Raw genomic sequence first — 57,165 nt, 5'->3', positions numbered from 1 at the left:
TGGCCATGGCGGACGAAAGAGCCCTGCGGCCTTCTTCCGTGGAGGAAAGTTCCTCGCGGTACTGGTTCACGCTGTTGACGAGTTCCATGATGGCGGCGATGGCGGTGTTGAACTGATTGCGTTCCGCGATGTCCTCGCCCACCTTCTTCACGGTGGCGTGTTCGCTCAGGCGCAGCGCGCGGATGGCGTCGCTCGCGGCGGGCGAAAGGTCGGAGCAGGCGGACACGGGCTTCAGAATGGACTGCATGTCGGAGAACATGCGCCACACGCGGCTCACGAAGCGGTAGGAACCTTCAATGCCGCTGTCGCTCCAGTCGAAGTCGCGTTCCGGCGGCGCGGCGAACAGGCAGAACAGACGCACCGTGTCGGCGCCGTACTTCTTCACCATGGCGTCGGGATCCACGATGTTGCCCTTGGACTTGGACATCTTGCTGCCGCCGAGCAGCACCATGCCCTGCGTGAGCAGATTCTTGAAGGGTTCGTCCATGTCGGCGGGCAGATAGCCGAAGTCGCGCAGCATCTTGGTGAAGAAGCGGGAGTACAGCAGGTGCAGAATGGCGTGTTCCACGCCGCCGATGTACTGATCCACGGGCATCCAGTACTTGAGCGCCTCCATGTCGAAGGGCGCATCTTCCTTGCGGGCGGACGTGTAGCGCGCAAAGTACCAGGAGGATTCCACGAAGGTGTCCATGGTGTCGGTTTCGCGGCGGGCGGGGCCTCCGCAGCAGGGGCACACGGTGTCCACGAAGGAAGGCGTGTGCGGCAGCGGCGAACGGCCGTCGTCGCAGGTCTTCACGTCGAGCGGCAGACGCACGGGCAGATCTTCAATCTTCACCGGCTGCACGCCGCACTTTTCGCAGTACACCACGGGAATGGGCGCGCCCCAGTAGCGCTGACGGGAAATGTTCCAGTCGCGCAGGCGATAGTTGACCGTGGCGCGGCCCTTGCCGGTTTCCTCCAGCTTCTTGATGATGGCCGCCTTGCCTTCGGTGCTGGGCATGCCGGAAAACTCGCCGGAATTCACCAGAACGCCGGGTTCGGTGTAGGCTTCCGTCATGGAGGCGGGATCCATTTCCTTGCCGTCGGGGCTCACCACCACCTTGATGCCGATGCCGAACTTGCGGGCGAAGTCGAAGTCGCGCTGATCGTGCGCAGGCACGGCCATGACCGCACCGGTGCCGTAGTCGGCGAGCACGAAGTTGCCGAGCCAGATCGGGATGCGGTCGCCGGTAAAGGGATTCAGGCAGTAGGCGCCGGTGAACACGCCGTCCTTTTCCAGGGTTTCGGACTGGCGGTCCAGGCGGTCCATGTTGCGGGTGCGCTCGATGAAGGCGCGGATTTCAGCCTCGTTCTCGCGACCGGCAATGAGGGATTCCACCAGCGGATGCTCGGGAGCAAGCGTCATGAAGGTCACGCCGAACACCGTGTCGGCGCGGGTGGAGAACACCTTGATCTCGCCTTCGCGGCCTTCCAGCTTGAACACGATTTCCGCGCCGGTGGAACGGCCTATCCAGTTGTGCTGCATGGTGAGCACGCGGGCGGGCCAGCCATTTTCCAGCTTTTTCAGATCGGCGAGCAGCTCGTCGGCGTAGGCGGTGATGCGGAAGAACCACTGCGTGAGATCCTTCTGCTCCACCTCGGAATCGCAGCGCCAGCACTTGCCGTCGATGACCTGTTCATTGGCGAGCACGGTATGGCAGCTCGGGCACCAGTTCTGCGGAGCCTTCTTGCGGTACACGAGGCCCTTTTCCAGACACTTGAGGAAGAATTCCTGCTCCCAGCGGTAGTATTCGGGGCGGCAGGTGGCTATTTCTCTGCGCCAGTCGTAGGAGTAGCCCATGCGCTTGAGCTGGGAACGCATGTTGTCGATATTGGCATACGTCCACTTGGCGGGATGCGTTCCATGCTTGATGGCGGCGTTTTCCGCAGGCAGACCGAAGGCGTCCCAGCCGATAGGATGCAGAACGTTGTAGCCCTGCAGACGGCGGAAACGCGCCATGACGTCGCCGATGGAATAGTTGCGGACATGGCCCATGTGAATGTTGCCCGAAGGATAGGGAAACATTTCCATGAGAAAATACTTGGGTTTGGAAGGATCAACATCGCAGTTGAAGGAGCCCTTTTCAGCCCATATCTTCTGCCATTTTTCTTCCAGCGCATGAGGATCGTAACGAGACGAGAGTGCCATTTTTGTTCCTTGAAGCTTCGGGCGTGCGCCCGCGATAACAGATCGAGAGATATTTCCGATGCGGCATCAGCCGCGGCTGCGCAGTTCTCCCTTGTCCACGGCCTTGCTCACCGCGTCGAGAATGCCGTTGACAAAGGTGTGGGAACGCGAATCGCCGTACTGCTTGTCGAGTTCGAGGGCCTCGTTCATGGAGACCTTGGGCGGAACGTCGGCGCGGTACAGCATTTCATACACGCCGAGGCGCAGCAGATTCAGTTCCACGCGCCCCACGCGATCCAGACGCCAGTTGCGGGCGAAGCGCTCGATGACGGCGTCAAGCTCGTCGCGATGCTGCCACACGCCGTACACCAGCTCCCAGGCGAAGCCGGAAGGTTCGCCGTTCTGTTCCAGGGCCTCGTCCTGACGGGGCACGGCAAGGAAGGCGGCCTTGAGCTGTTCCACGGAAGCGCATTCCAGAAATTCCTGACCATACAGGGCCTGAAAGGCCAGCAGACGCTGTGCGCGACGGGAGGGTTCTTTTGCACCCATTACAGCTGCTCCATGACGCGGATGGTTTCCACAACGGCGGCGGCGGTTTCCGCACCCTTGTTGCCCACATGGGCGCCGGCGCGCTCAATGGCCTGTTCAAGCGTGTCGCAGGTCAGCAGACCGAAGCCCACGGGCAGACCGGACTGCAGAGACACCTGCGCAATGCCCTTGGCGGCTTCGGAGCAGACGTAGTCGAAATGGGGAGTGCTGCCGCGGATGACCGCGCCGAGAGCGATGATGCCGTTGTACTGCGAGAACGCGGCCATCTTCTTGCACACGATGGGCAGCTCGTACGCGCCGGGAACGCGCACCACGGTGATGTCTTCCTGGGCCGCGCCGTGACGGGTCAGGTAGTCGATGGCGCCTTCCACGAGATGCTGAACGATGAAGTCGTTGAAACGCGACGCCACAATGGCGATCTTCAGCCCCTGGGCATTGAGCTGTCCTTCTATGGTCTTGACGGAATACATGATGTCCTCACTCTGTCTTGGGGCATACCCGCCTGAGCAGGTGGCCCATTTTTTCTTTCTTCGTCAGCAGGTAGTCTTCATTGTAGCGGCCGGGCTCCTGCTCGATGGGCACCCGCTCCACGATGTCGAGTCCGTAGCCTTCCAGTCCCACGATCTTGGTGGGATTGTTGGTCAGCAGACGGAGCTTGCGAATGCCCAGATCCACCAGGATCTGAGCGCCGACGCCATAATCGCGCAAATCGGGCCGGAAGCCAAGACGAATGTTCGCTTCCACGGTGTCCAGGCCCTGCTCCTGAAGCGCGTAGGCCTTGATCTTGTTGGCCAGACCTATGCCGCGGCCTTCCTGCCGCATGTAGAGCAGCACGCCGCGGCCTTCTCTTTCTATCTGACGCAGCGCCGCGGCCAGCTGACCGCCGCAGTCGCAGCGCATGGAGCCGAACACGTCGCCGGTCAGGCATTCGCTGTGAACGCGGGCGAGCACGGGTTCGTCGGTGGTCACGTCGCCCTTCACGAGGGCCACGTGGGTGCGGCCGTCCACGGAGTTTTCATAGGCGATGATGCGGAACGTGCCGTACTTCGTGGGCATGGAAGCCTCGGCCGCGCGCTTCACGGCCACTTCGCCGTGCTCCAGACGCCAGCGGATGATGTCCTTGTTGGCGGCGATGTGCAGATCATGCTCGGCGGCGAACTTTTCAAGATCGGCCATGCGGGCCATGGTGCCGTCGTCCTTCATGATTTCGCAGATGACGGCCGCTTCCTTGAGGCCGGCCATGCGGCACAGATCCACGCTGCCTTCCGTCTGTCCCGCGCGGGTGAGCACGCCGCCCTTCTTCGCGCGCAGAGGAAACACGCAGCCGGGAGAAACCAAATCCGAGGGCCTGGCGCCGTCGGCCACGGCCACGCGCACGGTATGGGCGCGTCCTGCGGCGGAAATGGCCGGAAATTCACTCTTTGCGGCGTCGATGGACACCGTGAAGTTCGTGCCGAACTTCGAGCCGTTTCGCCGCGTCATGAGCGGCAGATTCAACGCGTCGGCGCGCTCGGCGGAAAGGGAAAGGCAGATGAGTCCCCTGCCCTCCCGGGACATGAAATTGATGATTTCGGGGGTAACGAACTCGGCGGCCGCCACAAGGTCGCCTTCGTTCTCTCGGTCTTCGTCATCCACAAGGATGATCATTCTGCCCTTTTTAAGATCGTCAAGGGCGGTCTCCACACTGCAAAGGGGCATACGCTGTCCTCAAAGGCCGAAGCCGTTACGACGCAGAAAGTCCATGGTCACGCGCTCCTCGGGAGCCTTGCCGCCGGGGGCGTAGGGCTGCATGAGGTGCTTCACATACTTGCCGATGACGTCCGTTTCGAGATTCACCGCCGAGCCCGGACGCCAGAAGGCCACGGTGGTCACGCGCCAGGTTTCGGGAATGATGTTCACTTCCAGAAAACCGGGCCCGCAGTCGTTCACGGTAAGACTGATGCCGTCCAGCGTCACCGAGCCCTTGGGCACGATCTGCGAACTCCACTCCGGCGCGAACACGAGGCGGACGCAGCGCGACTGCCCCACGGGGCGCACGCTCTCCACTCTCGCCACGGCGTCCACATGCCCGCTCACGATGTGACCGCCGAAACGCTCTCCCATGGCCATGGCGCGCTCCATGTTCACAAGGCCGCCCACGGTCAGGCCGCCGAGATTGGAGCACGACAGCGTTTCCGCCGAAGCAAACGCCGTGAACGACGGTCCGGCGGGAATCCACGTTTCCATGGTGAGGCACACGCCGTTGCAGGCCACGGATTCGCCGATTTCGGGCCTGTCCCACGCAAACAGCGGATGAAACCGGAACAGGATGTCTCCGCCGCGCTTGTCCACGGCCTCGATGCGGCCCTGCCCTTCCACAAGTCCCGTAAACATGACTATCCTCTGTCTGCGCGGAAATAAAGATGAATGTCGCCGTCCACCACGGAAGTTTTCACCACGCGCATGCGCAGCGCGTCGTCCATGCTGTCCACGGTGCGGCCGGAGAACACGGGCGTGGCGTCGGCGTCGCCGAGAATGGCGGGAGAAAGATGCAGATGAAATTCATCCACAAGACCGCGTTCCAGAAGCGAAAGCGCGAGCTTGCCGCCGCCCTCGCAAAGCACGTACAGGCAGTGCTCGTTTTCCCGCAGGCCCACAAGCGCCTCTTCCACGTCGAGGGCGTGCTTGCCCGCCGGGCAGTCCACGCCGTACACCCGCGCGCCGCGATTGCGCAGCGCCGCCGCGGAAGGCGACGCCGCCTGCGCGGCCGTGCTGAAGAACACACAGTCCTGCGGCCTGTCGTCGAGCAGATGGCAGCTCGTGTCCCCTGCGGGCAGACGGGAGGTCATCACCGCGGCCAGAGGCTGACGACGGGCGCTCGCCGTGCGCGCGGTAAGACGGGGATTGTCCAGAAGAAACGTGTTGCCGCCCACGAGCACCGCGCCGCCCGCGCGGCCGATGTTCTCGCGCAGGCGCATGACCTCTTCGTGCGAGGCCCGGTTGGAAATGAGCTGGGAGCGGCCCGCCCGCGTGGCGATGCGTCCGTCGAGCGTGGAGGCCATCTTGAGAATGACGTACGGACGGCGCGTGGTCTGCCACACGATGAAGTCGGCCACAAGATCGCGGCACTCCTTCTCAAGCACGCCCGTCTCCACCTCTACGCCCATGGAGCGCAGATATTCCGCGCCGCCCGCGGCCTGCGCGTTCACGTCGGGCATGCCGACCACCACATGGGGAATGCCCGCTTCCAGAATGGCCTTCGTGCAGGGAGGCGTCTTGCCCTGATGATTGCAGGGCTCCAGCGTGACGTACAGCGTGCAGCGCGAGGGATCCACGCCCTTTTCGCGGGCGTCGCGCAGACAGTTCACTTCCGCGTGCCCCTGTCCGCACACCTGATGCCAGCCCTCGGCGACGATCTTGTCGTCCTGCACGAGCACCGCGCCCACCGTAGGATTGGGAGCCGTGCTCCAGCGCCCTCTTTCGGCCAGTTCCAGGGCCGTGCGCATGAAATTTTCGTGACGATTCACGCCTTGCCTCCTTCCTTGTCTTCTCCCGTCGCGGCGCTCTTTTCGCAGAGATCTTCCCCGCTCACGGGGCACGCCTCATCCGCGCCGTGCGGCAGATGGATGACCTCGACGCCGGCTTCCGCCAGCATGTTCTTCGAGAACTCATCCGGATAATTTTCTGAAACCCATATTTTTTTAATGCCGCAATTAATAAGCATTTTCGCACAGATAAAACACGGATACGTGGTGCAGAAAAGCTCTGCCCCGCGCAGGGAGATGCCGTGAACCGCCGCCTGAATGATGACGTTCTGTTCGGCGTGAATGCCGCGGCAGATCTCATGCCTCTGCCCGGAAGGAATGCCGAGCTGCGCGCGCAGACAGCCGGCCTCAAGGCAGTGAGGCACGCCGGAGGGCGCGCCGTTGTAGCCCGTTGCCAGAATGCGCCGATCGAGCACGGCAACAGCCCCCACCTTTCTTCTCAGACAGGTGGAGCGTTCCGCCACAAGGTAGGCGATGTCCATGAAATACCGTGGCCAGCTGGCTCTGCCGCCCTGCGCCATAGCGCCTCCTGTTCCATCAACGGAAACTATCATGTGCAAGCCCGTTTGAAAACGGGAAAAAAAGACGGCCCCGCGCACGAAAAAGCGCAGGGCCGTCCCCTGTATTTACCAGGCAAACAGCGGGAACTGGCAGGCAAAGGCTTCCACTTCGGCACGAATCTCGCCGAGGCGGGTTTCGTTGGTCGTGTTGGCCAGTACGTCCACAATCCAGCCGCCCACCTTTTCCATGTCCTTTTCCTTCATGCCGCGCGTGGTGAGCGCGGCCGTGCCGATGCGCACGCCGGACGTGACAAAGGGAGAACGGGTCTCGAACGGAACCGTGTTCTTGTTCACCGTGATGCCGGCAAGATCAAGAGCGTGTTCGGCGTCCTTGCCGGTGATGTCCTTTCTGGTGAGATCAACCAGCATGAGGTGGTTGTCCGTGCCGCCGGACACGAGATCGTAACCCGCGTCGGTGAGGCAGGAGGCCAGCACCTTGGCGTTGCGGAGAATCTGGGCCTGATATTCCTTGAATTCAGGACGCAGCGCTTCGCCGAGGGCCACGGCCTTGGCCGCGATGACGTGCATGAGCGGGCCGCCCTGAATGCCGGGGAACACCTTGCTGTTGATGTTCTTGCCGTACTCTTCGCCGCGGCTCGTGAGGATCATGCCGCCGCGGGGGCCGCGCAGGGTCTTGTGCGTCGTGGTGGTGGTGATGTCCGCAAAGGGCAGGGGCGAAGGATGCAGGCCCGCCGCCACAAGACCGGCGATGTGCGCCATGTCCACCATGAGCTTCGCGCCGACCTTGTCGGCAATCTTGCGGAAGCGCTCGAAGTCGATGATGCGCGAATAGGCGCTGGCGCCGGCCACAATGAGCGCCGGATGGCATTCCTCTGCCTTCTTTTCCAGCTCGTCGTAGTCGATGCGGCCCGTTTCGCGGTTCACGCCGTAGGGAACGAAATGATAGGTGCGGCCCGAGAAGTTCACGGGGCTGCCGTGGGTCAGATGACCGCCGTGGGACAGATCCATGCCCATCACGGTGTCGCCGTCCTTGATGAGGGCAAGGTAGGCGGCCATGTTGGCCTGGCTGCCCGCATGAGGCTGCACGTTGGCATAGTCGCAGTGGAACAGCGTCATGGCGCGATCGCGGGCGAGGTTTTCCACCACGTCCACGAACTCGCAGCCGCCGTAATACCGCTTGCCCGGATAGCCTTCGGCATACTTGTGCGTCATGATGGAGCCCTGCGCTTCGCGCACGGCGGTAGATACAAAGTTTTCCGAAGCGATGAGTTCAAGCTTGCTCACCTGGCGACGGGATTCCTTCCAGATGGCGGCCGCGACTTCGGGGTCGCGCAAAATCAGTTCGTCCATGGTTCTCCGTTCCTGAAAATTGAGGGCCGGTCCCCCGGCCCTGCAGATTAATCGAACTTCTTCAGCACAAGGCTGGCGTTGGTGCCGCCAAAGCCGAAGGAATTTATCATGGCATAGCGGGGATCGAGCTTTTTCGAGCCGCCGCCCATGTAATTGAGATCGCACTCGGGGTCAGGCGTTTCCTGATTGATGGTGCCGGGCACCATGCCGGTGGAAAGCGACAGCGACGCAAACACGCTGGCCACGCCGCCGGAAGCGCCGAGCAGATGGCCTATCTGCGACTTCACGCCCGTGATGGCGAGATCCTTCGCATGATCGCCGAACACTTCGTGCATCGCCTTGGTTTCAGCGGCGTCGTTGGCGTGCGTGGAGGTGCCGTGGGCGCTCACATGGTCGATGGCGTCGGGAGAAAGTCCGGCGTCGGCCAGAGCGTTGCGCATGCTCGCGGCCATGCCCTCGCCGGTTTCCAGGGGAGCCACCATGTGATGGGCGTCGTCGGAAGCGCCGAAGCCCACGACTTCCGCGTAGATCTTCGCGCCGCGGGCGAGAGCGTGCTCCAGCGTTTCCAGCATGAGCATGCCGGCGCCTTCGCCCATGATGAAGCCGCTGCGGCCGGCGTCGAAGGGACGGGAAGCCTTTTCGGGCTCGTCCTGATGGGCCGTGCACAGCGCCTTCATGGCCGTGAACCCGGAAATGCCCATTTCCGTGATGGTGGATTCCGCGCCGCCCGTGAGGATGGCGTCGGCGCGGCCGAGCACGAGCTGATCATAGGCGCTGCCTATGGCGTGCAGGGCCGAGGCGCAGGCGCTGGTGGACACCACGTTGATGCCTTTGGCGCCGGTGAATATGGCCACCTGACCGGGAGCCATATTGGAAATGAGCATGGGAATATAGAAGGGAGATACGCGGTTGGGGCCGGACGTGCGCAGCTTTTCGTGGAAGTCTTCAATGGTCTTGAGGCCGCCGAGACCGACGCCGAGCACCACGCCCACGCGCTGAGCGTTGCTCTCGTCGATTTTGAGACCGGAATCGGCCACGAGCTGCATGCCCGCGCAGACGGCGAGCTGACAGAAACGGTCCATCTTGCGGCACTGCTTGGCCGGAATGAACTCTTCAGGCTTGAAATCCTTTACTTCGCCCGCAATGTGCGTAGGAAATTCGGTGGAATCAAAATGGGTGATGCGACCGATGCCGGACTTGCCGGCAAGCAGGGCCTCCCAGCTGCTCTCAAGGTCGGTGCCCAGAGGAGTGATGGCGGAAAGGCCGGTAATGACTATGCGCTTACGATCCACGCGGAACAACTCCAGATAAAGGTGACGGGAAAATGTTCCCAACATGGCGGAACGCTTCTGAAAACAGAACTTCGGAACTATCTTCCGAAATTTTGTTTTCGCGCGGACCTCTCCTTCCGCGAAGCGCCCGTCCCAAAACAGCTCTCGGCCCGGAACGTTCACGAGCCGTCAGAGCGGATGCCCTGTCGAGGGCCGCGCTCCCCTGCCGGACAACTGTCTTGCCGGACAGGACGCGGGCGTCCGCTCCCGCGGACGCCGTGCGGCTCGCCAACGGCGAAGCCGCCGAAACTCGAATACGCCGGGGAACGCGAAGCTCCCCGGCATCTTCATGAAAACAAGATGAAAGGAAGTAATAACTTACTTCTGCTTGCTTTCAATATAGTTGATGGCGTCCTTGACCTTCAGGATCTTCTGAGCGTCTTCGTCGGCGATTTCCACGCCGAAGGCTTCTTCAAAGGCCATGATGAGCTCGGTCAGGTCGAGAGAGTCAGCACCCAGATCTTCGATGAAGGAAGCTTCGGGAGTCACTTCTTCTTCAGAAAGCTGAAGCTGTTCGACGATGATCTGCTTAACTTTATCTTCAACGGCGGCCATGGTTCCCTCCAGGGGGTGTTTCAGGTTTCTACTTGTGCCGGAAGCTCTGCTCCGGCTTTGCCAGATGACTAGGAAAATCCCGCGCCCCGGACCGACAGCGGAAAGGACGCCGGGCTTTTCCGGAAATATCCTCAGCAGTACAGTCCGCCGTTGACGGCGATCACCTGTCCGGTGATGTACGACGCCTTGTCCGAAGCGAGGAAGGCCACGGCGTCGGCCACATCCTGGGCGGAGCCGAGACGGCCCAGCGGGATGGCGGAAACATAGGCTTTTCTTACGTCTTCGGCAAGGGCTGCCGTCATGTCGGTTTCGATGAAACCGGGAGCCACGGCGTTCACGGTCACGGAGCGGCTGCCGAGTTCCTTGGCGGCGGACTTGGTCATGCCGATGAGTCCGGCCTTGGCGGCGGCGTAGTTGATCTGACCGGCGTTGCCCATCTGACCGACGACGGAAGAAATATTGATGATGCGGCCGCAGCGCTGGCGGGTCATGATCTTGGCGGCCTCGCGCAGGAACAGGAAGGCTCCGCGCAGATTGGTGTTGACCACGGCGTCGAAGTCTTCGTCCTTCATGCGCAGCACGAGAGTGTCGCGGGTGATGCCGGCGTTGTTCACCAGCACGGAAAGCTGCACCTTGCCCTTGATTTCCTCGGCAAAGAAGCGGGCCACCGCCTCGGAGTCGCCGGAATCGAGACGAAAGGCGCGGGCGCGACCGCCCTGGGCCTCAATGTCGGCCACGGTCTGCTCGGCCGCCTCGGGACGGCTCACGTAGGTGAAATATATCTGATATCCGGCGGCGGCGAGGGTGAGGGCCACGGTGCGGCCTATGCCGCGGGAACCACCGGTAACAATCGCGGTAGGGGTGAGTTCGCTCATGCTCATGCTCCTGATGGGGGGAATACTAAGCGTTTTCCGGGGAAATGACAACGGAGAAACTAGGCCAGCAGCGCGGATCCCCAGGTCATGCCGCCGCCGAAGCTGGTCAGCAGAACCTTCATGCCCGGTCTGAGCGCGCCGGAGCGGCGGGCGTCCTCCATGGCCACGGGAAGCGTGGCCGCGGAGGTGTTGCCGTAGTGCTGCACGTTGGCGAACACCTTGTTTTCGTCGATGCCGAGCCGTTCGCCCACGGCCTTGATGATTCTGAGATTGGCCTGATGAGGAATGAAGAGATCGAGCTCGTCCAGGGAAATGCCGTTGCGGGCAAGAATGGTCTGACTCTCTTCGGTCATGCTGCGCACGGCGTGCTTGAACACGGCCATGCCCTGCATGGAAATGAACCAGTCCGCGCCCACGGCGTCCCCTTCCTTGATGCGGCAGGCGGAGCCGCCGCCGATCTTGATGAGATCGTGGAGGGAACCGTCGGAAGAGCACACGACGTCACGAAGCTGCCAGAGCGCGCCCTTCTCTTCGGAGCGGATGACCACCGCGCCGGCGGCGTCGCCGAAGAGCACGCAGGTGGTGCGGTCGGTAAAGTTGGTGCGGCGGGAAAGAGCCTCGGTCGCCACGAGGAGAACGACGGCGTCGGGATGGCTCTGCACGGTGTTGCGCGCAAGCTCCAGGCCGTACACGAAACCGGTGCATGCGGCGTTGAAGTCGAGGCACATGACGTTGCCCTTGCGGCCGTCGGCGGCGGAAATGCCGAGCTTGGAAGCAATCACGCAGGCCGTGCTGGGGCAGAGATAATCGGGGGTGCAGGTGGCCACGAAAACATGAGTGACCTCTTCCGGAAGCACTCCGGCCTCTTCAAGGGCCGCGCGGGCGGCTTCTGCGCCGCAGTCGGAAGCGTTGACGCCATCTTCGAGAACGTGTCGTTCCTTGATGCCCGTTCTGGTGGTGATCCATTCGTCGGAAGTTTCCACCAGCTTTTCCAGATCATGATTGGTCATGACGCGGGGAGGAATGCAGGAGCCGAGTCCACAAATATAGCAGGGATGATTCATGAGATGTCCGAACACAGCCGCACGCGTGGCGGCGGTCGTTCCTTTTAAGACGGAGAGAAAAGGCGCGCACGGCCTCCCTCCGAAAGAAGCCGCACATTTTCCGCAAAGGGACGAAGCGGCCGGCAGGACGCATGAAGAAACGCCCTGTTCCGTCAGGCGGCGCAGACGCGCCGGCTTTCACGGCACGTCGTGCGGAAAGCCCTCTCGGAAGGGAGAACTTTCCGCACGACGAAAAACATGATGAGCAGCTAGACGCTGCGGCCGTAACTCGTCAGCTCCTCGTTGGCGCTGATGGTTTCCACCAGACGCTGCTGCGTGCCCTTGACCACATAGGTGTTGGCCATGGTGACGGCGCTGGTGATGGCCTTGGGATTGGACTTTCCGTGACACACGATGGCGATGCCCTTCAGACCGAGCAGGGGCGCGCCGCCGTATTCCGCATAGTCCACCATCTTTTTGAAGTTCTGGAACGCCTTCAGGGAAAGGAACGCGCCCACGCGGGGCAGAAGCCCGTTGTTGAGCAGTTCCCTTTTCAGAAGATGCGTCAGGGAAGTGGCCAGGCCCTCGCTCAGCTTGAGGGCGATGTTGCCCACAAAGCCGTCGCACACCGCCACGTCGATGTTGCCGGTGAAGAGATCCCGGCCCTCGGCGTTGCCGATGAAGTTGAGGTTGGAAGCCTGCTTGAGCAGTTCATAGCTGCTCTTCACCAGGGAATTTCCCTTGCCTTCCTCTTCGCCGATGCTCAGGATGCCCACCCGCGGATCCTCGTAGCCGAGGATGTCCTTGACGAAGGTGGCGCCCATGAGTCCGAACTGAAAAAGATGATGCGGACGGCACTCCACGTTGGCGCCCACGTCGAGCAGGAGCATGGGCGACTTTTCCGTGGGAATCACGGAAGCCAGAGCAGGCCGTTCCACCCCGGGAATACGCCCGAGAATGAACATGCCGCAGGCATAGGCCGCACCGGAGTGACCGGCGCTGATGAAGGCGTCGGCCTTGCCCTGGCGGACCAGCCTGCATGCCACCTGCATGGAGGAATCCTTCTTGGTGCGCAGAACTTCGGAAGGCTTGTCGGTCATCTCCACCAGCTGCGTGGCGTTGACGATTTCGTACAGTTCGCCTTCTCCGTCCTGCTCGGAAAGATCGGCAAGCGTCTTGCGGATCGCTTCCTCAATACCGACAAGGATTACTTTGGCGCCCGTGTTTCGAGCGGCCTGAAGCGCGCCGGGAACGACCACGGAAGGGCCGAAATCCCCTCCCATGGCGTCCACGGCCAATCTTGCGCGATTACTGCTCATTGCTGGCTACAGGTTCGACCTGACGGCCATCGTACTTGCCGCAGGAAGGGCAGACGCTGTGAGGCTTGGTGGGAGCGCCGCAGGAGCAGTAGATGACCGTGGGCTTGGCCACACGATCGTGAGAACGACGCATGCACTTTCTGGAGTGGGACTTTTTGTTCTGCTGAACGGCCATGTTGTTTCTCCTTATCGCGGAAACGGGGATGTCATCCCTGATGTTTCACTTTCAGTTGACGCAGAGCAGCCAGCCGCGGATCACCGCTGTCGCGGGAACAGCTGCAGGCACCTTCATTAAGATTCTTGCCGCACACGGGGCACAATCCCCGACAGTCCGGCCTGCAGAGAGGCTTCACCGGCAAAGCCAGCGAAAATTCCTCCCACAAAAGCGACGCCAGATCAAGAAAAGGCGCTCCGCCTTCCATGGTCACGGCGCATTCGTCCAGAAGTTCGGCAGGACCTTCCTCTTCCGGTTCGGTTTCGCCCAGTCCGGGGTATTCCTCGAACTCGTCGAAGCTCTGGTTCAGCACCACAAGAGTCTCTTCCATGCAACGGTTGCACGGCATGGCCACCACGCCCCGAATCGTGCCGCGAAGCAGGCAGCCGTCCGCCTGCGAAAGCAGAAACACTTCGGCGACAACTGGCTCAACTATGCGGCATGACAGATGATATTCCTCAATGGGCCCCTTCCAGACTTCCTCGTCGGAAACCGTGAGGCTGAGCCCCTGAGGTTCAATCTCATTCAGTGCGATGTGTCTAAGATCCATGCTTTACCTCTGGAAACATGACAAAATACCCACAGGGCCCGTCTTTGTCAAGTGTGCAGACGGCGCTTCGCGCATGCGCTCCGCGTCTTTTTTCTCCCGGGGAGAAAACGTTTCTCGCTCTGCGGACGGGTCCGGCAACGCCTCCTATTTTCCCTTGACGGCCTTTTCGCTGATGAGCATGGCGTCGTGCAGACCGTAGCCGTCGAGCTTGCGCCTGAGTACCTGAAGATCGGCCTTGCTGCCGCGCATGAGCACCTGCACGTAGTACCAGGTGGTGCGGCGGGTCTTGGCCTGCGTGCGGCGGGCCCGCATGCCGTCCTTGGAAAGCCGGTTGAGCAGCGCCTGCGCCTGCTCCGGCTCCTTGAAGGCGGCCACCCGCAGCACGTAGTCGAACTGCGGCTCCCTGGGCTTCTGCACTTCCGGCTTCGGCTTCTCCTGCGCCGCCTTTTCCTGCGTCACGGCCGGAGCCGCGTCCGACGCCTTGTCCGCATCGGCCAGAACGCCGCCCGCGGCGTCGCTCTTCAGGCTGGTCATGAAGCGCAGCTCTTCCTTGGGAAGAATCTTTTCCGGCTCTTCGCTCTCCCCTTCTTCGGCCTTGGGACTCTCCGAAAGCAGCGTGTCGAGCTCCAGTGCCTGCGGCAGAGGCATGCTGCTGCGCCCGACAATCACGCCGGAGAGAAAACTGAATCCCAGCATGACGAGCGCAAGCACGCTCATGGTCACCAGCGCGGAAGGCGTAATGTTCGCCCGCCAGGCAAACACGCTCCGGCCTTCGGAACGCGTTTCGCTGCGCGAAGGCGCGGCCCGGCGCGAAGACGCCTCATCGGCCGCGGCCGATGAAGCCGCGGCGTCCGAGCTTTCCTCCGCAGCGAAGAACGCCGTCTGCCGACGTTCGCGCTCGCTGTTCTTCTTCGCGCTGGAGGAGGAATTGCGATAAAAGGCGTTGGCCATGACTACATGGATTCCGGAGCGCTGACGCCGAGCAGATCAAGGCCGTTGGCAATGACCACGCTCACGGCGCGCAGCAGCGCAAGGCGCGCCTTCATGACGGCCTCGTCGTCGCCGCTCAGCACGGGGTTGTTGGCGTAGTAGCTGTGCAGCTTGCCCGCAAGTTCCATGAGGTAGAAGCTTACGGGATGCGCCGCGCGGGAACGGGCCGCGTCTTCCACCACGTTGCGGAAACGTTCCGCTTCGCGCAGAAGGGCCAGGTCGTCGGCCGAGGTGAGGGGCGCGAGCATGTCCGCCGTGCAGCGTTCGGGAAGAACCACGCCGCGATCGGCGGCGCGGCGCAGCAGCGCGGCCACGCGGGCGTAGGCGTACTGCACGTAGTACACGGGGTTTTCCATGTTCCGCTGCTTCACGAGATCGAGATCGAAGTCGAGCGGACTATCGCTCTTGCGGGACAGGAACATGAACCGGGCGGCGTCCGTGCCCACGTCGTCGAGCACTTCGCGCAGGGTGACGAATTCGCCCGAGCGGGTGGACATGGCCACAGGCTCGCCGCCGCGCATGAGGTTCACCATCTGAATGAGCACCACGTGGAAATCCTTTTCCGGATCGTGCTTCATGCAGGTGATGGCCGCCTTCATGCGGGGAACGTAACCGTGATGATCCGCGCCCCACACGTCAATGCATTCATCGAAGCCGCGTTCAAACTTGTTGGCGTGATAGGCGATGTCGGAAGCAAAATAGGTCAGATAGCCGTCGCTCTTGCGGAGCACGCGGTCCTTGTCGTCGCCGAACTGCTGCGTGGCGAGCCACACGGCGTTGTCCTTGTCGTAAACGAGGCCCATGGCGCGCAGCTTGTCGAAGGCTTCCTCCACCTTGCCGGCGTCAACGAGGCTCTTTTCCGAGAACCAGACCTGATGTTCCACGCGGAATTCCCTGAGGTCTTCCTTGATGCCCGCCAGAATGGTGGCGCAGGCGTACTCGTAGCACAGATCCTTGGCCTCGGCCTCGGGACGCTCGATCAGGGAAGGATCCTTGTCCAGCATTTCGCGGGCGATGTCGCGGATGTAGTCGCCGTGATACCAGCCCTTGGGATCTTCGGGATACACCACGGGCAGATTGCAGATTTCGCGCATGCGCAGATACACGGAATCGCCCAGCAGACGCATCTGACGACCGGCGTCGTTGATGTAGTACTCGGTGGACACGTCGTATCCGGCGAAGCGCAGCAGACGGGTGAGCGAATCGCCCACGGCGGCGCCACGGCCGTGTCCGATGTGCAGGGGGCCGGTGGGGTTGGCGGACACGTATTCCACCACGATGCGGCGGCCGCTGCCGTTCCTGGAGGAGCCGAAGGCCTTGCCCTGCTCTTCCACGTCGGAGACCACGCCCTGCCAGAACGACGGAGCGAACGTGACGTTGATGAATCCGGGGCCGGCGATTTCGGCCGTGACAAGTCCGGGGAACCTGTCGCACAGTTCAGCCTTGATCTCTTCCGCCACGGCGCGGGGCGCGGCCTTGGCCTGCTTGGAGAGCACCATGGCGAGGTTGGTGGCGAGATCGCCGTGGCTGGCGTCTCTGGGCGTTTCCAGAACGGCCTTTTCCGGCCATTCCCAGCCGTGTCCGGCCACGATGTCCCGGAGGGCCTTTTCAATGAGAAGTATGTCGCGCATCGTTATCCTTCAAATGCATCAACGGCGTCTTTATTGGGAATATGAACGGTGGTGTAGCTGCCGTCGGCCACGTCTGCGGCCACGAGAATGGGACGCACCATGCGGGTGAGCACGCCCTGCGGACCAAACTCCACCCAGCGGCGCACGCCGTCTCTCCACTGATTGGAAATGGTGTCCACCCAGCACACGGACGAGGTCATCTGACGGCGCATGGCGCTGTGCAGCGCTTCCGCGTCGCTCAAAGGCTCGCCGTTGATGTTGGAATAAATGGGGAACCTGGCGTCGTGCCAGTCCTGCTTGTCGAGCAGCTTGGAAAATTCCGCCGAAGCTTCGGCCATCATGGGCGTGTGGAACGCGCCGCTCACGGCCAGCGGGAAGCCCTTGGCGCGCGGATTTTCAGCCTTCAGCTTTTCCGCCGCGGCCTCCACGGCCTCGCGATGACCGCTCAGCACGAACTGCAGGGGCGTGTTCTTGTTGGCCACGCGCACGAGCTTGCCGGTGGCTTCGGACACTTCCTTGGCCGCGGCTTCCACCTGTTCCTGAGAGAGGCGGATCATGGCGCACATGGTGCCGATGTGTTCCGGATCCACGTCGGCCATGAGGCGGCCGCGCAGGGACACAAGTTCGAGCACCTTGTCTATGGGGAGCACGCCTGCCGCGGCCAGCGCGCTGAATTCGCCCAGGCTGTGACCGGCCGCGCAGACCGGAGAAAGACGATCGGCCACGCTCAGCCACAGCGCGAGGTTCACCACGGTGATGGCGGGCTGAAGATTGCGGGTTTCCGCCATGAGGGTGGCGTCGTCGCTGTCCCAGTATATCTCGCGCAGAGGCAGACCGCTGATGCTTTCCGCCTTCTTCCAGAGATCCATGATATCGGAAGACGCCTCGGCAAGACGCCTTCCCATGCCAGATGCCTGCGACCCCTGACCGGGAAACAGGATGGCGGTCTTAACACTGTTCATTCCATACTCCTTGGATGGGATTATGGGTCACATACTCACACGAAGTCCCCGCAGTGCGCGGGGACGCCGTCTTCTAGTCGTAGCGGACGGAGCTGAACTTCATCAGACGATCCCAGTTGTGATGGGATTCGATGTAGCGGAACGTGCCGGTCTTGGCGCGGATGACCAGAGAATGGGTGACCGCTCCGCGGCCGGAATAGCTCACGCCGCCGAGGAAGGTGCCGCCGGAAATGCCGGTGGCGGCAAAAAAGGCGTCGTCGGCGCGGATGATGGAATCCACGGTGAGGATTTCGTCAAGTTTGGTGCCTTCGGCGATCATGGCCTGCCTTTCGGCGTCGGACTGCGGATCGAAGCGACCGAACATCTGTCCGCCCACGCCCTTGATGGCGCAGGCCGAAATGACGCCTTCCGGCGTGCCGCCGGTGCCCATCATGACATCGACGTCCACGCTGGGATCGGCCACCATGAGGGAGCCGGCCACGTCGCCGTCGGTGTGAAGGGTGATGCGGGCGCCGGTCTTGCGGATTTCTTCAATGAGGCCCTTGTGACGGGGCTTGTCGAGCACGAACACCACGAGGTCGTTGATGTCCTTGCCCACGGCGCGGGCCACGGCCTGAAGGTTGTCGGCCACGGGAGCGTCGATGTCCACCACGTCGCGGGCTTCGCGGCCCACCACGAGCTTCTTCATGTAATAACTGGAGCCGGGATTGTACATGTAGCCGGACTTGCACGCGCCGATGACGGCGATGGCGTTGGGGCGTCCGAGGGCCAGCAGATTGGTGCCCTCCACGGGATCCACGGCGATGTCGACGGCAGGCCCCGTTCCGTCTCCCACTTCCTCTCCGTTGTACAGCATGGGAGCCTTGTCCTTGGCGCCTTCGCCGATGATGACGCGGCCCTTGATGGAGAGAGAGTCAAAAGAAAGGCGCATGGCGTCCACCGCCGCGCCGTCGCCGTCTTCCTTGGCGCCCTTTCCCAGCCAGCGGGCCGCGGAAAGAGCTGCGGATTCCGTTACGCGGAGCAGTTCGAACGCCAGATTTTTTTCAGGAGCTTGCATATGATCCTCCCTCGGAAAGGAGCTTTTACATAAAGAACGGCCCAAAAGCAGGCCGCAACGCCATAACTATAGCCGAGCCTGCGTATTTCATCAAGAGTAAAGGCACGCCGACGGGACAGGCGAAACGTACGGCGGCGGCAACGATCCCCGGCGCGGCGGCAAAGGCCGTCCTTCGCCCGGAAGATGCGGGGCAGACAACGCCCATGCGGACGCCCCGGGAACCCCCTCTCCCCGTTTCCGGGGCGCAGGGGTTCCCGCGTCTTAGCAAAACAAACGCCCCATGATCACGCGGCGAAAAAAACTCCGCGCTCCGAACGTGCCGGGGAAGCCGCGGGAATTTCGCCGCGTCCTTTTCGGCAGCGGCCGCAGAAAAACGCCCCGGCGCGAACGCCGGATACACGTTTTCACCGGCAGGCGGACGCAGCCGTGCGCCGCGAACCGGAGCAGTCGTATTCGTTACTCGTAAAGATCGGGATCGGAAGGCATGACGTCCCAGCGAATCTTTCCGTAGCTCTTCTTGCGCCTGCGGATGAGCACATAGAAGGCGCCCGCGCCGCCGTCCTCCTGTTTGGCCGTGCAGAAGGCCAGCACCACGCGCTTGAACGGATCCTGCGTGAGCCACTGCTGCACGCGGAAGCGGAGCACCGGCACCCCGTTCAGGGAATTGAGTCCGCGGCCGGTGACGATGAGCACCGTTCTCACGCCCTTGTAGTAGGCGTTGCGGAAAAATCCCACCAGGTTCTGAAACGCCTGCTCGCAGTTCAGACCGTGCAGGTCGATGTGCGCCTCGGGGCTGAACTGGCGTGCCTGAAGCTGCGAAACGATCATGAGATCGAGCCCCACCACGTGGCCTTCCGCGTATTCGGCGGTGCTGGCCACGGAAAATTCCACCTTGCCTTCCATGAAGTCCTGCAGCGGATGCCTGGGATCCGTCACGGGAATCACCGGAGGCTCCGGTTCCACGGGCACGTCGCGGCCCTTGCCGTTGAGCGGCACCGTGCCCTTGATGGCGCTGAAAAAGTCTCGGCTGTCGTCGGCTTCGGCGGGCTTTCCGGCGGCCTCGTTCAGCATGGCCGCGTCGTCGCGGCGGGCTATGCGGGCTCCGGCCAGCGCCATGGCCGTCAGCGTGGCGGGCGTTTCCTCTTCCTCAGGCTCGGCCTTCGGCGCTTCAGGCGCGCTCTTTTCCTTCTTTTTCCGCAGCAGCTTCTTCACGCCCTGCTGTTCCAGCGCCCGGGCAAAGCTGTCGTTGTCGCTTCCGCCGGAAGCTTTTTCCGAAGCGGCGGCCCTGCCCGCGCCCGACCTGCCGGACGAAGCCTTGTCCGAAGAAAGCGCGCGCACGTTTCCTCCCATGGCCTGCATGAACAGTTCGACGTCGGCATCCTGCGCGGCGGCCTCGGCGTCCCTGTTCTTCACCACCGTCTTGGCGCGATGCTGTTTTTTCAAATTCTCCCGTTCGCTGCGGGAAGGAAAATCCTTGGCGTTCAGTCTGGAAAAGGGATTGGAAGCATCTTTGCTCATGGAAACCGCCTTGAAAGTAAGAATTCATGCCGCTCGGGCAGACATGTTCTAAATCCTCCGCAGGGAAAAGCAAGAGGATGAGCAGAGGCGGCCCGCGCCTGCCGCCCATGCGGCGCGCCCTCCGCTCTTTTGCCGGCGCATCAAAAAGACGCGGCGCATTATCACAGGCTCCGGGGAGTCCGTCGCCGAAACGCCATTTAAAAACTTGGCAAACGCCCCGGAAGCGACTATTAATACGGGGCACCTGCCTACGCGATTTCCATGGGAAATGCCGCTCCCGACCCCGCCCCTCCGGCCCGGTCCCGGCGCGGATCGCAGGCGCTTGAACGCAGACGGCTCGACCGCCTCCCAGGGCGGACGCCTTCAACCAGGAGATGAAACCATGAGCTTTTCCCGTTCCGACGCATACACCTCTGCCGGCGTCGACATTTCTGCCGGCAACGAGCTGGTTTCCCGCATCAAGACCATGGTGGCCAGCACGCAGACCCACGGCGTCCTTTCGGACATCGGCGGCTTCGGCGGCCTGTTCCGACCCGACATCACGGGCATGCAGGCTCCGGTTCTTGTGGCGGGCACCGACGGCGTGGGCACCAAGCTCAAGATGGCCTCCATGTTCGGCAGGCACGACACCGTGGGCATCGATCTCGTGGCCATGAGCGTGAACGACTGCCTTGTGCTCGGCGCAAAGCCCCTGTTCTTTCTCGACTATTTTTCCTGCGGCGAACTGAACGTGGATCAGGCCGCCACCGTGGTCGGCGGCATCGTTGAAGGCTGCAAGATGAGCGGCTGCACCCTGCTCGGCGGCGAGACCGCGGAAATGCCCGGCATGTACGCCAGCGGCGACTACGATCTTGCGGGCTTCTGTGTGGGCATCGTGGACGGGCCGAAAATCGTGGACGGCTCCACCATCAGCGTGGGCGACGTCATCATCGGCCTGGCCTCTTCGGGGCTGCATTCCAACGGCTACTCGCTGGTGCGCAAAATCTACGAGCAGAGCGGCGTCAAGGCCGACGACATCGTGCCCGGCACCGACCGCACCTTTGCCGACGTGCTGCTCACGCCCACGGTCATCTACTCCGAACAGGTCAAGTCCATCATGCGCGATCTGCCCATCAAGGGCATGGTTCACATCACCGGCGGCGGCTTCTACGACAACATTCCCCGCGTGCTTTCTCCCTCGGTCTGCGCGAACATCCGGTTCTCCAGCTGGGAGCGTCCCGCCATCTTCGACTGGCTGAAGGAACAGGGAAATCTTTCCTGGCCGGAAATGCTCCAGATCTTCAACTGCGGCATCGGCTACATCATGATCACCGACCGCGAGACCGCCGACGACATGCTTCCCCGCTTCCGTTCCATGAACACCGGCGCGTGGGAAATAGGCACCATCGTCCGCCGCAAGGACAATCAGGAACAGGTGGAGATTTCCTTTGACTGAGATTCCCAAGCCCTGCCGATACGTGGTGAGCGCCTGCCTTGCCGGCATTCCCTGCCGGTACGACGGACGCTCCAACCTGCGCCCGGAAATCGCCGCTCTCGTGAACGCGGGCGAAGCCGTGCCCGTCTGCCCCGAAGTGCTCGGCGGCCTGCCCACGCCCCGCACCCCCAGCGAACAGAAAGACGGACGCGTCGTTTCCGCCAAGGGGGAAGACGTGACGCAGGCCTTCGCCTCCGGCGCGGAATCGGCGCTGTACATCGCCGAAGAATACGGCTGTTCGGCCGCCGTGCTCAAGGCGCGCTCCCCGTCCTGCGGCTGCGGACGCATCTACGACGGCACCTTCACCCACACCCTTGTCGACGGCGACGGGCTCTTTGCCGCGCTGCTGCGCAAAAAGGGCTTCCAGCTTTTCACCGAAGAAACGTTTTCCCCGGACAAGGCATGAAACGAGGCGTTCTTCTGGTTGCCTACGGATGCGGCAACATCCGCGGGGCGGCGGCGCTGCGCGCCGTGCAGGCCGCCACGGAGGCCCGTTTCCGCCTGCCCGTGCGCTGGGCCTTCACCTCCGAAACCATGCGCATGCGCCTTGCCAGCTCCCGCACGAAGTCCGACTCCGTGCTCAAGGCCCTGAAACGCATGCGCTACGAGCGCTACACCCATGTGGCGGTGCAGCCCCTGCACCTCATTCCCGGCATGGAATACGACGGCGTGGCCGCAGACTGCCGCGTCATCGCCGATGAAGGCAAACTCGCCGTCAGTCTCGGCCGCCCCCTGCTCTCCAGTCTCGACCCCGAAGACGCGTCCGTGGCGCAGGCTTCCGCCACGCTTCTCAGTCACATTTCCCCTCTGCGCTCCCCCGGCGAACCCGTGGTCTGCATGGCGCACGGCAGCCGCCATGAATGCGACATTCTCTACCGACGCTGGGGCGAAGCCGTGCGCGCGCAGGATCCGCACATTCATGTGGCGTGCATGGTCGGCGCCGGCATGGTGCGTCCCGACGAGGCCACCGCGGACTCTCCCGCCTCCGACGGGCTCGATCTGCTGCTGCCGGAACTTTCCGCCGAAGCCGCCCCCAGCGGACGCGTCTGGCTGCTGCCGCTGCTCTCCGTCGTAGGCCGCCACACGCTCGAAGACATGGCGGGCAGCTCGCCTTCCTCCTGGAAAAGCCGTCTTGAAGCGGCCGGATTCCGCTGTCAGGCCGAACTGCGGGGACTCGCCGACGATCCCGCCTTCGTCGAGCTCTGGCTCGACAGGCTCGAAGCCGCGCTCGCCGAACTGGACCGCCCCGTGCTTCGCCAGGTGCGCCGCAGAAATTTCCGCCTTCCCGCCGACGCCGCGCATGCGCGCTCAAAGCAGAGCAACACGTTTCCCGATTTCCTTCCATCATTCAAGGAGTGTGCCATGTCCGCTTCCGTCATCAGCTCCGCCATGGAGCAGAACCTCTCTCAGGGATCCTTGATCCGCCGCATGTTCGAGGCCGGCATCGAACTGCGCAAGAAATACGGCGACGACGCCGTGTGCGACTTCAGCCTCGGCAATCCCGATCTCGCCCCGCCCGCCGAAGCCGCCCGCGCCATGACCGCCCTGGCCGCGCGCATGTCCGAACCGGGTATTCTGGGCTACATGCCCAACGCCGGCTTCTCCTGGGCCCGCGAAAAACTGGCCGCCTGGCTGAGCAGCCAGCAGAAAACCGCCCTTGAAGCCAAGCACGTCATGCTCGGCTGCGGCGCGGCCGGCGTGATGAACGCCTTCTTCCACACCGTGCTCGAACCCGGCGACGAAGTGCTCACCGTGGCCCCCTTCTTCGGCGAATACCGCTTCTATGTGGGCAATCACGGCGGCACGCTTCATCCCGTGCCCTGCCGCGCCGAAGACTTCGGCCCCGACGTGGAGGCTCTGGCCGCAGCCGTCACGCCGCGCACCCGCGCCGTCATCATCAACTCGCCCAACAACCCTTCGGGCGCGGTCTATTCCGAAGAGGACATCAAGAGCCTCGCCACCATGCTGGAGGAAGCCTCGAAGCGCATCGGACGCATCATCTATCTGGTGGCCGACGAACCCTACCGCTTCCTCGCCTACGACGGCATTGAAGTGCCCGCCGCGCTGCCGCTCTACAAGTACAGCGTGGTCATCAGCTCCTTTGCCAAGAACTACGGCATGGCGGGCGAACGCGTGGGCTACATCGCCGTCAACCCGGCCATGGAACACGCCGATCAGCTCATGGACGGCCTCATCTTCTCCAACCGCGTGCTCGGCTTCGTGAATCCTCCCGTGGTGGGCCAGTACCTCATGGCCGACTGCCTCGGCACGTCCACGGACGCGGCGCTTGCCATCTACACCAACCGCCGCAACAAGCTCGCCGCCATTTTGGCGGACGCAGGCTACGAGTTCACGCTGCCCAAAGGCACGTTCTACTTCTTCCCCAAGGCTCCCGGCGGCGACGACAAGGCCATCGTGGAACGCCTCACGAACAACCTCGTGCTCGCCGTGCCGAGCTCGGGCTTCGGCTTCCCCGGCTACTTCCGTCTGTCCTTCGCCGTGGAAGACGCCGTCATAGAGCGTTCCGCCGAAGGGTTCCGCAAGGCCCTCAAGGGATAGCTTCTCCGCCCGGGACGCGCGTCGCCGTTTGCGCTCCCGGGCTTTTTTGTGCCCTTTTCCGCCCGCCTGACGCCCTGCGCCCATCCGTTCAGGTGGAGAACACGGATCCTGAAACATCCTCTCTGCCTGCGGCGGACTCTCTCTGCGCGCGTCCGCGCAGATTTCGGCGCGTCGCCCTCACCCTCCCTGCAATTCCCTGCTGACGCTTTGCCGATCAGCCCTTGCCGGTCGGCGGCGGACGGCTCCCCTCCGGGAAACTTTCCAGCGAGCAACAGCGCTTCCGCCGACGTTCGGTCTGCTGCTCATATCTCCCCCGCACAGCGCAGAGCCCCGCACGAATTCCGCGGGCCCCCTTCTGCCTGTGTCCGACGCCTTTTCCCGTGCCTCGCGCGCATTCTCGTGCCGACTTCTGACGAACTTCCGACGCCGCACTCTCCGCCCCCCCCCCGCCGGCTTCTCCCGCGCCGGAAAACACGCTCCCGACGCAGACCTCAACCCAGCTGAACAATCATTCCTGATAAATCAATTTTTAGTTGAAGCAAAAATAAATTTAATCTTGACTTTTCCCGTTTTTTCAACGAAAGATGTTCCATCGGGGTTTGTCCCCCGCAACCTTTTTTCTGGTGACAGCATGCTGGAATATCTGCGCATACGCGGCCTGGCCCTCATCGACGACATGGAACTGGAATTCGGGGACGGCATGAACGTTCTCACGGGTGAAACCGGCGCCGGTAAAAGTTTCATTCTCAAGGCCATCAACTTCGTTCTCGGCGACAGGCTCGCCACCGACATGGTGCGTCCCGGGCGGGACAAGGCGCAGGTCGAGGCCCTGTTTACCCGCCAGGGCCCCGAGGGCGAAGAGGAAATCGTGCTTCGCCGGGAACTGTCCGCCGCGTCCGGGCGCAGTCATTTCTTCCTCAACGGCTCTCTTACCTCGCAGGACGCCGTGCGCGCGCTGCGCCCCGCGCTGCTCTTTCATGTGAGCCAGCACGGGCAGCAGCGGCTTCTTCAACCTTCCTATCAGGCGGCGCTCATCGACGCCTTCCTGCCCGATCCGTCCATCGTCAGCCGCAAGGACGCCCTGGTGCGCGAGCTCAAGGACGTGGGCGAACAGCGGCGCAAGCTGCTGGAACGCATGGACATGCTGAGCGAGAAGCGGGAACTGCTGGAAATGCAGCAGAAGGAAATAGAAAAGGTTGCGCCCGAAGAAGGCGAGGAAGAGCGTCTGGAGCAGGCGCGCGCCGAGCTCAAGAACGTGGAGCATCTGCGCGCGCAGTACGAGCAGGGGCTGGAACTCATGCTCGGGGGCGAGGGCGCGGGGCTTGCCACCCTTCTCGGGGAACTGGAAAAAATTCTGCACTCGCTGAGTCAGGACGACGAAAGCTTTTCGCCTTCCCTCGACGCGCTGCTCAACTTTGAAGAAGAAGCCCGGGAACTGACGCGGCGATTCCGCAGCACGCCCTCCTCCGACTGCGAATACGATCCCGACGAGCTGGAAGCCCGTCTCTACGAGCTTTCGCAGCTCAAGCGCCGCATGCGCCGCAGCATTCCGGAAATTCTGCGTCTTCGCGACGAGATCACGGAAAACCTGTCCTTTCTGGACGCCTGCGGTCTGGATCTGCACCGTCTGGAAAAGCAGGAACGCGAACTCGCCAAAAAACTTCATGCAACGCTTGAGGAATGCAACGAGCTGCGCCGGGAGGCCGCCGCGCGCTTCTGCGCCGCGCTGGAAAAGGAACTGTCCGGGCTCGGCTTTTCCGAACAGGTGCGTGTAGCGCCGGAATGCACGCCTCACGAGCTGTGGCCGCAGGTGGAGGACAAAGTCAAGGTCATCTGCCCGGCCTGCATGGAAGACCGCTACCGTCTGCTCTGGGCCCCGAACCCCGGACAGCGCCCGCAGCCTCTGGACAAAATTGCCTCGGGCGGCGAACTTTCCCGCTTTCTTCTGGCCGTGGTGGGCGTGCAGTCCACAAACGAGGACGCCACCCTTATTTTCGACGAAGTGGACGCCGGTGTGGGCGGCATGACGCTGAACCGCGTGTCCGACAGGCTGCATGACCTGGCTTCGCGCCGTCAGCTTCTCGTCATCACGCACTGGCCGCAGATTGCCGCGCGTGCGGCCCAGCATTTTCAGGTGTCCAAGGAAATACGCAACAACGAAACCTTCACGCTGTGCCGTCCGCTGGACGCCAGGTCCCGGGAAGCCGAGCTGCGGCGCATGGCGGGCGAAGAGTGCTGGACCGAACCACCGTCATTTGCTCCGGCGGCGGTGGCGCATGGATAAGGCGTCGCCACAAAAGCCGGACGAGGCCGAAAGGGCAGGCCGACGTGAAGGCGCAACGCTGAGCGACGCCGGAGCCTGACGCCGCGAGGTTTGGCCCTGGCGCGCCATCGAGGCCCATCTTTGTCCTCTTCTGCCTGCGCCGTTGCCGCTGCGACAACGTCCCGTGTAGGGCCACAGAAGCAGCATCCTTCCGCTCCCGCATCACTCACGACGGGAAGGCGAATTTCAGGGGCAGGCGAGCCGCCGACATTTCCCCGGCTTGAACCGGAAGCGGCATTTTTCCCCCCTCCTGCGCGCCGACGGAGCAGACGACAGGGCGGAAAGCGCCGCCCGGGCAGTATGCCGGGCAGAAGTCCGGGGACACTCCGCGCACGACTTGGAAAAAGACGCCCCGGCAGATCGGAACAACAATGTTCGTGAACACATCCGTGCCGCGGGCGAACGCTCGCCTATTTCGCCCGTTGCTCCGAAAGCAAAAAGGCGGCGCACCCGCCGGCGAGGCACACAAACAACGGCGGAAGTCCCCTTTTCCGGCAGAGGCATCACTTTTTGCGGGCGGATTCCCCGATACTCCCCCAAAAAGCCCGGGACGAAAGCCGCCGACATCACCTGCCCTCCCGAACGGGAGGCGTGTGCGCCGCGGGTAAAGAGGCAAGAGCACGGCGATCGCTTCCGCGCCGACGTTGCGTCAGCCGTACCGCTTTTCTTTGTCGGTCGTGCGCTTCGTTCCTTAGTCGTGATGATACGGCATGTTCCGAAGCAGCGTTTCCGCGCGGTAAAGCTGCTCCAGCAGCACCACACGGGCCAGCTCATGCGGCAAGGTCTGCGGGCCGAAGGCTATGAGATGCCGCGCCTTCTGCCGCACGCTCTCGTGCAGGCCGAACGGCCCTCCCACAATGAAGCACGGGCGACGCGTGGCGTCCGACGAAAGCCCGTCGAGAAAGCGGGAAAAATCCCGGGACGTCATGGAACGCCCCTTTTCATCGAGACAGACCACGACATCCTGCGGCGTCAGGGCCGCAAGGATGCGCTTTCCCTCATCCTCCACGCGCCGGCTGACCGGGAGCGCAGGATCGGAATCGCGGATGACGGTGTCCGTCACCTGCCGCCAGCGGGAAAGGCGTTCCAGATAATGGGCCGAGGCGTCCTTCCAGAACGACGCGTGCGGCCTGCCGACAGTCATGATGCGCAAGGGTTTCAAACTCATGCGGCTCTTATAAACTGCCCCCGCGCCGGACGCAAGCGAAGACGCCCCGGACGCCCGCCTTGCCCATGCGAGTCCGGGGCAATCTGCCAACGATGAAGCGGAGCTGGAGACCATCTCCGCCTTTCCGAACACCTGGGGCACGACTCTTGAAAAAGCACGTAACGGTCGTTACGCCCCGCCTTCCGCGCGCCGGGGGCAAGTCCCTTGCGGGTAAAGACGGCAGACGAGTCGGACAGTCTTCCGCCTGACCGGGGCACGCCCACCATCCGGGCGAGCGTTTTGACGCAGCCACCGTCTTCCGCGCGCGTCTGGCGCAGGCTGTCCACAGTGAGACAGCGCTGGGGCGCATCCCCGCCTTTCCGCGTCTGAGACACGCATACCCCGCTGCCTTTTGCGCTCATCATTTCCCTTACGGCAGGCGTCGCGTTCTCCGGTCCGACGACTGCCGGACACGCGTGTTTTTGCAGAGCCCTTCTCCCCCGCGTTGAGCCGGGGCCGGGTCTGATGCCTCCCCAGACAGCACGGCCCGAGGCCGGACGCCGAACACCCGCCTTTCGACGAAAGCTCCCTCCCTATGGGCGGCGCTTCGGCAGCGCATTCAGGCTGCAAACTTGTGCCTGCAAGATATGTGATTTTATTCGCAACTAGGTAAAAAAATTACACAAAACTGTACTTCGTTGACAGTTCCATCAAGTTGTGGAATAACCATGCCGTCGGAATTTTATTTCAAAAGAATCTGTTTTTTCGCCGCAGACCTGTTGTGGCCCGCCGTCTTTTGCCATGATGATGTCCATGTTCAAGCTTCCCTTCACCTGAATGCTCTTCCTCTGTGACAGGAAGAGTTTCTTTCTTGGACATTAAAACGGCATCAGTCTCGATTACGATTCCGATTTTCGCCGTTCCAGCGCTCTTTCCGGTCGCAGATTCCGTAAAGAGCGCTTTTTTTGCGCCCTTGCCCGCTCCGCGCCCGTCATGCCGCCCTATCCGCACAACACGCCGCGCGAAGATCCGATCCCGTTTTTTTCATCCATCCGATGCGCGGCCGCCTGAAGGCATTCCGCACTCTCCCTTGCTTCGAAGAAGCCCGCACATCGCCGCGCGTTCACGAAGGACGCGCGTTCTCACCCTGTAACACTGTTCTCTGGAGGTTCCATGTCCGTTTCTCTCGACTGCCGTGGTCTGGCCTGCCCCGAACCCGTCATCCGTACCCGCGACGCGTTGAAAGACGCCCCCGACGCCATCGACGTCTGCGTGGACAACGTGCCCGCCACCGAAAACGTCAGCCGTTTTCTCAGCCGTTCCGGCTACGTTGCGGAAATCAAGAAGACCGGCGACTCCGAATGGAAGGTCTGCGGCCGCAAGGCCGGCATCAACTGCGCCGAGGCCGAAGAAATCATTGCCGAAGCCGGCTCCCCGCGCTCCGGCAAGACGCTGGTGCTGCTCACCTCCGACGTCATCGGCTCCGGCAGCGACGAACTCGGCGCCAAGCTTATGGGCAACTTTCTCTCCACGCTGCCCGAAATGAACGAGCTGTGGCGCATCGTCATGGTCAACGGCGGCGTGCGTCTCGCCTCCACGCCCGGCAAGGCCCTCGACGCCCTCAAAAAGCTCGAAGCCTCCGGCGTAAGCATCCTCGTGTGCGGCACCTGCCTGGAATTCTTCCATCTCACCGAACAGAAGCAGGTCGGCGAGACCACCAACATGCTGGACATCGTCACCAGTCTCGACCTGGCCGACAAGGTCATCCGTCCGTAACCCATCACGCCGCCGCTCCGACGCTCCTTAAACCGTCGAAGCGGCGGGCAAGACAAGGAGAACAACATGCCGGTGGCTGGCGTTGACGTAGGCTCGGTGGCCGCGAAAGCGGTGATTCTGGACGAACAGTCCTCAACCATTCTGTCCCATGCCGTTCTTCCCACGGGGTGGAATCCCCGTCAGGCCGGAGAAGAGGCCCTCGGCAGGGCCTGTTCGGCGGCAGGGGTGGAGCGCGCGTCGCTCAGGCGCATCGTCGGCACGGGCTACGGACGCATCGCCCTGCCCTTTGCAGACAAAAGCGTCACGGAAATCACCTGTCACGCGCTCGGAGCCGTGCATCTTTTTCCCCGCACCGGCGTGGTGCTGGATATCGGCGGGCAGGACAGCAAGGCCATTGCCGTGGACGCCGACGGCCTCGTGCAGGACTTCGTCATGAACGACAAGTGCGCGGCCGGCACCGGACGTTTTCTTCAGGTGCTCTCCGGCATCTTGGGCATGGACCTTCCCGAACTCGACGAAGCCGCCGCCAAAGGCCACCCCACGGATATTTCGAGCATGTGCGCCGTGTTTGCCGAAACGGAAATCGTGGGCCTTCTTGCGCAGGGCGCCAACCCCGAAGACGTGGCCGCAGGCGTGTTCCGCTCGCTGGCCAGACGCATGGTCACGCTTTCCCGGCGCATCGCCTGCCGCGGCGAATACACCTTCACGGGCGGCCTCGCATCCATGCCTGCCTTTGCCGCACGTCTTGCCGAAGAGCTCGGCACAGAAATCAACGTTGCCGAACAACCGCAAACCATCGGAGCTCTGGGCGCGGCCCTCATTGCCGCGCGCCCATAGGGGGAACTCATGACGCATCCCAGCATCGAACGATTCAAGGACATCACCGACCGCAACGTTCTGGCCCTTCAGGAAGCGAAGCAGGCCGGAAAAAAGGTCGTCGGCCAGTACTGCATATACTCCCCTCTGGAAATAGCGCTCGCCGCCGGAGCCGTGCCCGTGTCGCTGTGCGGCACGAAAAACGACTCCATTCCCGCCGCAGAAAGTATGCTGCCCCGCTCGCTCTGCCCGCTCATCAAGAGCAGCTTCGGCTTCGCCCTTGAGGACAGCTGCCCGTATCTCGCCGCCTCCGACATCGTCATTGCCGACACTACCTGCGACGGCAAGAAAAAGATGTTTGAGCTTCTGGCCGAACGCAAGCCCATGTTCATCCTGCAACTGCCGCAGATTCAGAACGAATCCGCGCTCCGCTACTGGAAGGAACAGTATGAACGCCTGGTGCGGGAACTTGAACAGCGCTTCCACGTTTCCATAGGCGAAGCGGAACTGCGAAGCGCCATACGCACGGCCAACCGCTTCCGCCGCGCGCTGAAAAGCGTGCTCGATCTGGCAAAGCGCAAGCCTTCGCCTCTTTCCGGCATGCAGCTCATGGAAATCGCGCATCGCGCCTCCTTCGTACCGGACTGGGACAAGGCTTCGGAACTTCTGGAGGACATCGCCCGCGAAGTGGGCGCAGACAACGAAAGCCCCTTTGCCGAATCCGCGCCGCGCATCCTTCTCACCGGCGTTCCCATAGGGCTCGGTTCCCACAAGGTGGTGCAGCTTCTGGAAGAATGCGGCGCAAGCGTGGTCTGCCTGGACAACTGCTCCTGCTACAAAAAGGTGCGTCTCATGATCGACGAAAACGCCGATCCGCTGGAAGCCCTCGCCTCACGCTACCTCGACACGCCCTGCGCGGTCATGTCGCCCAATCCGAACCGCTACGCCGTTCTCGAAGAGCTCGCGCGGGAATTTCAGATCGACGCCGTGGTGGATCTCACCTGGCAGGGCTGCCAGACCTACGACGTGGAATCCTGGTCGGTGAAGCGCTTCGTGCGGGAAACGCTGCACCTTCCCTTCCTGCAGGTGGTCACCGACTATTCCCCGGCCGACACCGAACAGCTGAAGGTCCGCATGGAAGCCTTCCTCGAAATGCTCCGCTGATCCGGCTTTTTTCTGCAGAGTGCTTATGAAGGACATTCTCATCAATCATCTGTCATTCGGCTACACCCCGGAACGTCTCATTCTGGACGACATCGACCTCGCCGTGGACACCGGTTCCTTCGTGTGTCTTCTGGGCCCCTCCGGCTGCGGAAAAAGCACCTTTCTCCGCCTCATGGCCGGGCTTGAGCATCCCACGAAGGGCGACATCGTCATGGAAGGCAGACGCATCGAAAAACCGGGGCTCGACCGCGGCATGGTCTTTCAGGACTACGGCCTCTTTCCCTGGATGACCGCGGGAGAAAACATCACGCTTGCCCTCGAACAGCGCTTTCCCGAGGCCGGAAAAAAGCGCTGGAAGGAAACGGCGCTGGAAAAGCTTGCCGACGTCGGTCTCGAAGAGTCCGTGTTCGACAAGCTGCCCAAGGAACTTTCGGGCGGCATGAAGCAGCGCTGCGCCATCGCACGCTCCTTTGCCGTGGATCCTCCCGTGCTGCTCATGGACGAACCCTTCGGCGCGCTCGACGCCGTCACCCGCGCGCGGCTTCAGGATCTGGTGCTCGAACTCTGGGCCAGAACCGAGCCCAAGAAAACCGTGTTCTTCGTCACCCACGACGTGGACGAAGCGCTGCTTCTTGCCAGCCGCATTCTGGTGTTCGGACAGTCGCCGAGCCATATCATCTACGACTGCACCATTCCGCCGGAAAAACGCCCCACCCGAGAAACCCAGTTCGACGACGTGGAAAACCTGAAACTGAGAAATACGCTCATTCACCACATCAACCGCGACGTGAACAGGCGCATAGCCTGATTTTCCCTTCCCTTTCAAGGAGAACATCATGAAAAAACTGCTCTTTTTCCTGCTCACCCTTTGCCTGACCTGCGGCTCCGCCATGGCCCAGGACAAGCCGGAAGTAAACACCGTGCGCTGGGCGCGCGCCAACAGCGGCAACGTGCTCGTCACGCTGGCCAAGAACAACGGCTACCTCAAGGACGTGGGCATCAACGTCATTGAAATTCCGCTCAACTCCACCTCCGACGCCCTCACCGCCCTGAACGCCAAACAGGTGGACGTCACCTCCAACAACGGCACCAACAATCCCCTGCAGTTCATAGCCAAGGGCTCGGATTTCACCATCGTGGGCGGCTACATGCTCAAGGGCATGTACATTGTGGCCAAGAAGGGCACGGGCTGGCACGGCGTTTCCGACTTCATCGGCAAGAAGATTGCCGCGCCCAAGAGTCAGACCTGGATCACCGGTCCGCTCATGTGGGCGGGATACAACATCGACGACGTCACCTGGCTCACCTACAGCACCAACAGCGACCGCCTCACCTCCGTCATCAAGGGCGAGGCCGACTACGCCAGCCTGAGCGGCGATCTGCTCTTCCGCGTGAACAACATGAAGGATCAGCTTGAAATCGTGGTCTGGGCCGATCAGCTTCAGCCCAACTACGGCTGCTGCCGCATGAACATGAACAGCGACTTCGTCAAGGCCAATCCCAAGACGGTCAAACTTCTGCTCAAGGCGCTCATCCGTTCCGAACAGTATCTGCTCGCCCATCCCGACGAAAGCGTGAAGATTCTCGCCAAGGAACTGCACGCCGATGAAGACTTCGTGGCCGCGTACCTCAAGAATCCCAACTACCGCCCCAGCGTGGACCCCGTGCGCAACGCCGTGAAGGCCACCTGGAAAATCATGATGGACACCGGATTTCTGCCCGAAAGCGCCAAGAACTACGACCTCGACGCCCACATCAACGTCGATCTCTACAAGGCCGCCCTCGATGAACTGATCGCGGAACGCTACAACGAAGATCCCAAGTTCTACGACGAGCGCCTGGCGTTCTTCAAGGCCAACAACTTCTAACCCGCCGGGCCGCCGCAACAACGCGACGGCCCCTTGCCTTTCAAGGAGCGCTCATGGTCAGGCTCGTCACGTTCCTGCGAAAATACTGGATCACCATCCTCATCTATATAGGCATCGTTCTCGGCTACAAATACATTGCGGACACGAAATCCTTCAACGCCTTTCTCTTTCCTCCCACCGGGGAAATCGCGACCGTATTCCTCAAGGACTGGAAGACGCTGTTCATCAACATGCTCTATTCCTTCCAGCTCATGATTCCCTCCATCGTCATCGCCGTGGCCATTGCCCTCGCCCTCGGCACGCTCATGGGCATGCACAAAAAATTCCGGGAAGTCATTCATCCGGTCATCTATTCCATCAGCGTCATTCCGGCCATCCTCATGTCGCCCTTTGCGCTGCTCATCGCTCCCAACTTCCGCGCGGCCTCGCTCTTTCTCGTGGTGTACAACACCATCTGGGCCACGCTCTTTGCCACCATCAACGGCATCATGACCATCGACAGGCGCTATCTCGACAACGCCGCCACCCTCGAACTCACGGGCTTCAAGAGAATGCGCAAGGTCATTCTTCCCGCGGCCATGCCCTCCATTCTCTCCGGCTTCATCACTTCGCTGCGCGGCTCCTTTCTGGTGCTCGTCTATGCCGAAATGTACGGCGCGGAATACGGCATGGGCTACTACGTCAAAAAGTACACCGAGTACGGCCTCTACGCCGAAGCCTGGTGCGGCTTCGTGTTCATGGTCGTCGTGCTCGTCATCGTCATGCAGTGTTTTGAAAAAGCCAAAAACCGTCTGCTCAAGTGGACGATACACTGATTCCGCCTCTGGAGGCTGATCCCATGAAAATCACCAAGGTTGACGTCATTCTCATGAACATGAGGCCTGCGGACAATCCCGGCTGGGCCCCCATACTCTGCCGCGTCTATACCGACGCCGGCATCTACGGCGACGGCGAGGCCGCGCTTGCCTACGGCAACGCCCACAGAGCCGCCTTCGGCATGCTTCAGGACTTTTCCAAAAGCGTTCTCGGCATGGATCCGCTGGACAACGAAGTCATCTGGGAGAAACTGTACAAGTCCTCCTTCTGGGGACAGAACGGCGGCCCGGTGGTGTTTTCCGCCATATCGGCCATCGACACGGCGCTGTGGGACATCAAGGGCAAATACTTCAACGCGCCCGTGTATAAGCTGCTGGGCGGCAAGATGCGGGACAGCCTGCGCTGCTACGCCTCGCAGCTGCAGTTCGGCTGGGACGACAAGAAGATTCCCGCCGTTTCCGTGGAAGACTATGTCGCCAACGCGCTCAAGGCCGTAAGCGAAGGCTACGACGCCATCAAAATAGACTTCTTCACCTTTGCCGAAGACGGACACCGCCTGAACGCCGAGGAAACCACCCGCATTCTCACGCCCAAGAACTACGACATGATAAAGCGCCGCCTCGCGGCCGTGCGCGAAGCCGTGGGCGACGGCGTGGACATCATCATGGAAAACCACTCCTACATCGACGCGCAGGGCGCGGTGCAGCTCGGCCGCCTTGCGGAAGAATACCGCGTGCTCTACTTCGAGGAACCCTGCACCCCCACGCCGAAAATGAACAAGTTCGTGGCGGAACGCGTGTCCGTGCCCATCAGTCAGGGCGAGCGCATCTACACCCGCTGGGGCTACGCTCCCTATTTTGAAGACGGCTCCATTCAGCTCATCCAGCCCGACATCGGCAACTGCGGCGGCATCACGGAAGCCAAGAAAATCTGCGACCTCGCCCACATCTACGACGTAGGCGTGCAGGCCCACGTGTGCGCCTCCCCGCTCTCCACCGCCGCGGCGCTGCATCTTGAGGCCGCCATTCCCAACTTCACCATTCACGAACAGCACGTGTACTGCCGCTACGACTACAACCGCAAGCTCTGCATTCACGACTATCAGCCGGTCAACGGCCGCTTCGCCATCCCCGATCTGCCGGGTCTCGGCAACGAGCTTTCGCCCTACTGCTTCGAGCACGGCGAAATCGCCACGGTAAAGTAACGCGTCAGAGCCCGCGCCGTTGCGGGCGACGCTGGAAAAGGGCCTTCGCCTCCCCGGCGGAGGCCCTTCGTTTTTCTGAGCCTGCTTCCGTCCGGCCCTCCTGCCGCGCTTTGCAGCGCCGCCCCCTTCGCCACACGACGTTTGACTTGCTCCAAACGTTTTCCTGTTGCACAAGCCCGGCGCAGACGATGTTTTCTCTGCATCCGAACGCCGCCGGCACGTATCCGGCTCTCCGTTCGACTGCAATGCACGCCGCCCCTTTTGCGAGTCCATCTCCAGCTCGTGCCGCCTGTCTTTCCGAATTTCTTCATCCGGCCTTGCTTGCAAGTCATCATGGGAACAGGTATGGGAAAGAAGAGAAGAGTCCGACGGATTCTTCCCGAGCGCGGCTCTCGCCCGCAGTCGTTCGGCTGCGCCATCCGCTGGCGGAGCGTTCCGCCCAAGATACGGGCCGTGCTCCGCGCTCAGAGCTTTATTTTTGCCCAGGGAGGCAGGTGTGAATCTAACCCTTCAGGAAGCGGCCCGCCGCATGAATCGCGGCGGCGTGCTTCTCTATCCCACGGAAACCTTTTTCGGCATAGGCTGTCGCGCCGACAACGACGATGCCGTGCTGCGCGTGTTTCAATATAAAAAACGGTCGCTGTCCATGCCGCTGCCCGTCATTCTCGGCAGCCGTGAGCAGCTCGAACTTGTCGCCTGCCCCGGCCCGGATCTTGCCGACGACGTGGCCGCGCTGGCCGCCTTCTGGCCCGGCCCGCTGACGCTGCTTCTGCCCGCCGTATCAGGCCTTCCCGAAGCGCTTACCGGCGGCACCGGACACATTGCCGCAAGAGTGAGCTCCCACCCCGTCGCCCGCGCTCTGGCGCTTGCCTGCGGCTTTCCCGTTGTGTCGAGCAGCGCCAACATCAGCGGCCGACCGGCCGTCACCCGTGCGGCCGATCTTGACCCCGATCTGCTCCGCGCCCTGCGCCCCGACGAAGACGGCGTGCTCGACGAGCCCCCCGCGCCCGGCGGCGGCGAAGCCAGCACCATTGTGGCTCCCGAGGGCGGACGCCGTCTGCGCGTGATCCGCAAGGGAGCCCTGCCGCTTTCCGCGCTCGAACAGGCCGGATTTTCCCTTCTGTCTTCATCCCTCACCGAGGTTCGCGCATGAATCATCCCCGCTACTGCCCGTCCTGCGGAACGCTTGTGGTCCGCTACAGCAATCCGTACCCCACCGCCGACGTCGTCATTCACGACGATGCGCGCGGCATTGTGCTCGTCCGCCGCAAAAATCCGCCCCTCGGCATGGCCCTGCCCGGAGGCTTCATTGAAGAAGGCGAAAGCGCAGAACACGCCGCCGTGCGCGAAATGAAGGAAGAAACCGGCCTCGACGTCATTCTGGAAGGCGTGCTCGGCGTGTATTCCTGGCCGCTGCGCGACATGCGCTGCCACACGCTCACCACCGTGTTCGTGGGCCGCAGCGATCACCCCGAACAGCTTCTTGCCGGAGACGACGCCGCCGACGCCGCCTTCTATCCGCTGGACGCGCTTCCCGAACCGCTGTGCTTCGACCACGCGCGCATCATCGGCCACTTCCGCGACTGGAAGGAAGGCCGACGCCCGCTGCTGCCGTGCGCGGAAGATCCGTCCCTCGAATTCGGCGACATCGCCTACACCCGCCCCTTCTAGCCTTTCGGAGAATCCATGTTCCATTACGGACGCACCCCTTCCGACGAACAGGACGTGTGGATCAGAGAGCATTTCCGCAGCCGCACGGCAGGCGCGGAATTCATGCTGCCCTGGACCATCGACGCCTGGTTCAGCACCGTGAGCGCGCTGAAATCGCTCTTCACTCCCGCCGAGCTCAAGACCATCATCGACGCCCACAAGAACATCGTCATCGACACCTCGCATCTGCGGCTCACGCATCTGCTCATTCATGTGCTGGAGCACTGCGACAGAAAGGAACTGTATCAGAAGCACGGCAGCAGTCCGCGCAATCTCGAAACCAAGTTCCGGCAGCTCGACGACGCGCAGGCCTCGGTGCTCATCCTCTGGGCCTCCGCCTTCTGGCGGGGACAGACCTGCTCCGCGCAGGCCATGGAAAAATACATCGCCGTCAAATAGGAGTTCCGCCGTTCCGCCCGGGCCGGGACTTCCGCGTCCGGCCGGAACGCCCACGCAAAAAAACGTTTTTTCATCTCAGCACGTCAAGGACATATCTATGGCCGATTACGCCCGCAACCGCATGTTCTTCGCCTCAAGCACCTCTCTCATGCTCGCCGCAGCCGCCTACATGTCGTTCAGTCTGCTCTGGCATGATCCTGTTCCCATGAGCTGGAGAATTCCGCTCACCATTCTGCTTCTCATCGTTTCCCAGACCATCACGGGCATGCGCGTGCTCATCACCTGGCGGCCGGATCTGCCGTTTGCGCTGGTGCGGGCCGGAGGCTTCATTTCCTCATCGTTCATGGTGCTCTCGTGGCTCGTGCTGCTGCGCGACGCCATTCTGCTGACGACCTTCGTCGTCTTCCTCTTTGCGCCCGACGTGTACGGCATCAAAAACGCCGTGTTCTCCGTGCTGCTCTCCGTGCCCGCCGAACTCGTCATGCTTGCGGCCGGCATTGCGGCCGCCGCCGTGGGCATGGCCCGCGCCCTGACTGTGCCCGGCGTCAAAAAAGTGGACGTGCCCCTGCCGGGTCTGCCGCAGGATCTCGACGGCCTGACCATCGCGCATCTGAGCGACCTGCACATCGGCTCCACCTTCACAGGGAAATGGCTCGAAGAAGTCGTGCGCCGCACCAACGCGCTCAACCCGGACTTCATTCTCATCACCGGCGACCTTGCCGACGGCAAGCCCGAACGCATAGGCAGCCTGCTGCGCCCCGTCACCGACCTGAAGGCCCGCTACGGCGTGGCCCTCAGCGTGGGCAACCACGACTACTACTCCGGCCTGCGCGACTGGGTGAACACCTGGCGCGACTGGGGACTCACCGTGCTGCTCAACGAACACAAGGAATACACGGTCAACGGCAGAAACGTGGTCATCGCGGGCGTCACCGATCCCTGCGCCGTGCTCTTCCGCAGTCTCGACGAGTCCATGGGCGCGCCCGATCCGCGAAAGGCTCTGGAAGGCGCGGGCAAGGGGCTGCGCATTCTCATGTCCCACCGGCCCGGCCACGCCGAACAGAACGCAGCTCTCGGCTGCCACCTTCAGCTTTCCGGCCACACCCACGGCGGACAGTTCTTCTTCCTCTTCCCGCTGGTTTCCCGCCTGAACAGCGGCTTCCGCTCCGGGCTCTACAGAACGGGCTCCATGTCGCTCTACGTCAGCCCCGGCACGGGCATGTGGGGCTACGTTCCCATGCGCCTCGGCGTCGGCGCCGAAATTACGCTGCTCACGCTGCGCTGCGCCGAACCCGTCGCGCCGCAGAAGCCGTCCTACCGCGGAAAGCTCGGCGGCTGATCCGACGCGCCGCCCGGCGCTCTTATGCCTTGCATGAAAAGGGAGGGGATGTTTCCCCTCCTTTTTTATTCCCGTCAGGCGGGAGCCTGCGTTTCTGCAAGGGGAAAAACGAAAGGAGGCAGCCCGAAGACTGCCTCCCTGTCATTCATGATGCGCGTTGCCGCCGCGCCGCAAACTACTGACGGGTAAGTCTGCGGTACTTCATGCGGTGCGGGGTGTCCGCGTCCTTGCCGAGTCTCTTGCGGCGATCCTCTTCGTATTCGGAGAAGTTGCCTTCAAAGAACGTGACCTGCCCCTCATCCTCAAAGGCGAGAATGTGGGTGGCGATGCGGTCGAGGAACCAGCGGTCATGGCTGATGACGAGCACGCATCCGGCGAAGTTTTCCAGCGCGTCTTCAAGGGCGCGCATGGTGTTCACGTCGATGTCGTTGGTGGGTTCGTCGAGCAGCAGCACGTTGGCCCCGGACTTGAGCATGCAGGCCAGATGCACGCGGTTGCGCTCGCCGCCGGAAAGCACGTCCACCTTCTTCTGCTGATCGCCGCCCTGGAAGTTGAAGCGCGAGCAGTAGGCGCGGGCGTTCACTTCGCGGCCGCCGAGCTTGATGAAGTCGTTGCCGCCGCTGATGATCTCGTACACGGTCTTGCCGGGTTCCAGCGAGGCGCGGTTCTGATCGACATAGCCGAACTTCACGGTTTCGCCGATATTGAGCGTGCCGGAATCGGGCTTTTCCTCGCCCACAAGCATTCTGAACAGCGTGGTCTTGCCCGCGCCGTTGGGGCCGATGATGCCCACGATGGCGCCGGGCTGCACAAGGAAGTTCGCGTTTTCCACAAGCACCTTGTCGCCCATGCTCTTGCACAGATCCTTCGCCTCGATGACCGACTTGCCGAGGCGCGGTCCCGGCGGAATGTAGATTTCCAGATCGGGCGCGAGGCGCTCGCTCTCGTGGCTCAGCATGGCCTCATAGGCGTTGATGCGCGCCTTGCCCTTGGCGTGACGTCCCTTGGGCGACATGTGAATCCATTCCAGTTCGCGGGCGAGCGTCTTGCGGCGTTCGTTGTCGGCCTTTTCCTCAAGGGCGAGACGCTTTTCCTTCTGTTCCAGCCAGGAGGAATAGTTGCCCTTCCACGGAATGCCGCGACCGCGGTCGAGTTCCAGAATCCAGCCGGCCACGTGATCGAGAAAATAACGGTCGTGGGTCACGGCGATGACCGTGCCGGGGAAGCTCTGCAGATACCGTTCCAGCCACGCCACGGATTCGGCGTCCAGATGGTTGGTCGGTTCGTCGAGCAGAAGGATGTCGGGATTCTGAAGCAGCAGACGGCACAGGGCCACGCGACGGCGTTCGCCGCCGGACACCACCGACACGGGCGTGTCGCCGGGCGGGCAGCGCAGCGCGTCCATGGCCATTTCCAGGCGGGAATCCAGATCCCACGCGTTCAGGGCGTCCATCTTCTCCTGCACCTTGGCCTGACGCTCAATGAGCGCGTCCATGTCCGCGTCGGGGTCGGCGAACTTCTCGTTGATCTCGTTGAATTCCTTCACAAGATCCACGACTTCCTGCACGCCCTCTTCCACCACTTCGCGCACGGTGCGCGTTTCGTCCACCAGCGGTTCCTGCTCAAGGTACCCGATGGTGTAGCCCGGCGCGACCACCACGTCGCCGTCGAAGGCCTTGTCCACGCCGGCCATGATCTTGAGCAGCGAGGACTTGCCCGCGCCGTTCAGGCCGAGCACGCCGATCTTCGCGCCGTAGAAGTAGCCGAGCGAAATATCCTTGAGGACTTCCCGCTGACCATGACGCTTGGTCACGCGGTTCATCGAATAAATGACTTTGTCCGGCTGATTATCGTTTGCCATAGCAGTTCCATGAAGTTTTTTATCGCCCGGAAGGAGCCGGGCAACAGAACAATAGAACTTTCATTCTCGCAGAAGCACGACAACTTGTCCAGCATAAAATCCCCGGGGCCCAACGACGCCGCCGCCCGTCCCCAAGTTTCATGCATCCCGCGCCCTCCCGCGGAGCGCCCGAAAAGCGGCTTCGGGGTTGACTTCACAATCCTCCGGGCCTATATTGCAAAGAAAGCATTTCCTGATGCCCCGCTTTTCTGGAAGTGACAACCTCTCTTTCAAGAAGTTGGGCCTCTTTTTTTGCATATCACTTTTGTTTGAAGGTACCTGCCATGAGCACGCCTATTTCCGTACAGGGCTACAAGAAGCTGGAAAAAGAACTCGAAGCGCTCAAGAAGGAGCGGCCCATCGTCATTCAGGCCATCAAGGAAGCCCGTGAAGAAGGCGACCTGAAGGAAAACGCCGGCTATGACGCGGCCCGCGAACGCCAGGGTTTTCTGGAAGCCCGCATCAACTACATCGAGTCCCAGCTTCCGCAGTACACTGTCATCGACCTTGATACGATCCACAGCGACAAGATCATTTTCGGCGCTACCGTGCATGTGGTCGATGTGGACACCGACGAGGAACGTCAGTTCACCCTGCTCGGTCCCGACGAAGCCGACTTCGCCAAGGGCTCCATCTCCATCAACTCCCCCGTGGGCCGCGCTCTGCTCGGTCACGAGGTGGGCGACGAGGTCACCATCGACATTCCCCGCGGCCGCGTGACCTACGAAATCACCAATATCGAGTTCCACGGCGTGCGCGACTGAGCACCCGACCACCGGCATTCCGAAAGGCTCCTGCTCCGGCGGGAGCCTTTTTTATCCGGCAACGCGCCTTTCTGCGTGAGCCACGGCATTCTGCGCCCTGCGTTTCGGGGCAAAGCCAGCGCAACAGCCCTGAACGCGCCTTTTCGGGCACGACTCTGCATGCGCGGCAGCCGGCTTGCGGGCAATGGGAGCGGCCTTCCGCGCCTGCAACGACACCCCCGGCTGAAACGGCGGCAAGATTCCCCTGCGATTCCCCGGAGACGCGCGTCCGCCGGGCTCTTCGCTCTTGTCTCCCTCTTGTTGCGCTCCAGACCCGCCGAGGCGATCCTGCGGATGCGCCCGCAGCCCGTCTTGCCGACGACGCTGCCGGGCCGGTCAGCTCCGGGAAGTACGCCCCAACGCGAGAGAACTTCCACTTCCCTCGGCCCGGCGCGCCGTGCCGCCACTCTTCCCCCGCGCCGTGCTTTCCCCGCGCCGCTCTGCGGGCCGCCCTGCGAAACAACACCACAGAAATCACTGCTGCTTTCATCAGTTGTTGAAATCAATTTTCAAATGCGTTCCACAACGCAAGGATTGTGCTCCGCCAGCCGTGGCCGCACCTCACAACGACGCACAACAGACGCGCAATGCCGACGCCAGGCACCTTCCCTCCGGCCCCATCTTCCGGACGATGGATGCTGCGGCTCGGCTCCGGCTCCCGGACAATTTCTGCGGCACTCCGGCCCGTCTGCCGGACCACAGAGAAGCCCTGTTCCGGCAGAACCGCCGAGCACATCCATCGTCCGCCCGGCGCGTCAGGCCAGTTTCCAATCCTTGATGCGCACGTCCACGCTGGCCGCGCCGTTGTACATGTCTATGCCCGGGCTGTAGGCCAGCACGATGCGCCTCCCTTCCAGATCGGCCGGAAACTGCTCCGCCTGACGCCATGCCTTGGCCTGAAGCGTGATGTCGCAGCTCTCGTCGGTCAGCTCAAGAAGCACATGATTCTTCTGCGGGCCGAACAGTCTGCGCCGTTTCACCAGAAGCGGCGGCGACTGGAACACCGGCTCGGGATTTCCCACGCCGAACGGCTGCATCATTTCCAGTTCCTTGAGGAAAATGAAGTTCGTGGCCGCCTTGAAGTCGAGCTCGCCGTCGATGAGCTGCACCGCGGGAACAGGATCGCTGCCGAGCTCCTCCCGAACCACGCTCGTGAAGCGCCTGCGGAACGCGTCCAGCTTTTCCGGCAGCACGCGCACGCCTGCGGCCATGCGGTGACCGCCGAAGGTCAGCAGCTCTTCCGCGCACCGGGCAAGCCCCGCGTGCAGATCAAAGCCGCTGATGGAGCGCCCCGAGCCCTTGAGCGTGTCGCCGTCGGCGCACAGCACCAGCGTGGGCTTGTGGTACTTTTCCACCAGACGCGACGCCACAATGCCGATGACTCCCTGATTCCAGTCCCGACCGGCAATGACCAGCGCCGGTTCGTTCAGCGCCGCCTCGGCCTGCATCATGGCTTCTTCGGTAATGCGTTCCTCTTCCTGACGGCGCTGGGTATTGTACCCGTCCAGCGTGCGGGCGAGATCCGCCGCGCTGTCGGCGTCCTTCGCGCACAGCAGCGCAAGCGCCGTTTCCGCCGAGGCCACGCGTCCGGCCGCATTGATGCGCGGCGCAAGGCTGAATATCACCTGCCCCGCGCCGAGACTGGCCAGCGGCGCGTAGCCGCTCACCACCTTGAGTTCGGAAATGCCCGGCCTTTTGGCTTCGGCCAGCACGAGCAGTCCGTTCTTCACCAGTATGCGGTTCTGCCCCTCAAGCTCCACGAGATCGGCCAGCGTGCCGAGCGCCACCAGATCCAGCGTGCGGCGCATGTCCATGCGCGGCGCTCCCGCTTCGGTCAGACGCGCGTTGAGTTCCGCCATGAGAAAGAACGTCACCCCCACGCCCGCCAGCGACGCGCATGGGCAGTCCGCCAGCTTGGGATTGCACAGCACCGTGGCGTCGGGAAGATCCTCGGGCGGAAGGTGATGGTCGGCCACCACCACGTCCATGCCGAGTTCGCGGGCCCTCGCAATGGCCGATCTGTCGGAAATGCCGCAGTCCACGGTGAGCAGCATGGATGCGCCCTGCTCCGCGAGCTTCTCCACGCCCTTCGCGTTCATGCCGTAGCCTTCTTCCCGCCTGTCGGGCAGATGCCACAGCGCCTCAAAGCCGTGATGCCCGAGCACCTGAAGCACCAGCGCGGTGCTGGTCACGCCGTCGGCGTCGTAATCGCCCCAGATGGCCAGCTTTTTTCCTGCGCGAAGCCCGTCGGCCAGCACCTGCGCGGCCTTTTTCATGCCGGGCCACAGTTCCGGCCTGGCCAGGTGACGAAGTCCGGGAGAAAGATATTCCGACAGCTGATCCGGTCGCTCGACGCCGCGCAGCCAGAGCAGCTCCGCCAGACGGGGAGAAATGCCGCAGCGTTCGGCCGCATCGTAAAAGGAAACCGGAACGGACGCGCCGTCCCTGCGTGTGCGGAATATCCAGTTCTTGCTCATAGGCTGTCCACTCTGCCGGGCGTCGTCGTGCTGTACCGATCTCTCCCGCGATAATATGATGAGTCCTCAAACGGAGGACGAACGCGCCCGCCATGCGGCAGGCTTACCATTCATGACAAAATTTCCAGGGCGGACGCGCGACGAAACCTCGTTGCCGCAAAACGCGCTGCGCCTCCGAAGCACGCCGCCCGGGCAACGCCCGGCCCAAGCGCGCCGTTCTTCTCTCAGCGCCCGGCCCAGGCGCGCGTTTCAGCGCTGCGCCACGCTCAGGCTTTTGAAAGAGCCCCGGCGTTGCCGAAACATCGCTCCGAGCGTCCGAATCGCCTCATCCAGGCGGGCGAAGCTCCGGCCCCGCCTGCAAAAAAACGCCGTGCCGGGGACACCAGCGTGCGCCCCTCAGGTCGGACCGCGTCCATTTCACGGCAAATCAGCTTTTCCGCCGCTCCCGCGGCGCTTTTGCCGCAAGCGCCTTTCGCAGGCTCGACGCGTCTTTCCGGCTCCGCCGGCGGCCTACGCGCCGCAGATGCTCCGCGCCAGCTGAGGCTTGAGCGAAGGCTGCAACGTGGAGGCCAGATAAAAGGAACGGAGCTGATCGTAGGCCTTTTCGAGATCGTCGTTCACGATGATGGCGTCGAACCAGTGACTGCTCATGATTTCCGTGCGCGCGTTGGACAGGCGGATGCGTATGGCTTCCTCGCTGTCGGTGCCGCGGCCGCGCAGGCGTCGTTCCAGCTCCTCCATGGACGGCGGCAGAATGAACACGAAGCGCGCTTCGGGCAGAGAAAGGGAAAGCTGCGCCGCGCCCTGCACGTCGATGTCGAACAGCATGTCCTTGCCGAGGGCCAGACGGTCGCGCACGGGCTGGAGCGGCGTGCCGTAAAAATTGCCGTGAACCTCGGCCCATTCGGCAAAATAGCCCTCTTCCCTGCGCTTCACGAACGTTTCCCGATCAAGGAAAATGTAGTCCACGCCGTCCTTCTCGGTGCCGCGCGGGGCTCTGGTCGTGCAGGAAATGGAAAACTCCAGGGGAAATTCCGCGGTCAGGCGGCTCACAAGCGTGGTCTTTCCCGTGCCGGAAGGCGCGCATATGACAAAAGGCAGGCCGCGGCGGGGGCCGAAATCAGTCTTCATATATCATCCTCAACTTCATCATCGGAGCCGTCCGCGCCGCTCTGCGACGCAAAGCGCTGCCCGAGCGTGTCCGCGGAAATGGCGGAAAGTATGACATGATTGGAATCAGTAACCAGAATGGCTCTGGTCTTGCGCCCCTGGGAAACGTCCACCAGACGCCCTTCGGCACGGGCGTCGTCGCGCAGACGTCGCATGGGCGAGGAAAGAGGGTTCACAATGGCCACCACTCGGGAAGCCAGAACATAGTTGCCGAACCCTACGTTGACAAGCTGCTGACGCGCCATGGCTACTCCAGGTTCTGCACCTGTTCGCGGCACTTCTCAAGCTCGTTCTTGCAGTCCACCACGATACGGGAGACCTGCGCATCCTGAATCTTGTTGCCGCAGGTGTTGATCTCGCGGAAGCTCTCCTGAAGCGTAAAGTCCAGCTTGCGCCCCGCGTCTTCGCCGCTCTCCATGAGCGAGGCCAGACGCACGAGATGGGAATGCAGGCGAATGAGTTCTTCCGTCACGTCCAGCTTGTCGGCCAGAATGACCACTTCCTGAAGAAAACGGTTTTCCTCAAGTTCTCCGCCGAGCGAGTTCAGCATGTCGCTCAGGCGTTCGCGCACCTGCTCGAAGCGGGCGGCCTTGACCTCGGGAGCCCGTTCCTCAATGGCCGAAATCCACTCCGCCATGCGGCTGAACCTGGCTTCCAGATCGCGCGAAAGCGCCACGGCCTCGGTCTCGCGGGCCTCGTTCCAGTCCGCAAGCGCGCCTTCAAGCCCGGCGGCCAGCGCATCGAACAGCGCTTCGTCGTCTTCCTCTCCGCCCGACGTCCAGAGCGGCGAAAGATGCATGAGCGCCATGTAATCCACGTCGAAGATGTCTCCGCGCGACGAGGCGAAGGCCTTCACCGCATCCAGCATGGCCGACGCCTGCGCCGCATCGAAGCTCACGCGCGAAACGCCGGAAAACTGCAGATTCAGCGAAATTTCCACGCGCCCGCGCGAGGCGAAGCGACGCACGATCTTTTCAAAGCGGGCCTCCATGTTGCGGGCCTGCGGCGGAAGCTTCCACTTGAGGTCGAGAAAACGGCTGTTGACGCTGCGGATCTCCCAGGTCTGGACCACGTCGCCGTTGTCCTGCTGAAAACGGCCGAAGCCCGTCATGCTGCGAAGCGGCATATCATTCTCCTGAAGGGTGGGTCGTGAGGGTTTCTTCCCCTGCGGGGCGTACGATAATCAAATTTCCTTCCACGCGCACGGGCTGCGCGCAGACAAGCTCATGATCGCCTCTGCGCGCCGCAACATCGTCTTCCATGCGGCAGTCGGCGTACCATTCATTATTTCCGTGGCGGGCGTCGGCGCTGTCGAAAGCCACCCGCATGACGGGCTGCGCAAGCTGCTCCTCAAGAAAGCGCGCGTGCTTTTCCGCCATGAGAGCGCGCACTCTCGCCGCGTGCTGCTGGCGCACCTTTTTGGGCAGCTGCTTCAGCGCCGCGGCGCGGGTGCCGGGGCGCTCGGAATAGGGAAACACGTGGGCGTAGGTCATGGGCAGAGCGCGCAGCATGTCCAGCGTTTCCTCCGTTTCTTCCTCGGTTTCGCCGGGAAAGCCCATGAGTATGTCGGCGCCGAGCCCCATCACCGGCCAGAAGCGACGCATCTTTTCCACGGCCTCGGCCACGCTCTGCGGAGAATAGGGCGAACGCCCCATGCGATGAAGCACGGCCATGCTCCCGCTCTGCAGCGACAGATGCAGATGCGGACACACCATGCGGCAGCCTTCCAGCGTTTCCAGACAGGCTTCGTCCGTCACCTGCGCCGGATCAAGCGAGCTCAGGCGAAAACGCGCCCTGCCCTGCCATTCCGGCGAAAATTCCGCGTCCATGCGGCGCAGCAGCGTCCAGAAATTGCGGCCGTCCTGCCCGTCGGCGTGGAACTGACGCAGATTCACGCCGGAAATCATGATTTCCCGGTATCCGGCCTCCAGAAGACGCCGCGTTTCGGCCAGAATGTCGTCCACGGAGCGGCTTCGCGCCGGGCCACGCGTGAGCGGAATGATGCAGTAGGCGCAGCCCTGCGAACAGCCGTCCTGCACCTTGACCACGGGTCTTGCCCGCCGAAACGAACTGATGGAAAACGGCGCAAAGCGCGGTCTCCCCTCTTCCGGCACGGTGAAATCGGTCATGTCCAGAGGATGGCCGCGCAAAAGCACGAACTTGTCCTTCTGCGGAATCACGGCGGCCACGCCCGGCAGCGCAAAGTCGGCGGGCTCCGCCGAAGACGCGCAGCCCGCGGCAAAAATGCGCGCCTGCGGATTGAGGCGGCCTATTTTGCGCGTCATCTGTCTGGCGTCGCTCACGGCCTGCGCCGTCACGGCGCAGGAATCCACCAGCACCACGTCCGCCTCGGCCGGATCGTCGATTTCCGTGCCGCCGAGACTCTGCCACCATTCGCGGATGGCCTGCGTTTCGTACTGGTTCACGCGGCAACCGTAGGTAATGGTATAAAATTTAAACGTCTTTTCCATGCCTACCGTCCGCCGATGATGGAGTAGCCGCGCATCCTTTCGATGAGCAGGCCCTTGGGATCCACGTCGCTTCTCTCGCTGCCGGGCCGCACGCCGGTAATCACGGCTCTGCCGAGAATAATGCGTCCTTCGCGCCCGTCGCGCAGCCTACTGCGCACGCCCCAGATGTCGTGGAAGAACACGGGCTGACCTTCAAAGCGCCCCACGTAGAGTCCGATGTGACCGGGCAGCCAGAGCAGCGTGCGGAACGGCTCCGCTCCGCGCTCGATGGCCTCAATCTTGGCGGAGGCGCTCATGCCCTGAAGGCTGTGAAGATCGCCGAATTTGGCCTGCGCCGCGGAATTGCGGGGCAGCCAGATGCCGAAAGGCGCGAACAGGTCGCGCATCATGGCCGAGCAGTCCCTGTTGCCGTACATGCCGCCCCAGCCGTAATTTTCGCCCATCATGCGGTCGCCTATGGCGGCCACGGCCTGCGCGGTAAGCGGCTGCGGCATGGGCAGCGCCGCGCCGGGCTCCAGAATCACGGAAACAATCTTCGCCGAAGCGTCGGAGCCTCGCGCCGGAACCAGCGTCCGTCCGCCCTCGACGGGGAGCACCGTGCCGATGTTTGCGAGCGCAAGAAACGCGCTGCCGTTTTTCAGAGAAGCGCCTTCCCGCACCACGGCTTCCAGCGGCGCGCTCTTCCACAAAGCGCAGAAGGACTCGTCGGCAAAGGCCACGCTGTCCGCCTGCACCCAGCCCCAGGCCATGGGACTCTGCACCAGAATCCACGCGCCGTCGCGGCTCGCGTGATACGCCATGAGCGGCGTGCCCACGGCCACGGAACTCTGCTGAAAATCGTCGAAGGGCCAGCCCTGGCCTGCGCCCTCCACACGGGCGAAGCGGGGCTTCACGGTGGGAGCCAGGCGAAGATCCGCATTTCTCACGGCAATGGCCGGACGTCCCGGGCCGGACGCCTCGTCCAGCGCGGCGTTGTAGCGCATCCTTTCCCAGGCCGCATCGCTCCACGGACGCAGATTTTCCGCATATCCGCGCTTGCCGGGCGACCAGTTCAGCACGGCCTCGAACTCGCGCAGCGTGGCGCGCGAAAGTTTGCCCGAATCCCAGGGCGCAAAGAATCTCCGGCGGAAAGCCTGCATGTCCTCATCCGCGGCCGCCTGCGAGCGCAGAAGCGCGTTGCCTCCGGCCTGCCCGGCAAAGAGCGCCAGATTCTGGGGAATCACGTTCACGTCCCGCACCTCGCCCGCGGCGTTCTGCGGCTGCACGGGCATTTTCGGCTGCGGCGCGCAGCCCGCAGCGGCCACCGCTCCGGAAAGCACAAGGCCCAGCAGCGCGGCCTTTGCGCCGGACATGCCTCTTTTCCAATCGTACGTCACTGTCATGATGTTTTCACGTCCTTTCCCGCGCGGCGTCCGGAGGAAGAGCCCACTTCGGGCAGCATGTCGGCATGCACCGATCCTTCGCTGCCGGCCAGCCGATGCGCCAGCCAGGTATAACGTCTGCGGATGTGATTGTTCTTCACCGCTATGGCCAGCGCCCGCCACTCGCCCACCAGCACCACCATTTTGCGTCCGCGCGTCACCGCGGTGTACACCAGGTTGCGCTGCAGCAGCATGAAATGCTGCATCATGAGCGGAATGACCACCACCGGATACTCGCCGCCCTGCGACTTGTGAATGGAAATGGCGTAGGCCGGAACAAGCTCGTCCATTTCCTCCCAGAGATAGTTCACGTTGCGGTCGTCGAAGCGCACGGTCACTTCGCGCTCTTCGGCGTCCAGATAAATGATGGTGCCGGTGTCGCCGTTGAACACGTCCTTGTCGTAGTTGTTGCGCACCTGCATGACCCGGTCGTTCAGGCGGAACTGTCTCTCGCCCCGCACCAGAGAAGTCGGCTGCGGATTCACGGCGTCCTGAAGACGGCGGTTCAGACTGTTCACGCCCACGGCTCCGCGCAGCATGGGCGAGAGAACCTGAATGTCTTCCGTGTGAAAGCCGAACTTGCGGGGAATGCGGTCGCGCACGAGGTCCACCACGAGATCGGCGGCGGCCTCGGGATCGTCCTGCTTGAAGAAATAGAAGTCCGTTTTCTGGCCCGCCCGCTGATGCAGTTCCGGCAGCTCGCCCTTGTTGATGAGGTGCGCGTTGCAGATGATGTCGCTTTCCGCGGCCTGGCGGAACACTTCCAGAAGCTCCACCACGGGCACCGCGCCCGACGCGATGACGTCGCGCAGCACGTTGCCCGGCCCCACGGAGGGGAGCTGATTCACGTCGCCCACCAGAATGAACGTGGCTCCCACGGGCGCGGCCTTCACCAGATGATACATGAGCATGGTGTCCATCATGGAAGCCTCGTCCACCACCAGCAGTCCGCACGCGAGAGGATTGTTTTCGTTGCGGTTGAAGCCGTCTTCCGAAGGACTGTACTCCAGCAGCCGATGAATGGTCCGGGCCTCCATGCCGCTCGCCTCGGACATGCGCTTGGCGGCGCGGCCCGTGGGCGCGGCCAGCAGAATACGCGCCCTGGCCTCCTGAAACACCTTGATGATGGCGTTCAGAATGGTGGTCTTGCCCGTGCCGGGGCCGCCGGTGAGCACCATGACCTTGGAGGCGGCGGCCGTATAGACGGCCTGCTTCTGCTCTTCGGCAAGCTCCATGGGCATGGCGGAAATGACCCGCTTCACCAGTTTTTTCGGCTCGGGAATGTGCACGGACTTCGGCGAATGCAGCAGCCTGTGCATGTAGAAGGCTATCTTCGATTCATAAATGTAGTTGCGCGTGAGGTACACGCCTTCGTGATCGCCGAGGTCCTCGATAACCACGCGCTCCTCGCGCTCAAGATCGGACACGGCCTCGTCCGCCATTTCCGGGGGAATGGAAAGCTTCTGCACGGCCTCGTCCACCAGCAGATTGCGCGGATAGTACACGTGCCCGTCTTCGGTGAGGCGCATGAGCAGATACAGTACGCCGGCCTCGGCCCGCAGAGGGCTTGATTCGTCGAAGCCGAGCTTGCGGGCCAGCGCGTCCGCCGTGGTGAAGCCTATGCCGTGAATGTCCATGGCCAGGCGGTAGGGATTCTCTCGCACCACGGCCAGCGCCTGCGCGCCGTACTGACGATAGATGCGCACCGAAAGCCCGGCCGTGACGCCGTGGGGCTGAAGAAAAATCATGAGCTCGCGGATGCCCTGATGCTCCGCCCAGGAGGCCTTCATGGCTTCCAGGCGCTTTTTGCCGAAACGGGGCAGTTCGAGCATGCGCTCGGGGTCGTGATCCATGACGTCGAGCGTGCTTGCGCCGAAGTGCGCCACGATGCGGTCGGCCCACTTCGGCCCTATGCCCTTGATGCAGCCGGACGCGAGAAAAAGCCGTATTCCCTCTTCGGTGGCGGGCAGCTCTTCCTCGAACGAGGTCATCTGTATCTGGCGGCCGAACTTCGGATGCTTGATCCAGCGGCCCTTCACGCGCAGCCGGGCGCCGGGCTGCGGCGACGACATGCTGCCCACCACGGCCACCGGATCTTCCCGTCCCTCCACGCGGAGCCGGAATACCGTCCAGCCGTTTTCCGCATTGTGGAAGACCACGCGCTCCAGCGTGCCGGAAAATTCCTCCGGGCTGTCGGCGCCATCCTGGGTCAGCATATCCATTTGTTCCATATTTTTCCGCCACGGGCTCTGTTATAGAAAAAGAAAAGCCGGGCAGCCCTCATGCCGGCCTCTTTACAACTCCCTTGATGTACTACTATAAACAGGAAATATCATCAAGGCAGACTCCGTCGGGTGCGCGTCATGCCAGCGCGTTCCCGGCATCGTCCAAGGTCTGCACCCCGCCGTATGCCGCGCAAGCGCCCGGCATGCCAGTAATCCTCAGCAGTTCAGACTGCGTCGAGGCAGCCCGGAAGCGTCATGCCAGCGCCCCGGGAAAACGCACGGCCCGGCCTGGCTTTTTCCGTACTGTGAGGACAGTATGCCCGAATTTTCGAGGATAGACCGTCTCCCTCCCTACGCCTTCGCCGTTGTGGGAGACATCAAGAAGCAGCTCCGCCAGCAGAACATCGACATCGTTGACCTGTCCATGGGCAATCCCGATCTGCCGACGCCCAAATTCATCGTGGACAAACTGTGCGAAGCGGCCCGCAAGCCCGTGAATCACCGCTATTCCGTTTCCCGCGGCATTCCGAACCTGCGCAAGGCCATCTGCGATCTCTACGCCCGCCGCTACGACGTGCATCTCGATCCCGAAACGCAGGCCATAGCCACCATCGGTTCCAAGGAGGGGCTCGCCCATCTGTGCCTCGCCATGCTGAACCCCGGCGACGTCGTGTTCGCGCCCGATCCCACCTATCCCATCCACGTGTACGCCCCCGTCATCTGCGGGGCCGACGTGCGCCGCATTCCCGTGGCCGAAGACCGCGACTTCTTTGAAGATCTGCTCACCGCCACCAAGCAGACCTGGCCCAAGCCCAAGCTGCTCATCATCAGCTATCCACAGAACCCCACCACGCAGGTCGTGGATCTGCCCTTCTTCGAGCGCATCGTGGAATTCGCCAAGGAACACAAAATGTGGGTCATCCACGACATGGCCTACGCCGATCTGTGCTACGACGGCTACAAGGCCCCGAGCTTCCTGCAGGCCAAGGGCGCGGAAGACGTAGGCGTGGAATTCTATTCCATGACCAAGGGCTACTCCATGGCCGGATGGCGCATGGGCTTCTGCCTCGGCAACCGCGACCTCGTCCACATTCTCACCCGCATCAAGAGCTATCTCGACTACGGCATCTTCCAGCCCATCCAGATTGCGGCCACCGTGGGCCTCAACGCCCCGCGCGACGCCGTGGAAAAAATCTGCGACGAATACCGCAAGCGCCGCGACGTACTCTGCGCGGGCCTCAACCGCATAGGCTGGCCCATCACGCCGCCCAAGGCCACCATGTTCGCGTGGGGCCGCATTCCCGAACCATTCCGCGCCATGGGCTCCATGGAATTTTCCAAGCTGCTGCTGCAGAAGGGCCACGTGGCCGTGCAGCCGGGCATCGGATTCGGACAGATGGGCGACGAATACGTGCGCTTTGCCCTCATCGAAAACCAGAAACGCACCAGACAGGCCCTTCAGGGCATCAAGAAGGTGCTTCAGGAAGGCTGATCCCTCCGCTCAAAGACGGGCGAAACATGTGCGCCCGTCTTTGAGCGCCGTTCGACATCACGCCGGCCCCCGGCGGATACTCCGGACGGCCGGGCCGCCAACCGCCAGGCCCCGCAACACCGGAAAAATCCGCCGTCGGCACTTCCGGCACAACCTCTTTCCTCCTTTGGAGCTTGCATGTCTCAGAACCTTTGCATCGGTATCGCCGGCCTCGGTACGGTCGGCAGCGGCCTCGTGGAAATGCTGCAAAAGAATCACGACGAAATTCTGCGCAGAACCGGCCGCGAAATTACGATCAAGGCGGTGGCCGTCCACAATCTCGCCAAAAAGCGCGATCTGCCCGCAGGCGTCGTTCTCACCGACAACGCCCTGTCACTCGCCGACGATCCCGACATTCAGGTGGTCGTGGAGCTCATGGGCGGAACCACCACGGCCCGGGAACTGATTCTGCGCTCCATGGAAAACGGCAAGTCCGTCGTCACGGCCAACAAGGCGCTGCTTGCGGAATACGGTCGGGAAATCTTCTCGCTCGCCGCAAGGAAAAACGTGGCCCTCGGCTACGAAGCCAGTTCCGCGGGCGCCATTCCCGTCATTCAGACCCTGCGCGACAGCCTTGCCGGCAACCACATCACCTCGGTGATGGGCATCCTAAACGGCACGTCCAACTACATTCTTTCCGAAATGAACAGCCACGGCTTCGACTTCCCCACCGCGCTCAAGGAAGCGCAGGATCTCGGCCTTGCCGAAGCCGATCCCTCGCTGGACATCGACGGGCAGGACGCCGCCCACAAGCTGGTGCTGCTCATCCGACTGGCCTGGGGCGTCCACTACGATTTCTCCCAGCTCTCCATCGAAGGCATCCGCGGCCTCAATCCGCTGGACATCCAGTTCGCCCGCGAGTTCGGCTACCGCATCAAGCTCATCGGTCAGGCCCGCGACGAAAACGGCAAAATCGAAGCCGGCGTGTTCCCCGCGCTCGTGCATCACTCCATGCTCCTTGCCCGGGTGAACGGCGCCTACAACGCCGTGCGCATCGAAGGCAACGCCGTCGGCTCGCTGTTCCTGCACGGCCTCGGCGCAGGCAGCCGCCCCACGGCCAGCGCCGTGCTCGGCGATCTGCTGGCCCTGGCCCGCCGCGACGACGTGAACAGCTCCGAAGCCAACACCGGCTTCGTTCATACCCTGCCCGACGCCGAAATTCTTCCTTCCGACGAGGCGGAAAGCCCCTGGTACGTGCGCGCCACCGTGCGCGACACCCCCGGCGTGCTGCGCGACATCGCCACCGTGTTCGCCAAGGAAGGCATCAGCTTCGCCCAGCTCATCCAGAAGGCGGCCACCCGCGACGACTGCGTTTCCCTCGTGCTCATGACGCACGACACCACCGGCCGGGCCATCAAGAAGGCCACCCGCATTCTCCACGAAGACGGAACCCTGCTCGTGCCCGCCACCTGCTTCCGCATTCTCGCCTTCAGCGGAAACGAGGCGGAGGGAGCCTGAAACTGACCTACGCGGGCGTCGCCGCCTCCGAAGCGGCGCACATTCGGCGTTTTCTCTTTCGACGAACGCCGCCGCGTTTTCAGAAAATACGCCAGCCGGACAAACATTCCGTTCCCGCACACGCGGGCACGCAAAACGACAGCACGCAGAAAGAGCGCCCTCTCGCGCGCATTTTTTCTCCGTTCTCCGTCACAACGCTCTACCATCGAGGCATGCCATGACTTCTTTCGATCATGTCCATCTTTGCTGCACCGACCTTGACGCCATGATTGCGTTCTGGACCAAGGCCTTCGGCGCTGAATTCATCCGCTTCCGCAAATTCGGCGGAGCCGACGGCGCCGTCGTCACGCTCTCCGGCGTGCAGATCTTCCTCAAGAAAATTCCCGCCGACGCCCCCATGCCCGACGGTTCCGCCTGCGGCGTGAACCACCTCGGCATCCGCGTGGACGATCCCAACATCATGGCGGAAACGCTCGTCAACGAATTCGGCTGCAAGCTGATCAACAAGGCGAGCGACAACTGCTCCTTTGTGGCCGGACCGCAGGGCGTGACCTTCGAGCTCATGCGCGTCGGCGCCGAAGTCTGACGCACGCACGGCCTTCCAGACGTCCGGGGTACGCATGGCGGGAGCATGAAGATCCGGCTTGACCGCGCTTTCCGGGCGGTATCGCCGCTCCCCGAGCCTGAAGGCCGCAACAGATTCTTCCAGATACGACAGAACGACCGTTCCGAAAGCACGTCTCTTCGGGCGGTCGTTCTTGCATTTAACGATTGTCAAACAGTGCCGCTGTGAGTCAAAAATACTCTGTGTCCTTTCAAGTATTTTAAAATTGTCATGAAACAGACTTCCTCTGTTGCAGCCGTTATAAAAATACTCTACCATCACCCGTAACGACATTCATATTCGTCTTTCGTACCGGAGGATAGCATGAAAATTTCCGTTCTGGCCGCATCCCTGTCCATAGCTCTGCTGATGTCGACCTCGGCGTATGCCGGATTCCGGGGCCCCAGCGACAGCCAGGAGATCATCAACACCGTGCAGGCTGCCGTCAAGGCCGGCGACATGACCACCTGCGTTCTCGAAGGCAACATCGTCAAACATCTGGAGAAAAACAGATACACCTTCCAGGACAAGAGCGGCACCATGACCATAGACATTCCTCCGCACGTGTTCGGTCAGCTTGACGTCACGCCTCAGGACACCGTCAGAATCACGGGCGAAATCGGCAAAAAGAGGAACGCCGATGCGAAGGATCTGCACCTTCGCGTGCGCTACATCGAAAAGATTTCCTGAGCCGTATTGTGCGGCGCATGAAGCAGCGGCCGCCCATACCGGGCGACGCAGCGCTTCATGACGCCGCCTTGTCAATGCGCTTTTCCTGCCCTTGACAGTCTCGTACCCAAGGGCTAATCTCTCTACTCGTGTCCTCGTAGCTCAGATGGATAGAGCGACTGCCTCCTAAGCAGTAGGCCGCGTGTTCGACTCACGCCGGGGACACCATTTGCAATCAAGAGGTCAGGTGCAAGAATACGCCTGACCTCTTTTTGTATGCTTTTTATTATCTCTGCTTTCCAACATCCAAAGGGGAAATACTTACCAGCTCAGGGAAAGTTCTCTCGACTTTTCGCTTGCCCTCTTCTTTTCTCTCCAATGTGCTGAATATCCCACTCTCCAGAATCTCCTATTGCCATGTCGGTACTTCCTACAGTTGTAAAAGAGGACAATATGGCACTCACATTCCCATTTCGTATGTGTCAAATTTTGTTCTTTCGCCATAAAAAAACACCTTTTCGATGAGAACAGGAAGCTGAACAACTCCGTCTTATCGAAAAGGTGTTTTAGATATAAGCGTTTTGTGGCTCACCTACTAAGCAGGGGGGCCGGTTGCTTCATTTTGCCCAACCACATGAAAACATTAACTAAAATAGGATCGTTCATAAAATTGATTCTCTTCATGTAAATATAAAATTTTACTTATAAGTAGTTATTAATGACATATTTTTATGAAACTATACCATGCTATATAACATACTTGTATTACTATTCTAGTATTTTTACTAAAAGAGTAACAGACTAAGTTAGTATTTAAAACAGTTTTTATTCTATATACCCTTTCGGGTTCTGTCTCTGCCAGTTCCAAGTATCACGGCACATTTCGTCAAGGGATCGCTTAGCCGCCCAGCCAAGAATCGTTTGGGCTTTATCGGCATTGGCCCAGAACTCGGGCAGATCGCCTTCACGGCGTGGACCGAATTCATATTTCACATGGATACCGCTGCTGCGCTCAAACGCGTTCACAATATCAAGAACACTATAAGGCCTACCGGTGCCAAGATTGAAAATTTCCGTTCCCTTGTGATCGGCGGCGTATTCCACGGCCCGAACGTGTCCGGCAGCAAGATCCATGACGTGGATGTAGTCGCGGCGACAGGTTCCATCCGGGGTGGGATAGTCATTGCCGAAAATGGTGAGATGATCGCGACGCCCCACGGTCACCTGCGCCACATACGGCATGAGATTGTTCGGAATGCCCTGCGGATCTTCACCGATGCGGCCGGATTCGTGCGCGCCTATGGGATTGAAATAGCGCAGCAGCACCACTGAGAGAGCGGAATCGGCCCGGGCAGCGTCTTCCAGAATCTGTTCCATCATGGACTTGGTCCAGCCGTAGGGATTGGAACAGCGGCCGCGCGGCATGGTTTCCACGTACGGATAGGGATTCTCCTCCCCGTACACCGTGGCCGACGAGGAAAACACAATGTTGTGAACGCCGCACTCCTGCATGCATTCCAGCAGCGTGAGCGTGGTGTCGATGTTGTTGCGATAGTAGGCGAGCGGCTTTTTCACCGATTCGCCCACGGCCTTGAGGCCGGCAAAGTGCATGACGCAGTCGATGTGGTGGACGATCATGATACTGAGCATGGCCGCCTTGTCGCTCACATCGGCTTCATAGGCAG

50 protein-coding genes, 1 tRNA gene and 1 pseudogene (1 of these 52 only partly in view) are annotated in these 57,165 nt (G+C 62.1%); 22 read left to right on the top strand and 30 right to left on the bottom strand.

The features are described from left to right. From leuS to Q0K02_RS08075, 20 genes are all read right to left on the bottom strand, one after another. Window positions 1-2,188: the 5' portion of a leucine--tRNA ligase gene (gene leuS, locus Q0K02_RS08170; protein WP_294487226.1), read on the bottom strand. 317 nt of this gene lie to the left of the window's left edge; 2,188 of the gene's 2,505 nt are visible here — the first part of the coding sequence; the start codon lies at window positions 2,186-2,188; its stop codon lies off the left edge, out of view. A 66-nt stretch (window positions 2,189-2,254) separates the two neighbouring features. Next, window positions 2,255-2,716, bottom strand: coding sequence for a transcription antitermination factor NusB (gene nusB / locus Q0K02_RS08165; RefSeq protein WP_294487221.1), 462 nt, complete (start codon window positions 2,714-2,716; stop codon window positions 2,255-2,257). Then, the gene (gene ribE / locus Q0K02_RS08160; RefSeq protein WP_294487218.1) at window positions 2,716-3,186 is read right to left on the bottom strand and encodes a 6,7-dimethyl-8-ribityllumazine synthase; all 471 of its coding nucleotides are present in this window, start codon (window positions 3,184-3,186) and stop codon (window positions 2,716-2,718) included. The genes nusB and ribE overlap by 1 nt, the downstream gene beginning before the upstream one ends. A gap of 7 nt (window positions 3,187-3,193) precedes the next feature. Further along, a complete protein-coding gene (locus Q0K02_RS08155; RefSeq protein ID WP_294487216.1) occupies window positions 3,194-4,414 on the bottom strand; it encodes a bifunctional 3,4-dihydroxy-2-butanone-4-phosphate synthase/GTP cyclohydrolase II in 1,221 nt (406 codons plus the stop codon). Window positions 4,415-4,423: 9 nt separating this feature from the next. Further along, window positions 4,424-5,089 carry a riboflavin synthase gene (locus tag Q0K02_RS08150; protein ID WP_294487213.1) on the bottom strand — a complete coding sequence of 222 codons (666 nt, stop codon included), beginning with the start codon at window positions 5,087-5,089 and terminating at the stop codon, window positions 4,424-4,426. Window positions 5,090-5,091: 2 nt separating this feature from the next. After that, complete coding sequence (gene ribD / locus Q0K02_RS08145; protein ID WP_294487210.1) at window positions 5,092-6,222, bottom strand: bifunctional diaminohydroxyphosphoribosylaminopyrimidine deaminase/5-amino-6-(5-phosphoribosylamino)uracil reductase RibD; 1,131 nt, start codon at window positions 6,220-6,222, stop codon at window positions 5,092-5,094. After that, window positions 6,219-6,761: a cytidine/deoxycytidylate deaminase family protein gene (locus Q0K02_RS08140; protein ID WP_294487207.1), complete on the bottom strand. Its 543-nt coding sequence runs from the start codon at window positions 6,759-6,761 to the stop codon at window positions 6,219-6,221. The genes ribD and Q0K02_RS08140 overlap by 4 nt, the downstream gene beginning before the upstream one ends. 105 nt (window positions 6,762-6,866) lie before the next feature. Further along, window positions 6,867-8,111 carry a serine hydroxymethyltransferase gene (glyA, locus tag Q0K02_RS08135; protein ID WP_294487204.1) on the bottom strand — a complete coding sequence of 415 codons (1,245 nt, stop codon included), beginning with the start codon at window positions 8,109-8,111 and terminating at the stop codon, window positions 6,867-6,869. A 47-nt stretch (window positions 8,112-8,158) separates the two neighbouring features. After that, window positions 8,159-9,403, bottom strand: a complete 1,245-nt coding sequence (gene fabF, locus Q0K02_RS08130) for a beta-ketoacyl-ACP synthase II (RefSeq protein WP_294487201.1) — start codon at window positions 9,401-9,403, stop codon at window positions 8,159-8,161. Window positions 9,404-9,760: 357 nt separating this feature from the next. Further along, complete coding sequence (locus tag Q0K02_RS08125; RefSeq protein ID WP_077072368.1) at window positions 9,761-9,997, bottom strand: acyl carrier protein; 237 nt, start codon at window positions 9,995-9,997, stop codon at window positions 9,761-9,763. A gap of 131 nt (window positions 9,998-10,128) precedes the next feature. Then, complete coding sequence (fabG, locus tag Q0K02_RS08120; RefSeq protein WP_294487197.1) at window positions 10,129-10,872, bottom strand: 3-oxoacyl-[acyl-carrier-protein] reductase; 744 nt, start codon at window positions 10,870-10,872, stop codon at window positions 10,129-10,131. A 59-nt stretch (window positions 10,873-10,931) separates the two neighbouring features. Beyond that, on the bottom strand, window positions 10,932-11,936 hold the full coding sequence (locus tag Q0K02_RS08115) for a beta-ketoacyl-ACP synthase III (RefSeq protein ID WP_294487195.1): 1,005 nt from the start codon (window positions 11,934-11,936) through the stop codon (window positions 10,932-10,934). Window positions 11,937-12,184: 248 nt separating this feature from the next. Next, window positions 12,185-13,234: a phosphate acyltransferase PlsX gene (gene plsX, locus Q0K02_RS08110; RefSeq protein WP_294487192.1), complete on the bottom strand. Its 1,050-nt coding sequence runs from the start codon at window positions 13,232-13,234 to the stop codon at window positions 12,185-12,187. Next, the gene (gene rpmF, locus Q0K02_RS08105; protein ID WP_294487189.1) at window positions 13,224-13,409 is read right to left on the bottom strand and encodes a 50S ribosomal protein L32; all 186 of its coding nucleotides are present in this window, start codon (window positions 13,407-13,409) and stop codon (window positions 13,224-13,226) included. The genes plsX and rpmF overlap by 11 nt, the downstream gene beginning before the upstream one ends. Before the next feature lie 31 nt (window positions 13,410-13,440). Then, window positions 13,441-13,998 carry a DUF177 domain-containing protein gene (locus Q0K02_RS08100; protein WP_294487186.1) on the bottom strand — a complete coding sequence of 186 codons (558 nt, stop codon included), beginning with the start codon at window positions 13,996-13,998 and terminating at the stop codon, window positions 13,441-13,443. Window positions 13,999-14,142: 144 nt separating this feature from the next. Continuing rightward, a complete protein-coding gene (locus tag Q0K02_RS08095) occupies window positions 14,143-14,949 on the bottom strand; it encodes an SPOR domain-containing protein (protein WP_294487181.1) in 807 nt (268 codons plus the stop codon). 2 nt (window positions 14,950-14,951) lie between these two features. Beyond that, entirely contained in the window at window positions 14,952-16,619 is a 1,668-nt protein-coding gene (gene argS, locus Q0K02_RS08090) for an arginine--tRNA ligase (RefSeq protein ID WP_294487178.1), read from the bottom strand. Between the two features lie 2 nt (window positions 16,620-16,621). Next, window positions 16,622-17,581 carry an ACP S-malonyltransferase gene (locus tag Q0K02_RS08085; protein WP_294487175.1) on the bottom strand — a complete coding sequence of 320 codons (960 nt, stop codon included), beginning with the start codon at window positions 17,579-17,581 and terminating at the stop codon, window positions 16,622-16,624. A 73-nt stretch (window positions 17,582-17,654) separates the two neighbouring features. Then, entirely contained in the window at window positions 17,655-18,638 is a 984-nt protein-coding gene (gene glpX, locus Q0K02_RS08080; RefSeq protein ID WP_294487172.1) for a class II fructose-bisphosphatase, read from the bottom strand. Window positions 18,639-19,094: 456 nt separating this feature from the next. Continuing rightward, window positions 19,095-20,156, bottom strand: a complete 1,062-nt coding sequence (locus tag Q0K02_RS08075; protein ID WP_294487169.1) for a Smr/MutS family protein — start codon at window positions 20,154-20,156, stop codon at window positions 19,095-19,097. 382 nt (window positions 20,157-20,538) lie between these two features. Between Q0K02_RS08075 and purM the strand changes: the two genes are divergently transcribed. From purM to Q0K02_RS08050, 5 genes and pseudogenes are all read left to right on the top strand, one after another. Further along, window positions 20,539-21,591, top strand: a complete 1,053-nt coding sequence (gene purM, locus Q0K02_RS08070; protein WP_294487165.1) for a phosphoribosylformylglycinamidine cyclo-ligase — start codon at window positions 20,539-20,541, stop codon at window positions 21,589-21,591. 1 nt (window position 21,592) lies between these two features. Continuing rightward, on the top strand, window positions 21,593-22,036 hold the full coding sequence (locus Q0K02_RS08065; protein ID WP_294487248.1) for a DUF523 domain-containing protein: 444 nt from the start codon (window positions 21,593-21,595) through the stop codon (window positions 22,034-22,036). Further along, window positions 22,033-22,848 (top strand): annotated as a pseudogene (locus Q0K02_RS08060) (sirohydrochlorin cobaltochelatase); the annotation flags it as partial. The gene Q0K02_RS08065 and the pseudogene Q0K02_RS08060, both read left to right, overlap by 4 nt. Before the next feature lie 144 nt (window positions 22,849-22,992). Continuing rightward, window positions 22,993-24,189 carry a pyridoxal phosphate-dependent aminotransferase gene (locus Q0K02_RS08055; protein ID WP_294487244.1) on the top strand — a complete coding sequence of 399 codons (1,197 nt, stop codon included), beginning with the start codon at window positions 22,993-22,995 and terminating at the stop codon, window positions 24,187-24,189. A gap of 631 nt (window positions 24,190-24,820) precedes the next feature. Continuing rightward, window positions 24,821-26,473 carry an AAA family ATPase gene (locus tag Q0K02_RS08050; RefSeq protein ID WP_294487162.1) on the top strand — a complete coding sequence of 551 codons (1,653 nt, stop codon included), beginning with the start codon at window positions 24,821-24,823 and terminating at the stop codon, window positions 26,471-26,473. 730 nt (window positions 26,474-27,203) lie between these two features. On the opposite strand, the gene Q0K02_RS08045 is transcribed toward Q0K02_RS08050, so the two are convergent. Beyond that, window positions 27,204-27,680, bottom strand: a complete 477-nt coding sequence (locus Q0K02_RS08045) for a 23S rRNA (pseudouridine(1915)-N(3))-methyltransferase RlmH (protein ID WP_294487159.1) — start codon at window positions 27,678-27,680, stop codon at window positions 27,204-27,206. Window positions 27,681-28,832: 1,152 nt separating this feature from the next. Here Q0K02_RS08045 and yedF point away from each other — a divergent pair. From yedF to Q0K02_RS07990, 11 genes are all read left to right on the top strand, one after another. Further along, on the top strand, window positions 28,833-29,435 hold the full coding sequence (gene yedF, locus Q0K02_RS08040) for a sulfurtransferase-like selenium metabolism protein YedF (RefSeq protein WP_294487156.1): 603 nt from the start codon (window positions 28,833-28,835) through the stop codon (window positions 29,433-29,435). A gap of 66 nt (window positions 29,436-29,501) precedes the next feature. Continuing rightward, complete coding sequence (locus Q0K02_RS08035) at window positions 29,502-30,272, top strand: acyl-CoA dehydratase activase (protein WP_294487154.1); 771 nt, start codon at window positions 29,502-29,504, stop codon at window positions 30,270-30,272. A 9-nt stretch (window positions 30,273-30,281) separates the two neighbouring features. After that, a complete protein-coding gene (locus tag Q0K02_RS08030; protein WP_294487151.1) occupies window positions 30,282-31,415 on the top strand; it encodes a double-cubane-cluster-containing anaerobic reductase in 1,134 nt (377 codons plus the stop codon). Between the two features lie 25 nt (window positions 31,416-31,440). Further along, on the top strand, window positions 31,441-32,223 hold the full coding sequence (locus Q0K02_RS08025; RefSeq protein WP_294487148.1) for an ABC transporter ATP-binding protein: 783 nt from the start codon (window positions 31,441-31,443) through the stop codon (window positions 32,221-32,223). A 28-nt stretch (window positions 32,224-32,251) separates the two neighbouring features. After that, entirely contained in the window at window positions 32,252-33,283 is a 1,032-nt protein-coding gene (locus Q0K02_RS08020; protein WP_294487145.1) for an ABC transporter substrate-binding protein, read from the top strand. Between the two features lie 53 nt (window positions 33,284-33,336). Then, the gene (locus Q0K02_RS08015) at window positions 33,337-34,098 is read left to right on the top strand and encodes an ABC transporter permease subunit (RefSeq protein ID WP_294487142.1); all 762 of its coding nucleotides are present in this window, start codon (window positions 33,337-33,339) and stop codon (window positions 34,096-34,098) included. Window positions 34,099-34,121: 23 nt separating this feature from the next. Beyond that, window positions 34,122-35,303, top strand: a complete 1,182-nt coding sequence (locus tag Q0K02_RS08010; protein ID WP_294487139.1) for a mandelate racemase/muconate lactonizing enzyme family protein — start codon at window positions 34,122-34,124, stop codon at window positions 35,301-35,303. 496 nt (window positions 35,304-35,799) lie between these two features. Then, window positions 35,800-36,456 carry an L-threonylcarbamoyladenylate synthase gene (locus tag Q0K02_RS08005; protein WP_294487136.1) on the top strand — a complete coding sequence of 219 codons (657 nt, stop codon included), beginning with the start codon at window positions 35,800-35,802 and terminating at the stop codon, window positions 36,454-36,456. Then, on the top strand, window positions 36,453-36,974 hold the full coding sequence (locus tag Q0K02_RS08000; protein WP_294487133.1) for an NUDIX hydrolase: 522 nt from the start codon (window positions 36,453-36,455) through the stop codon (window positions 36,972-36,974). The genes Q0K02_RS08005 and Q0K02_RS08000 overlap by 4 nt, the downstream gene beginning before the upstream one ends. 15 nt (window positions 36,975-36,989) lie before the next feature. Further along, window positions 36,990-37,412 carry a hypothetical protein gene (locus Q0K02_RS07995; RefSeq protein ID WP_294487130.1) on the top strand — a complete coding sequence of 141 codons (423 nt, stop codon included), beginning with the start codon at window positions 36,990-36,992 and terminating at the stop codon, window positions 37,410-37,412. 97 nt (window positions 37,413-37,509) lie between these two features. Next, a complete protein-coding gene (locus Q0K02_RS07990) occupies window positions 37,510-38,751 on the top strand; it encodes a metallophosphoesterase (RefSeq protein ID WP_294487129.1) in 1,242 nt (413 codons plus the stop codon). 175 nt (window positions 38,752-38,926) lie between these two features. Here Q0K02_RS07990 and ettA read toward each other — a convergent pair whose 3' ends face one another. Next, window positions 38,927-40,612, bottom strand: coding sequence for an energy-dependent translational throttle protein EttA (ettA, locus tag Q0K02_RS07985; RefSeq protein ID WP_294487128.1), 1,686 nt, complete (start codon window positions 40,610-40,612; stop codon window positions 38,927-38,929). Window positions 40,613-40,935: 323 nt separating this feature from the next. Here ettA and greA point away from each other — a divergent pair, with 323 nt between their 5' ends. Next, complete coding sequence (greA, locus tag Q0K02_RS07980) at window positions 40,936-41,415, top strand: transcription elongation factor GreA (protein WP_294487126.1); 480 nt, start codon at window positions 40,936-40,938, stop codon at window positions 41,413-41,415. Window positions 41,416-42,209: 794 nt separating this feature from the next. On the opposite strand, the gene recJ is transcribed toward greA, so the two are convergent. The 7 genes from recJ to Q0K02_RS07945 all read right to left on the bottom strand — a co-directional run bounded on the left by recJ (window position 42,210) and on the right by Q0K02_RS07945 (window position 51,209). Continuing rightward, entirely contained in the window at window positions 42,210-43,931 is a 1,722-nt protein-coding gene (recJ, locus tag Q0K02_RS07975) for a single-stranded-DNA-specific exonuclease RecJ (protein WP_294487124.1), read from the bottom strand. Between the two features lie 510 nt (window positions 43,932-44,441). Then, window positions 44,442-45,062 (bottom strand): guanylate kinase, encoded by a 621-nt coding sequence (gmk, locus tag Q0K02_RS07970; protein ID WP_294487123.1) that lies wholly within the window; start codon window positions 45,060-45,062, stop codon window positions 44,442-44,444. Further along, window positions 45,059-45,346, bottom strand: coding sequence for a DUF370 domain-containing protein (locus Q0K02_RS07965; protein ID WP_294487120.1), 288 nt, complete (start codon window positions 45,344-45,346; stop codon window positions 45,059-45,061). The genes gmk and Q0K02_RS07965 overlap by 4 nt, the downstream gene beginning before the upstream one ends. A 2-nt stretch (window positions 45,347-45,348) precedes the next feature. Further along, window positions 45,349-46,227, bottom strand: coding sequence for a YicC/YloC family endoribonuclease (locus Q0K02_RS07960; protein WP_294487118.1), 879 nt, complete (start codon window positions 46,225-46,227; stop codon window positions 45,349-45,351). A gap of 1 nt (window position 46,228) precedes the next feature. Continuing rightward, entirely contained in the window at window positions 46,229-47,572 is a 1,344-nt protein-coding gene (locus Q0K02_RS07955) for a MiaB/RimO family radical SAM methylthiotransferase (protein ID WP_294487116.1), read from the bottom strand. 2 nt (window positions 47,573-47,574) lie between these two features. Further along, entirely contained in the window at window positions 47,575-48,954 is a 1,380-nt protein-coding gene (locus Q0K02_RS07950; protein ID WP_294487115.1) for an SH3 domain-containing C40 family peptidase, read from the bottom strand. Continuing rightward, entirely contained in the window at window positions 48,951-51,209 is a 2,259-nt protein-coding gene (locus Q0K02_RS07945; protein WP_294487113.1) for an ATP-dependent RecD-like DNA helicase, read from the bottom strand. Before Q0K02_RS07945 ends, Q0K02_RS07950 begins: the two co-directional genes overlap by 4 nt. A 325-nt stretch (window positions 51,210-51,534) precedes the next feature. Between Q0K02_RS07945 and Q0K02_RS07940 the strand changes: the two genes are divergently transcribed. The 5 genes from Q0K02_RS07940 to Q0K02_RS07920 all read left to right on the top strand — a co-directional run bounded on the left by Q0K02_RS07940 (window position 51,535) and on the right by Q0K02_RS07920 (window position 55,708). Continuing rightward, window positions 51,535-52,710 (top strand): aminotransferase class I/II-fold pyridoxal phosphate-dependent enzyme, encoded by a 1,176-nt coding sequence (locus Q0K02_RS07940; RefSeq protein ID WP_294487111.1) that lies wholly within the window; start codon window positions 51,535-51,537, stop codon window positions 52,708-52,710. Window positions 52,711-52,887: 177 nt separating this feature from the next. Beyond that, window positions 52,888-54,207 (top strand): homoserine dehydrogenase, encoded by a 1,320-nt coding sequence (locus Q0K02_RS07935; protein WP_294487109.1) that lies wholly within the window; start codon window positions 52,888-52,890, stop codon window positions 54,205-54,207. Between the two features lie 217 nt (window positions 54,208-54,424). Then, a complete protein-coding gene (locus tag Q0K02_RS07930; RefSeq protein ID WP_294487108.1) occupies window positions 54,425-54,793 on the top strand; it encodes a VOC family protein in 369 nt (122 codons plus the stop codon). Window positions 54,794-55,135: 342 nt separating this feature from the next. Next, window positions 55,136-55,501 (top strand): NirD/YgiW/YdeI family stress tolerance protein, encoded by a 366-nt coding sequence (locus Q0K02_RS07925; protein WP_294487106.1) that lies wholly within the window; start codon window positions 55,136-55,138, stop codon window positions 55,499-55,501. A gap of 130 nt (window positions 55,502-55,631) precedes the next feature. Continuing rightward, a tRNA-Arg gene (locus Q0K02_RS07920) sits at window positions 55,632-55,708 on the top strand. 597 nt (window positions 55,709-56,305) lie between these two features. Here Q0K02_RS07920 and galE read toward each other — a convergent pair. Further along, on the bottom strand, window positions 56,306-57,165 hold an 860-nt coding region (gene galE, locus Q0K02_RS07915; protein WP_294487104.1), incomplete at its 5' end, for a UDP-glucose 4-epimerase GalE.

Source organism: uncultured Mailhella sp. (genome assembly GCF_944324995.1).
Lineage (GTDB): Bacteria > Desulfobacterota > Desulfovibrionia > Desulfovibrionales > Desulfovibrionaceae > Mailhella.
Note: the sequence above shows the minus strand (reverse complement) of the source record. Positions and strands in the feature narration are given on the sequence as shown.

Excerpts from the sequence above, each read along its gene's own strand:
- gmk (WP_294487123.1), bottom strand. The coding sequence starts at position 45,062 with ATGAAGACTGATTTCGGCCCCCGCCGCGGCCTGCCTTTTGTCATATGC.
- argS (WP_294487178.1), bottom strand. The coding sequence starts at position 16,619 with ATGCGCGACATACTTCTCATTGAAAAGGCCCTCCGGGACATCGTGGCC.
- Q0K02_RS08020 (WP_294487145.1), top strand. The coding sequence starts at position 32,252 with ATGAAAAAACTGCTCTTTTTCCTGCTCACCCTTTGCCTGACCTGCGGC.
- Q0K02_RS07990 (WP_294487129.1), top strand. The coding sequence starts at position 37,510 with ATGGCCGATTACGCCCGCAACCGCATGTTCTTCGCCTCAAGCACCTCT.
- Q0K02_RS08155 (WP_294487216.1), bottom strand. The coding sequence starts at position 4,414 with ATGCCCCTTTGCAGTGTGGAGACCGCCCTTGACGATCTTAAAAAGGGC.
- Q0K02_RS08035 (WP_294487154.1), top strand. The coding sequence starts at position 29,502 with ATGCCGGTGGCTGGCGTTGACGTAGGCTCGGTGGCCGCGAAAGCGGTG.
- ettA (WP_294487128.1), bottom strand. The coding sequence starts at position 40,612 with ATGGCAAACGATAATCAGCCGGACAAAGTCATTTATTCGATGAACCGC.
- Q0K02_RS07930 (WP_294487108.1), top strand. The coding sequence starts at position 54,425 with ATGACTTCTTTCGATCATGTCCATCTTTGCTGCACCGACCTTGACGCC.
- Q0K02_RS08025 (WP_294487148.1), top strand. The coding sequence starts at position 31,441 with ATGAAGGACATTCTCATCAATCATCTGTCATTCGGCTACACCCCGGAA.
- Q0K02_RS07965 (WP_294487120.1), bottom strand. The coding sequence starts at position 45,346 with ATGGCGCGTCAGCAGCTTGTCAACGTAGGGTTCGGCAACTATGTTCTG.
- Q0K02_RS08000 (WP_294487133.1), top strand. The coding sequence starts at position 36,453 with ATGAATCATCCCCGCTACTGCCCGTCCTGCGGAACGCTTGTGGTCCGC.
- Q0K02_RS08085 (WP_294487175.1), bottom strand. The coding sequence starts at position 17,581 with ATGAACAGTGTTAAGACCGCCATCCTGTTTCCCGGTCAGGGGTCGCAG.
- Q0K02_RS07950 (WP_294487115.1), bottom strand. The coding sequence starts at position 48,954 with ATGACAGTGACGTACGATTGGAAAAGAGGCATGTCCGGCGCAAAGGCC.
- Q0K02_RS08050 (WP_294487162.1), top strand. The coding sequence starts at position 24,821 with ATGCTGGAATATCTGCGCATACGCGGCCTGGCCCTCATCGACGACATG.
- recJ (WP_294487124.1), bottom strand. The coding sequence starts at position 43,931 with ATGAGCAAGAACTGGATATTCCGCACACGCAGGGACGGCGCGTCCGTT.
- Q0K02_RS08015 (WP_294487142.1), top strand. The coding sequence starts at position 33,337 with ATGGTCAGGCTCGTCACGTTCCTGCGAAAATACTGGATCACCATCCTC.
- Q0K02_RS07995 (WP_294487130.1), top strand. The coding sequence starts at position 36,990 with ATGTTCCATTACGGACGCACCCCTTCCGACGAACAGGACGTGTGGATC.
- Q0K02_RS08150 (WP_294487213.1), bottom strand. The coding sequence starts at position 5,089 with ATGTTTACGGGACTTGTGGAAGGGCAGGGCCGCATCGAGGCCGTGGAC.
- Q0K02_RS07955 (WP_294487116.1), bottom strand. The coding sequence starts at position 47,572 with ATGGAAAAGACGTTTAAATTTTATACCATTACCTACGGTTGCCGCGTG.
- Q0K02_RS07940 (WP_294487111.1), top strand. The coding sequence starts at position 51,535 with ATGCCCGAATTTTCGAGGATAGACCGTCTCCCTCCCTACGCCTTCGCC.
- Q0K02_RS08010 (WP_294487139.1), top strand. The coding sequence starts at position 34,122 with ATGAAAATCACCAAGGTTGACGTCATTCTCATGAACATGAGGCCTGCG.
- plsX (WP_294487192.1), bottom strand. The coding sequence starts at position 13,234 with ATGAGCAGTAATCGCGCAAGATTGGCCGTGGACGCCATGGGAGGGGAT.
- Q0K02_RS08045 (WP_294487159.1), bottom strand. The coding sequence starts at position 27,680 with ATGAGTTTGAAACCCTTGCGCATCATGACTGTCGGCAGGCCGCACGCG.
- Q0K02_RS07960 (WP_294487118.1), bottom strand. The coding sequence starts at position 46,227 with ATGCCGCTTCGCAGCATGACGGGCTTCGGCCGTTTTCAGCAGGACAAC.
- Q0K02_RS08075 (WP_294487169.1), bottom strand. The coding sequence starts at position 20,156 with ATGAGCAAAGATGCTTCCAATCCCTTTTCCAGACTGAACGCCAAGGAT.
- fabG (WP_294487197.1), bottom strand. The coding sequence starts at position 10,872 with ATGAGCGAACTCACCCCTACCGCGATTGTTACCGGTGGTTCCCGCGGC.
- Q0K02_RS08115 (WP_294487195.1), bottom strand. The coding sequence starts at position 11,936 with ATGAATCATCCCTGCTATATTTGTGGACTCGGCTCCTGCATTCCTCCC.
- purM (WP_294487165.1), top strand. The coding sequence starts at position 20,539 with ATGAGCTTTTCCCGTTCCGACGCATACACCTCTGCCGGCGTCGACATT.
- glpX (WP_294487172.1), bottom strand. The coding sequence starts at position 18,638 with ATGCAAGCTCCTGAAAAAAATCTGGCGTTCGAACTGCTCCGCGTAACG.
- glyA (WP_294487204.1), bottom strand. The coding sequence starts at position 8,111 with ATGGACGAACTGATTTTGCGCGACCCCGAAGTCGCGGCCGCCATCTGG.
- Q0K02_RS07945 (WP_294487113.1), bottom strand. The coding sequence starts at position 51,209 with ATGCTGACCCAGGATGGCGCCGACAGCCCGGAGGAATTTTCCGGCACG.
- Q0K02_RS07935 (WP_294487109.1), top strand. The coding sequence starts at position 52,888 with ATGTCTCAGAACCTTTGCATCGGTATCGCCGGCCTCGGTACGGTCGGC.
- greA (WP_294487126.1), top strand. The coding sequence starts at position 40,936 with ATGAGCACGCCTATTTCCGTACAGGGCTACAAGAAGCTGGAAAAAGAA.
- yedF (WP_294487156.1), top strand. The coding sequence starts at position 28,833 with ATGTCCGTTTCTCTCGACTGCCGTGGTCTGGCCTGCCCCGAACCCGTC.
- Q0K02_RS08055 (WP_294487244.1), top strand. The coding sequence starts at position 22,993 with ATGTCCGCTTCCGTCATCAGCTCCGCCATGGAGCAGAACCTCTCTCAG.
- rpmF (WP_294487189.1), bottom strand. The coding sequence starts at position 13,409 with ATGGCCGTTCAGCAGAACAAAAAGTCCCACTCCAGAAAGTGCATGCGT.
- Q0K02_RS08100 (WP_294487186.1), bottom strand. The coding sequence starts at position 13,998 with ATGGATCTTAGACACATCGCACTGAATGAGATTGAACCTCAGGGGCTC.
- Q0K02_RS08125 (WP_077072368.1), bottom strand. The coding sequence starts at position 9,997 with ATGGCCGCCGTTGAAGATAAAGTTAAGCAGATCATCGTCGAACAGCTT.
- Q0K02_RS08140 (WP_294487207.1), bottom strand. The coding sequence starts at position 6,761 with ATGGCGCAGGGCGGCAGAGCCAGCTGGCCACGGTATTTCATGGACATC.
- Q0K02_RS07925 (WP_294487106.1), top strand. The coding sequence starts at position 55,136 with ATGAAAATTTCCGTTCTGGCCGCATCCCTGTCCATAGCTCTGCTGATG.
- Q0K02_RS08030 (WP_294487151.1), top strand. The coding sequence starts at position 30,282 with ATGACGCATCCCAGCATCGAACGATTCAAGGACATCACCGACCGCAAC.
- ribE (WP_294487218.1), bottom strand. The coding sequence starts at position 3,186 with ATGTATTCCGTCAAGACCATAGAAGGACAGCTCAATGCCCAGGGGCTG.
- nusB (WP_294487221.1), bottom strand. The coding sequence starts at position 2,716 with ATGGGTGCAAAAGAACCCTCCCGTCGCGCACAGCGTCTGCTGGCCTTT.
- Q0K02_RS08095 (WP_294487181.1), bottom strand. The coding sequence starts at position 14,949 with ATGGCCAACGCCTTTTATCGCAATTCCTCCTCCAGCGCGAAGAAGAAC.